This window comes from Cupriavidus necator (assembly GCF_013141915.1).
Lineage (GTDB): Bacteria > Pseudomonadota > Gammaproteobacteria > Burkholderiales > Burkholderiaceae > Cupriavidus > Cupriavidus necator_B.
The window spans coordinates 56,896-112,030 of the sequence record NZ_SROX01000012.1 but is presented as its reverse complement, the minus strand read 5'-3'; the positions used below and the strand labels follow the sequence as shown (position 1 = coordinate 112,030).

Annotated in this window: 55 protein-coding genes (2 of these 55 running past the window's edge); 29 read left to right on the top strand and 26 right to left on the bottom strand. The window is 65.3% G+C overall.

The window, feature by feature from the left end; genetic code table 11:
- On the bottom strand, window positions 1–262 hold the beginning of the coding sequence (locus E5S69_RS21155; protein ID WP_171516585.1) for a HAMP domain-containing histidine kinase. The gene continues 512 nt to the left of window position 1, outside the view; only the first 262 of its 774 coding nucleotides appear in the window; its start codon is at window positions 260–262; its stop codon lies off the left edge, out of view.
- Window positions 259–987: a response regulator transcription factor gene (locus E5S69_RS21150; protein WP_171516584.1), complete on the bottom strand. Its 729-nt coding sequence runs from the start codon at window positions 985–987 to the stop codon at window positions 259–261. The genes E5S69_RS21155 and E5S69_RS21150 overlap by 4 nt, the downstream gene beginning before the upstream one ends.
- A 224-nt stretch (window positions 988–1,211) precedes the next feature.
- Here E5S69_RS21150 and E5S69_RS21145 point away from each other — a divergent pair, with 224 nt between their 5' ends.
- Window positions 1,212–1,892 (top strand): winged helix-turn-helix domain-containing protein, encoded by a 681-nt coding sequence (locus E5S69_RS21145; protein WP_171516583.1) that lies wholly within the window; start codon window positions 1,212–1,214, stop codon window positions 1,890–1,892.
- Between the two features lie 8 nt (window positions 1,893–1,900).
- On the opposite strand, the gene E5S69_RS21140 is transcribed toward E5S69_RS21145, so the two are convergent.
- The 3 genes from E5S69_RS21140 to E5S69_RS21130 all read right to left on the bottom strand — a co-directional run bounded on the left by E5S69_RS21140 (window position 1,901) and on the right by E5S69_RS21130 (window position 4,257).
- Window positions 1,901–2,893: a Bug family tripartite tricarboxylate transporter substrate binding protein gene (locus tag E5S69_RS21140; RefSeq protein ID WP_171516582.1), complete on the bottom strand. Its 993-nt coding sequence runs from the start codon at window positions 2,891–2,893 to the stop codon at window positions 1,901–1,903.
- A gap of 99 nt (window positions 2,894–2,992) precedes the next feature.
- Window positions 2,993–3,259, bottom strand: coding sequence for a hypothetical protein (locus E5S69_RS21135; RefSeq protein ID WP_171516581.1), 267 nt, complete (start codon window positions 3,257–3,259; stop codon window positions 2,993–2,995).
- Between the two features lie 86 nt (window positions 3,260–3,345).
- Complete coding sequence (locus tag E5S69_RS21130) at window positions 3,346–4,257, bottom strand: EamA family transporter (protein ID WP_171516580.1); 912 nt, start codon at window positions 4,255–4,257, stop codon at window positions 3,346–3,348.
- Window positions 4,258–4,354: 97 nt separating this feature from the next.
- On the opposite strand from E5S69_RS21130, the gene E5S69_RS21125 reads away from it, so the two are divergent.
- Window positions 4,355–4,906, top strand: a complete 552-nt coding sequence (locus E5S69_RS21125; protein ID WP_171516579.1) for a MarR family winged helix-turn-helix transcriptional regulator — start codon at window positions 4,355–4,357, stop codon at window positions 4,904–4,906.
- 34 nt (window positions 4,907–4,940) lie between these two features.
- Here the strand turns inward: E5S69_RS21125 and E5S69_RS21120 are convergent, their stop codons facing one another.
- Window positions 4,941–6,191: an MFS transporter gene (locus E5S69_RS21120; RefSeq protein ID WP_171516578.1), complete on the bottom strand. Its 1,251-nt coding sequence runs from the start codon at window positions 6,189–6,191 to the stop codon at window positions 4,941–4,943.
- Window positions 6,192–6,318: 127 nt separating this feature from the next.
- Here E5S69_RS21120 and E5S69_RS21115 point away from each other — a divergent pair, with 127 nt between their 5' ends.
- Window positions 6,319–7,191, top strand: a complete 873-nt coding sequence (locus E5S69_RS21115) for an AraC family transcriptional regulator (RefSeq protein WP_171516577.1) — start codon at window positions 6,319–6,321, stop codon at window positions 7,189–7,191.
- 30 nt (window positions 7,192–7,221) lie between these two features.
- Here the strand turns inward: E5S69_RS21115 and E5S69_RS21110 are convergent, their stop codons facing one another.
- From E5S69_RS21110 to E5S69_RS21100, 3 genes are all read right to left on the bottom strand, one after another.
- Entirely contained in the window at window positions 7,222–8,463 is a 1,242-nt protein-coding gene (locus tag E5S69_RS21110; protein WP_171516576.1) for a M20 aminoacylase family protein, read from the bottom strand.
- 204 nt (window positions 8,464–8,667) lie between these two features.
- Window positions 8,668–9,516 (bottom strand): fumarylacetoacetate hydrolase family protein, encoded by an 849-nt coding sequence (locus E5S69_RS21105; protein ID WP_171516575.1) that lies wholly within the window; start codon window positions 9,514–9,516, stop codon window positions 8,668–8,670.
- A 32-nt stretch (window positions 9,517–9,548) separates the two neighbouring features.
- Complete coding sequence (locus E5S69_RS21100; protein WP_171516574.1) at window positions 9,549–10,268, bottom strand: FCD domain-containing protein; 720 nt, start codon at window positions 10,266–10,268, stop codon at window positions 9,549–9,551.
- 188 nt (window positions 10,269–10,456) lie between these two features.
- On the opposite strand from E5S69_RS21100, the gene E5S69_RS21095 reads away from it, so the two are divergent.
- The 3 genes from E5S69_RS21095 (at window position 10,457) to gstA (ending at window position 13,339) form a co-directional block, all read left to right on the top strand.
- A complete protein-coding gene (locus tag E5S69_RS21095; protein ID WP_171516573.1) occupies window positions 10,457–11,755 on the top strand; it encodes an MFS transporter in 1,299 nt (432 codons plus the stop codon).
- 91 nt (window positions 11,756–11,846) lie between these two features.
- A complete protein-coding gene (locus tag E5S69_RS21090) occupies window positions 11,847–12,575 on the top strand; it encodes a maleate cis-trans isomerase family protein (protein ID WP_171516572.1) in 729 nt (242 codons plus the stop codon).
- Between the two features lie 137 nt (window positions 12,576–12,712).
- The gene (gene gstA, locus E5S69_RS21085) at window positions 12,713–13,339 is read left to right on the top strand and encodes a glutathione transferase GstA (protein WP_171516571.1); all 627 of its coding nucleotides are present in this window, start codon (window positions 12,713–12,715) and stop codon (window positions 13,337–13,339) included.
- Window positions 13,340–13,364: 25 nt separating this feature from the next.
- On the opposite strand, the gene E5S69_RS21080 is transcribed toward gstA, so the two are convergent.
- The 7 genes from E5S69_RS21080 to E5S69_RS21050 form a co-directional block, all read right to left on the bottom strand.
- Window positions 13,365–13,994 (bottom strand): glutathione peroxidase, encoded by a 630-nt coding sequence (locus E5S69_RS21080; RefSeq protein WP_171516570.1) that lies wholly within the window; start codon window positions 13,992–13,994, stop codon window positions 13,365–13,367.
- A gap of 100 nt (window positions 13,995–14,094) precedes the next feature.
- Window positions 14,095–15,672, bottom strand: coding sequence for an MDR family MFS transporter (locus tag E5S69_RS21075; RefSeq protein ID WP_423766658.1), 1,578 nt, complete (start codon window positions 15,670–15,672; stop codon window positions 14,095–14,097).
- A 235-nt stretch (window positions 15,673–15,907) separates the two neighbouring features.
- Entirely contained in the window at window positions 15,908–16,348 is a 441-nt protein-coding gene (locus E5S69_RS21070) for a CBS domain-containing protein (RefSeq protein ID WP_116335791.1), read from the bottom strand.
- Window positions 16,349–16,505: 157 nt separating this feature from the next.
- Entirely contained in the window at window positions 16,506–17,915 is a 1,410-nt protein-coding gene (gene dbpA / locus E5S69_RS21065; RefSeq protein ID WP_171516569.1) for an ATP-dependent RNA helicase DbpA, read from the bottom strand.
- 22 nt (window positions 17,916–17,937) lie between these two features.
- Window positions 17,938–18,858: a DUF72 domain-containing protein gene (locus E5S69_RS21060; protein WP_171516568.1), complete on the bottom strand. Its 921-nt coding sequence runs from the start codon at window positions 18,856–18,858 to the stop codon at window positions 17,938–17,940.
- Window positions 18,859–19,000: 142 nt separating this feature from the next.
- Window positions 19,001–20,203 (bottom strand): DUF4382 domain-containing protein, encoded by a 1,203-nt coding sequence (locus E5S69_RS21055; protein WP_171516567.1) that lies wholly within the window; start codon window positions 20,201–20,203, stop codon window positions 19,001–19,003.
- 753 nt (window positions 20,204–20,956) lie between these two features.
- Entirely contained in the window at window positions 20,957–21,400 is a 444-nt protein-coding gene (locus E5S69_RS21050; RefSeq protein WP_171516566.1) for a MerR family transcriptional regulator, read from the bottom strand.
- Window positions 21,401–21,464: 64 nt separating this feature from the next.
- On the opposite strand from E5S69_RS21050, the gene E5S69_RS21045 reads away from it, so the two are divergent.
- Both E5S69_RS21045 and E5S69_RS21040 read left to right on the top strand, forming a co-directional pair.
- Window positions 21,465–22,361: a class I SAM-dependent methyltransferase gene (locus E5S69_RS21045; protein ID WP_171516565.1), complete on the top strand. Its 897-nt coding sequence runs from the start codon at window positions 21,465–21,467 to the stop codon at window positions 22,359–22,361.
- Window positions 22,351–22,872 (top strand): DUF2938 domain-containing protein, encoded by a 522-nt coding sequence (locus tag E5S69_RS21040; RefSeq protein ID WP_171516564.1) that lies wholly within the window; start codon window positions 22,351–22,353, stop codon window positions 22,870–22,872. The genes E5S69_RS21045 and E5S69_RS21040 overlap by 11 nt, the downstream gene beginning before the upstream one ends.
- 17 nt (window positions 22,873–22,889) lie before the next feature.
- Here E5S69_RS21040 and E5S69_RS21035 read toward each other — a convergent pair whose 3' ends face one another.
- A complete protein-coding gene (locus E5S69_RS21035; protein ID WP_171516563.1) occupies window positions 22,890–23,216 on the bottom strand; it encodes a nucleotide pyrophosphohydrolase in 327 nt (108 codons plus the stop codon).
- A gap of 141 nt (window positions 23,217–23,357) precedes the next feature.
- Here E5S69_RS21035 and E5S69_RS21030 point away from each other — a divergent pair, with 141 nt between their 5' ends.
- The 10 genes from E5S69_RS21030 (at window position 23,358) to E5S69_RS20985 (ending at window position 32,111) form a co-directional block, all read left to right on the top strand.
- Window positions 23,358–24,017 (top strand): methyltransferase family protein, encoded by a 660-nt coding sequence (locus E5S69_RS21030; RefSeq protein WP_171516562.1) that lies wholly within the window; start codon window positions 23,358–23,360, stop codon window positions 24,015–24,017.
- 133 nt (window positions 24,018–24,150) lie between these two features.
- Window positions 24,151–24,945 (top strand): IclR family transcriptional regulator, encoded by a 795-nt coding sequence (locus E5S69_RS21025; RefSeq protein WP_171516561.1) that lies wholly within the window; start codon window positions 24,151–24,153, stop codon window positions 24,943–24,945.
- Between the two features lie 79 nt (window positions 24,946–25,024).
- Complete coding sequence (locus E5S69_RS21020) at window positions 25,025–25,780, top strand: glutamine ABC transporter substrate-binding protein (protein WP_171516560.1); 756 nt, start codon at window positions 25,025–25,027, stop codon at window positions 25,778–25,780.
- Window positions 25,781–25,798: 18 nt separating this feature from the next.
- Window positions 25,799–26,467, top strand: coding sequence for an amino acid ABC transporter permease (locus E5S69_RS21015; RefSeq protein ID WP_171516559.1), 669 nt, complete (start codon window positions 25,799–25,801; stop codon window positions 26,465–26,467).
- Window positions 26,464–27,225, top strand: coding sequence for an amino acid ABC transporter ATP-binding protein (locus E5S69_RS21010; protein WP_171516558.1), 762 nt, complete (start codon window positions 26,464–26,466; stop codon window positions 27,223–27,225). Before E5S69_RS21015 ends, E5S69_RS21010 begins: the two co-directional genes overlap by 4 nt.
- Complete coding sequence (gene hutG / locus E5S69_RS21005) at window positions 27,222–28,172, top strand: formimidoylglutamase (protein ID WP_171516557.1); 951 nt, start codon at window positions 27,222–27,224, stop codon at window positions 28,170–28,172. The genes E5S69_RS21010 and hutG overlap by 4 nt, the downstream gene beginning before the upstream one ends.
- Window positions 28,173–28,353: 181 nt before the next feature.
- Window positions 28,354–29,748, top strand: coding sequence for a saccharopine dehydrogenase NADP-binding domain-containing protein (locus E5S69_RS21000; protein WP_171516556.1), 1,395 nt, complete (start codon window positions 28,354–28,356; stop codon window positions 29,746–29,748).
- Window positions 29,748–30,923 carry a glutathionylspermidine synthase family protein gene (locus E5S69_RS20995; RefSeq protein ID WP_171516555.1) on the top strand — a complete coding sequence of 392 codons (1,176 nt, stop codon included), beginning with the start codon at window positions 29,748–29,750 and terminating at the stop codon, window positions 30,921–30,923. The genes E5S69_RS21000 and E5S69_RS20995 overlap by 1 nt, the downstream gene beginning before the upstream one ends.
- Window positions 30,924–30,926: 3 nt before the next feature.
- Window positions 30,927–31,652 (top strand): hypothetical protein, encoded by a 726-nt coding sequence (locus E5S69_RS20990; protein ID WP_171516554.1) that lies wholly within the window; start codon window positions 30,927–30,929, stop codon window positions 31,650–31,652.
- 72 nt (window positions 31,653–31,724) lie between these two features.
- Window positions 31,725–32,111, top strand: a complete 387-nt coding sequence (locus E5S69_RS20985; protein WP_236901397.1) for a DUF350 domain-containing protein — start codon at window positions 31,725–31,727, stop codon at window positions 32,109–32,111.
- 65 nt (window positions 32,112–32,176) lie between these two features.
- Here the strand turns inward: E5S69_RS20985 and E5S69_RS32665 are convergent, their stop codons facing one another.
- A complete protein-coding gene (locus E5S69_RS32665; RefSeq protein ID WP_272871732.1) occupies window positions 32,177–32,308 on the bottom strand; it encodes a hypothetical protein in 132 nt (43 codons plus the stop codon).
- Between the two features lie 305 nt (window positions 32,309–32,613).
- Between E5S69_RS32665 and E5S69_RS20980 the strand changes: the two genes are divergently transcribed.
- Window positions 32,614–32,802 carry a hypothetical protein gene (locus E5S69_RS20980; protein WP_171516552.1) on the top strand — a complete coding sequence of 63 codons (189 nt, stop codon included), beginning with the start codon at window positions 32,614–32,616 and terminating at the stop codon, window positions 32,800–32,802.
- 383 nt (window positions 32,803–33,185) lie between these two features.
- Here the strand turns inward: E5S69_RS20980 and E5S69_RS20975 are convergent, their stop codons facing one another.
- Window positions 33,186–33,968 carry a GntR family transcriptional regulator gene (locus E5S69_RS20975; RefSeq protein ID WP_171516551.1) on the bottom strand — a complete coding sequence of 261 codons (783 nt, stop codon included), beginning with the start codon at window positions 33,966–33,968 and terminating at the stop codon, window positions 33,186–33,188.
- A 95-nt stretch (window positions 33,969–34,063) separates the two neighbouring features.
- Here E5S69_RS20975 and E5S69_RS20970 point away from each other — a divergent pair, with 95 nt between their 5' ends.
- The 4 genes from E5S69_RS20970 to E5S69_RS32440 all read left to right on the top strand — a co-directional run bounded on the left by E5S69_RS20970 (window position 34,064) and on the right by E5S69_RS32440 (window position 38,304).
- Window positions 34,064–34,846: an SDR family oxidoreductase gene (locus E5S69_RS20970; RefSeq protein WP_171516550.1), complete on the top strand. Its 783-nt coding sequence runs from the start codon at window positions 34,064–34,066 to the stop codon at window positions 34,844–34,846.
- A gap of 73 nt (window positions 34,847–34,919) precedes the next feature.
- Window positions 34,920–35,852: a 3-keto-5-aminohexanoate cleavage protein gene (locus E5S69_RS20965; protein ID WP_171516549.1), complete on the top strand. Its 933-nt coding sequence runs from the start codon at window positions 34,920–34,922 to the stop codon at window positions 35,850–35,852.
- A 124-nt stretch (window positions 35,853–35,976) separates the two neighbouring features.
- On the top strand, window positions 35,977–37,284 hold the full coding sequence (locus E5S69_RS20960) for an MFS transporter (protein ID WP_171516548.1): 1,308 nt from the start codon (window positions 35,977–35,979) through the stop codon (window positions 37,282–37,284).
- A 300-nt stretch (window positions 37,285–37,584) separates the two neighbouring features.
- Window positions 37,585–38,304 carry a hypothetical protein gene (locus tag E5S69_RS32440; RefSeq protein WP_236901405.1) on the top strand — a complete coding sequence of 240 codons (720 nt, stop codon included), beginning with the start codon at window positions 37,585–37,587 and terminating at the stop codon, window positions 38,302–38,304.
- A gap of 118 nt (window positions 38,305–38,422) precedes the next feature.
- On the opposite strand, the gene E5S69_RS20950 is transcribed toward E5S69_RS32440, so the two are convergent.
- The 3 genes from E5S69_RS20950 to E5S69_RS20940 are packed head-to-tail and all read right to left on the bottom strand — an operon-like array spanning window position 38,423 to window position 42,552.
- A complete protein-coding gene (locus E5S69_RS20950; protein WP_236901396.1) occupies window positions 38,423–39,346 on the bottom strand; it encodes a hypothetical protein in 924 nt (307 codons plus the stop codon).
- Complete coding sequence (locus E5S69_RS20945) at window positions 39,291–40,790, bottom strand: hypothetical protein (protein ID WP_171516547.1); 1,500 nt, start codon at window positions 40,788–40,790, stop codon at window positions 39,291–39,293. The genes E5S69_RS20950 and E5S69_RS20945 overlap by 56 nt, the downstream gene beginning before the upstream one ends.
- A gap of 25 nt (window positions 40,791–40,815) precedes the next feature.
- On the bottom strand, window positions 40,816–42,552 hold the full coding sequence (locus E5S69_RS20940; RefSeq protein ID WP_236901395.1) for an OmpA family protein: 1,737 nt from the start codon (window positions 42,550–42,552) through the stop codon (window positions 40,816–40,818).
- A 438-nt stretch (window positions 42,553–42,990) separates the two neighbouring features.
- On the opposite strand from E5S69_RS20940, the gene E5S69_RS20935 reads away from it, so the two are divergent.
- The 5 genes from E5S69_RS20935 to E5S69_RS20915 all read left to right on the top strand — a co-directional run bounded on the left by E5S69_RS20935 (window position 42,991) and on the right by E5S69_RS20915 (window position 49,114).
- Window positions 42,991–43,824 (top strand): YdcF family protein, encoded by an 834-nt coding sequence (locus E5S69_RS20935; RefSeq protein ID WP_171516545.1) that lies wholly within the window; start codon window positions 42,991–42,993, stop codon window positions 43,822–43,824.
- 137 nt (window positions 43,825–43,961) lie between these two features.
- Window positions 43,962–44,198: a type II toxin-antitoxin system Phd/YefM family antitoxin gene (locus tag E5S69_RS20930; protein ID WP_171516544.1), complete on the top strand. Its 237-nt coding sequence runs from the start codon at window positions 43,962–43,964 to the stop codon at window positions 44,196–44,198.
- On the top strand, window positions 44,198–44,575 hold the full coding sequence (locus E5S69_RS20925; RefSeq protein ID WP_171516543.1) for a type II toxin-antitoxin system VapC family toxin: 378 nt from the start codon (window positions 44,198–44,200) through the stop codon (window positions 44,573–44,575). The genes E5S69_RS20930 and E5S69_RS20925 overlap by 1 nt, the downstream gene beginning before the upstream one ends.
- Before the next feature lie 520 nt (window positions 44,576–45,095).
- On the top strand, window positions 45,096–47,738 hold the full coding sequence (locus E5S69_RS20920; RefSeq protein ID WP_171516542.1) for a bifunctional diguanylate cyclase/phosphodiesterase: 2,643 nt from the start codon (window positions 45,096–45,098) through the stop codon (window positions 47,736–47,738).
- A gap of 506 nt (window positions 47,739–48,244) precedes the next feature.
- Window positions 48,245–49,114 (top strand): DUF6216 family protein, encoded by an 870-nt coding sequence (locus E5S69_RS20915; protein WP_171516541.1) that lies wholly within the window; start codon window positions 48,245–48,247, stop codon window positions 49,112–49,114.
- Here the strand turns inward: E5S69_RS20915 and E5S69_RS20910 are convergent.
- Together E5S69_RS20910 and E5S69_RS20905 are read right to left on the bottom strand one after the other, a co-directional pair.
- A complete protein-coding gene (locus E5S69_RS20910; protein ID WP_171516540.1) occupies window positions 49,106–50,422 on the bottom strand; it encodes an McrC family protein in 1,317 nt (438 codons plus the stop codon). The genes E5S69_RS20915 and E5S69_RS20910 overlap by 9 nt on opposite strands.
- Entirely contained in the window at window positions 50,419–53,286 is a 2,868-nt protein-coding gene (locus E5S69_RS20905; RefSeq protein ID WP_171516539.1) for an AAA family ATPase, read from the bottom strand. The genes E5S69_RS20910 and E5S69_RS20905 overlap by 4 nt, the downstream gene beginning before the upstream one ends.
- Window positions 53,287–53,585: 299 nt before the next feature.
- On the opposite strand from E5S69_RS20905, the gene E5S69_RS32980 reads away from it, so the two are divergent.
- Entirely contained in the window at window positions 53,586–54,269 is a 684-nt protein-coding gene (locus E5S69_RS32980) for a PIN domain-containing protein (protein WP_171516538.1), read from the top strand.
- Here E5S69_RS32980 and E5S69_RS20895 read toward each other — a convergent pair.
- Both E5S69_RS20895 and E5S69_RS20890 read right to left on the bottom strand, forming a co-directional pair.
- Window positions 54,151–54,453: a DUF1484 family protein gene (locus tag E5S69_RS20895; RefSeq protein WP_171516661.1), complete on the bottom strand. Its 303-nt coding sequence runs from the start codon at window positions 54,451–54,453 to the stop codon at window positions 54,151–54,153. The genes E5S69_RS32980 and E5S69_RS20895 overlap by 119 nt on opposite strands.
- Before the next feature lie 266 nt (window positions 54,454–54,719).
- A protein-coding gene (locus E5S69_RS20890; RefSeq protein WP_171516537.1) for a LysR family transcriptional regulator crosses the window boundary here: on the bottom strand, window positions 54,720–55,135 show its final stretch. 484 nt of this gene lie beyond the right edge of the window; only the last 416 of its 900 coding nucleotides appear in the window; its start codon lies beyond the right edge, outside the window; the stop codon is at window positions 54,720–54,722.

The window sequence follows — 55,135 nt, the reverse complement described above, 5'->3', positions numbered from 1 at the left end:
GCAGCGCCGCATCGGCCTGCGACCGGGTCTGGCGCAGCGCCAGCCACGCCAGCAGCGAGGCGTTGGGTTCGCGCAAGTCGTGGCCAAGCACATGCAGCACCATGTCTTGCACGGCGGCCGGAGCGCGCACGTCGCCGCCGCTGCTGCTTGCCGGTGCCGGTGCCGGCATCGCTGCGGCGCCGCGCGAGCGTCGCGCCAGCCAGCAGCCGCCAAGGCACACTGCCGCGGCAAGCAGCGCATGGTGCAGCGGGCGCGCCGTCATGCCGCGGCCCGTTCGGCATGAGCCATGCGCTCCAGCCGGTAGCCATGCGTATAGACCGGGGTCAGCCGCATGCCGTGTCCGGCCTGCAAGCCGAGCTTGCTGCGCACGCGCGACACGTGGGTATCGATGGTGCGCGACATCGGCGAGATCTCGCGGCCCCAGACCGCGGCGGTGATGTGGTCGCGCGTGACGATGCGGCCTTCGTGGCGGAACAACAGCACTGCGAGGTCGAACTCCTTGGGCGTCAGGCCGATCGGCTCGCCGTTGCAGGTGACCTTGCGCAAGGCGCAGTCAAAGGCGTAATCGCCCAGCCGCAGCGGCGCGTGCGGCGACGCCTGCGCGGGATAGGCGCGCCGCAGCAGGCATTCGATGCGCGCGGCCAGTTCAGCCGGGCGGATCGGCTTGACCATGTAGTCGTCGGCGCCCGCGGCGAGCGCACTGACGATATCGTGCTCGGCATCGCGGCAGGTCAGGAACATGACCGGAATGCGCCGGTCCAGGTGGGTGCGCACCCAGGCCAGCACCTCGCGCCCGGACAGGTCCGGCATCTGCCAGTCCAGCAGCAGCAGGTCGAAGCCGGCGTCGCGCAGCGCCAGCAGCAGGCGCCGGCTTTCGCCGAAGCTGACGCATTCAAACCCCGCGCCGGCGACGACCTGGCGGATCAGCGCCGCGTCCGCGGGCGCGTCTTCAAGCGATGCAATGCGCGTTGCCGTTTTCTTTCCCATGTTGCCTCCGACGGAACCAGGTCATTAGCGGGACATTTGAACCGGTGTTGCGTGCCGCACGAATAGGAAAGGGCTCAATCTCGCCTTTCAACAATCTTTTACTTCTGGCCTCAGCGCGCCGCTCCTACCATGGGCTTCGCTGCGGGCCGAAGACGCCCGTGGTGACCAGGCTGTGTCCAATCCATCGGCGCATTGCGGTGCGCCCGCGCACAGGAGCCACGTCCGTGAAGATCGCCGCGCTGCAGGCGGACCCCACCCTCGCCGTCAGCATCGAACAGACCCTGCGCCTGAACGGCCACCAGTGCACGCGCTACCTCAGCGGGCGCAGCCTGATCGGCGCGCTGCGCGGCAGGTCATTCGACCTGCTGATGCTGGATTGCGATACGCCGGGCATCCCGGCACTCGAAGTGCTGGCATGGGTGCGCCGCACGCTGGGTCACGAGCTGCCGGTGATGCTGACTGGCAGTTCCAATGAAGAAGGCTTTGTCGCGGCCTGCCTGGCGCAGGGCGCGGACAGCTACGTGCCCAAGCCGCTGCGCACCGCGGAACTGGCCGCGCGCGTGCTGGCGCTGCTGCGCCGCGCGCGGCCGGCCAGCGCCGACTGCGACCTGGAACACGGTCCGTTCCGCTTTGCCACCGTCGAGCGGCAGGTGTGGGTGCAAGGCAAGCCGGTACTGCTGGCCCCCAAGGAATTCGACTTGGCGGTCCTGCTGTTCCGCAATCTGGGCTCGCTGGTGCTGCGCCAGACCATGGTCGACCAGGTCTGGCGCTATCACATGGACGCCGCTTCGCGCACGGTCGACAGCCACCTGTCGCGAGTGCGCACCAAGCTGGCGCTGTGGCCGCACAACGGCGTGCGGCTGTCGTCGGTCTATGGGCTGGGGAGCCGGCTCGATGCGGCCTAGCCCTTCAGTCAGTCAGCCTTGATCCCGGCTTCCCTGACGATGCGGGCGTTCTCCGCGGATTCTTCGCGGATGGCCTTGGCAAACTGCGCCGGGGTGCCGCCGGTCGGCACTTCGCCGCCCTTGAGCAGGCGCTCATGGACTTCCGGCTCCGCCAGCGCCTTGTTCAGTTCGGCGTTCAGGCGGTTGATGATGGCCGCGGGGGTCTTGCCCGGCGCGAAGATGCCGAAGGTAGAGGTCAGGTTGGCCTTGGGGTAGCCCAGCTCGGCCAGCGTCGGCACGGCGGGCAGGCTGTCCAGGCGCCTGGGAGCGCCCACCGCCAGCGCGCGCAGGCGGCCCGCCTGCATATGCTGCGTCAGCACCGGGCTGGCGTTGGTGCTCATCACCTCGAACTGGCCACCGAGCGCATCGTTCATCTGCTGGCCCGCGCCCTTGTACGGAATCAGCACGATGTCGGCCTTCGACTTCTGCTTGATCTGTTCCAGCACCACATGGCCAACGGTGCCCAGGCCCGAAGTGGCCCAGCGTACCGAGCCCGGCTTCGCGCCGGCCTGGCCGACCACGTCGGCAAAGCTCTTGCCGCTGAACGCGGTAGTCGCGACCACCAGCACCGGCGAATACATGACGCTCATCACCGGCGCGACATCCTTCTGCGGGTCGTAGTTGACGCGGCCGACATGCGGATTCAGCGTCAGCGGGCTGGTCGCGGCGAAGCCGAGCGTGTAGCCGTCCGGCGCCGCCTTGGCCACCGCATCGATGCCGATGCTGCCGCCGGCGCCGGCCTTGTTCTCGACCACCACCGACGTACCCATTTGCGCCGACAGGCGCTCGCCGAGCGCGCGCGCCACGGTATCGCTGATGCCGCCGGTGGGGTAGGCGACGATCAGGCGGATCGGGCGGCTGGGATAGGCGTCGGCTGCGACGGCAGCGGCGGGAGCAAGTGCGGCGGCACCGCTGAAGACGCACGCTGCGGCCAGCAGCGACGCGCGGAAGGGAAAGGCCATGATGGAGAAGCGGGAGAAATTCGACGAGAGCGGCCGCGTGGCGGCAACCGACACGCCTGGCGCGGAACAGCCGCTATCTTAGCCGATCGTACGCCGCGCTCAGCGCTCCAGCGGCCGTTCCGGCACCCACGAGACAAAGAGTTCATTGGCGCGGTCATAGAGGCGCCAGCCCGTGCCGCAGTCGCGGCAACAAAACGACAGCATGCTGTACGGCACCCCCGCGGCACTCTGGGTGACCACCGGCGCCGTACCGCGCAGTGCCAGGCAAGCCGGCGGCTCGCGCCGGCGCGGATCGTCGGCCAGCGCCAGGCAGCGCTCGCAGGGCGGCGTGGCGGGGGCGGCGGAAGGAGCGGGGGCGGATGGCATCGTCGGCGGGAACGGGCACGTCTGATTGGGTGCCCGCCATGATGCCGCAAATTTCCGCCCGGCAGCAGCACCCTTCGCGGATGACATCAGGCGGGCTGCGCGCGCGTCACCGCAGCCGGCGCGGCCGCGCGCTGGCCGAGCCACACGCTGCCCAGCACCAGCAGCGCGCCGGCCGCCTGGAGCGTCGTCAGTGCCTGTCCCAGCACCAGGAACCCAAGCACCGTGGCGCTGACCGGACTGAGCAAGCCCAGTGCCGCCACCGCCGCCGGCGGCATGCGCCCTACCCCGCGGAACCACAGCGCGTAGCTGAAGCCGGCGCCGGCAATGCTGAGCCACGCATAGCCGAGCCAATTGGCCAGCGTGAAATGTCCCGGCAACGGCTCCAGCACCAGCGCGAACGGCAGCAGGAACAGCCCGCCCGCGCACAATTGCCATGCCGTCAGCACCAGCGGCGAAACCGGCGGACGCCAGTGCCGCGTCAGCACCGTGCCCACCGCCATCGACACGGCCCCCGCGGCGGCGGCCGCCACGCCCACGGCATCCAGCCTGGCGGCCGGCCCGAGCACCAGCAGCGCCACGCCCAGCAGCCCGCCCGCGCCGGCCATCCAGGCGGCGGGGCGCGGACGTGCGCCCAGCCAGGCCCACGCCAGCACCACCACGATCAACGGCTGGATCGCGCCCACCGTAGCCGCCACGCCGCCCGGCAGCCGGTAGGCGGCGATGAACAGCATCGCCTGGAAGAAGCCGATATTGAGCACACCCAGCACTGCCGCGCGCCACCACCAGCTGCCTCGCGGCAATTGCCGGCCGAATGCCAGCAGCGCCAGCCCGGCCGGCAGCGCCCGGATCACGCCGGACAGCAGTGGCTGCCCGGGCGGCAGCCACTGGCTGGTGACCAGGTAAGTGCTGCCCCAGATAGCCGGGGCCAGGCCGGTGAGCACAATGTCGCGCAGGCTGGGAGCGGGCGCCGAAGGTTTCGAAATGCCATTCGCCTTCATGTCGATATTCTTGACGTCAAGATAAATCCACTTTACGGAGGGGATTGGTTGATGTCAAGATACTTCGATCCGCTTCCTCTTTGCCTGACCTGCCCCGATGACCGCTCGCCGAAAATCCGAAGACGCACCCGACCATGTCGACGGCATCCTCGCCCAATGGGCGCGTGAACGGCCAGACCTCGACGCCTCGCCGATGGGCATCCTCGGCAGGCTGGGCCGGCTCAACCGCCATACCGGCCGCGCCATCGAGGCCGCGCTCGGCGCAGCGGGGCTGCAGCCGTGGGAATTCGATGTGCTGGCCACGCTGCGGCGGGCCGGGCCGCCCTATGCGCTGTCGCCGGGTGCGCTGATCGGTTCGCTGATGATCACCTCGGGCACCATGACCAACCGGCTCGACCACCTGGAGCGGGCCGGGCTGGTGCGGCGCGAGCCCAATCCGGAGGACCGGCGCGGGCTGCTGGTGGCGCTGACCGACGCCGGCCGCGAGCGCGTCGACCACGCGGTGGAGCTGCACGTCGCCAACGAGCATCGCCTGCTGGACGGTTTGACCGCGACCGAGCGCGCGCAGCTGGCCGCGCTGCTGCGCCGCTGGCTGCGCATGTTCGAGCCGCCACCGGGCAGTGGCGGCGACGGCAAGCCGGGCGCCTGAGCGCCGCGCATGCCGGATGCGCTTCAGGGGCGCTTCAGGCGCGCGGCGAAGCCTCGCGCAGATCCGGCAGGAACACCGTCAGCAAGCCCAGCAGCGGCAGGTAGGCGCAGTACTCGTAGACCGCGCGGATACCGTGGGTATCGGCCATGCCGCCCAGCACCGCGGCGCCGATGCCGCCCATGCCGAAGGCAAAGCCGAAGAACAGGCCCGCCACCATGCCGACCTTGCCGGGAATCAGCTCCTGCGCGAACACCAGGATCGCCGAGAACGCCGAGGCCAGGATAAAGCCGATGATGAAGGTCAGCACCGTGGTCCAGAACAGGTCCACGTGCGGCAGCAGCAGCGTGAACGGCGCCACCCCCAGGATCGAGGCCCAGATCACGCGCTTGCGGCCGATGCGGTCGCCGATCGGGCCGCCAAGGATGGTGCCGGCGGCGACCGCGAACAGGAACAGGAACAGGTGCAGCTGCGCATCCTGGCGCGCCAGCGCGAAGCGCTCTATCAGGTAGAAGGTGTAGTACGAGGTCAGGCTGGCCATGTAGAAGTACTTGGAAAACACCAGCACCATCAGCACCACCATGGCCCGCACCACCACGCGAGTGGCCACCGGACTGGCCGTGTCGGCCGCGGCCTTGCGCTTGCGCGCGCCCTGCGCCAGCTGGCGCGCGTACCAGCCGCCGATGCGCCACAGCACCACGATGCCCACCAGCGCCGCCAGTGAGAACCACGCCAGGCTGGCCTGCTGGTGCACGATCAGCGCGGCCAGCAGCGGGCCCATGGCGCTGCCGCCGTTGCCGCCCACCTGGAAGATCGACTGCGCCAGCCCGTGCTGGCCGCCCGACGCCATGCGCGCCACGCGCGAAGACTCCGGGTGGAAGATCGACGAACCGGTGCCGACCAGTGCAGCAGCCACCAGCAACACCCCATACGTGGGCGCCACCGACAGCAGCAGCAGGCCGGCCAGCGTAAACGCCATCGCCACCGCCAGCGAATGCGGCTTCGGATGCTTGTCGGTGTACAGGCCCACCACCGGCTGCAGCAGCGACGCGGTGACCTGGTAGGTCATGGTCAGCAGGCCGATCTGGGTGAAGCTCAGGTTGAAGCCGCCCTTCAGCATCGGATAGATCGCCAGGATCAGCGACTGGATCATGTCGTTGAGGAAATGGGCGAAGCTGATGGCCGACAGCACGCGGAAACCGGTGCGTCCGGCGTGCGGGGATGGCGATGACGGCGACGGGGTCGCGGGGGCTGCGCCAGCCGGCGCGGCGTCGATGGTTGTGCTCATTGGCGGCTCTCGACAAACGGAAAGCGGCCAGCGGGGGCGCCGGCCGGGAAAGGACTGAGCACCGATGCTAGCTGGCGTGCCCACGCCTGTCCTGCGAGAATAGGTCCGCAATCTTGGAGAAAAGGACATGGCGCGCGCCCCCCGCCCTCTTCCTGCCGCGGCGCCCGCCGGACGCCGGTCCCGGCAGCCGCTGCCCGAGCCCACGCCCGAGACGCTGGCGCTGGGCGATACCTACGCCGATCCGCCACCCTATTTCCGCTTCGACCGCAGTCCGCTGCCGGTCACCGCGATGGCGGCCGACTACCTGCCCGGCCACGTGACCCAGCCGCACCAGCATCCGCACGCGCAACTGATCCACGCCGTGCATGGCGTGATGGTGGTGGCCACCGCCGACGGCCAGTGGATCGTGCCGCCCACGCGCGGCATGTGGATGCCGGGCGGCACCACGCACTGGATCCGCATGGTCGGCCGGGTGCAGATGCGCACCGCCTATATCCGCCCCGATGCCGCGCCCGACCTGCCGCAGCGCTGCACCGTGCTGGGCATCTCGCCGCTGCTGCGCGAGCTGATCCTGGCCGCGGTCGAAATCCCGTTGCCGTACGCGGCTGGCACGCGCGATGCGCGGCTGATGCGGCTGCTGCTCGATGAAGTGATGCTGGTGCCGTCGCTGCCGCTGCACCTGCCGCGCCCGGCCGATGCCAGCCTGCGGCAGATCTGCGACGCCATTGCCGGCGCGCCCGATACCGCGCTGACACTGGCGGACTGGGGCGCGCGGCTGGGGCTGGATCCCAAGACCATCCAGCGCCGCTTCGCGCGCGAGACCGGCATGACCTTCGGCCAGTGGCGCCAGCAGGCACGCCTGCTGGCCGCGCTGGAAAAGCTGGCCGCCGGCAGCAAGGTGGTGGATGTGGCGCTGGACCTGGGCTATGACAGCCCGAGCGCGTTCGCCACCATGTTCCGGCGGCAGTTCGGCGTGCCGCCGAGCGCGTTCTTCCGCTAGGGCGCCGCGGGCAGGAGGCCGGACCCGTGCTCAGTTGCCCAGGTAGCGCTCCACCAGCCGCGTCCAGTAGGCCGCGCCGACGGTCAGGTTGTCGTCGTTGAAGTCATAGCCGGCGTTGTGCAGCAGCGGCTGGTTGGCGCCGTTGCCCAGCCGCACGAAGCAGCCGGGGCGCTGCTGCAGGAAGTAGGCAAAGTCCTCGCTGCCGGCGATGCGGGCCGCCTGGTCCACCACCCTGGCACCGCCGACCAGTTCCTCCGCCACCTGGCGCGCGAACTCGGTCTCGCGCTCGCTGTTGACCAGCACCGGGTAGCCGCGCACGTAGTCGATTTCGGCCACCGCGCCGTAGCCTTGCGCGTGCGCCGTGGCGAGCTGGCGGATACGGTGCTCGAGCGCCGTGCGCACCTCGGGGCTGAACGAGCGCACGCTGATTTCCATGCGCGCGTGGTCGGGAATCACGTTGGGGGCGTGGCCGGCATGCAGCGTGCCGATCGTCACCACCGCGGTTTCATTGGGATCGACATAGCGCGACACCACGGATTGCAGCGCCATCACCAGGCTGCCCGCCACCAGGATCGGGTCGACCGACTGGTGCGGGCGCGCGGCGTGGCCGCCCTTGCCGCGGATGGTGATGGTGACGGTGTCGCACGCCGCCATGAACGGGCCCGAGCGAAACAGGAAAGTGCCCTGCTCCACGCCCGGATGGTTGTGCAGCCCGAAGATGGCATCGCACGGAAAGCGCTCGAACAGGCCATCGGCCAGCATGCGCTCGGCGCCGCCGCCGGCGCCGATTTCCTCGGCCGGCTGGAAGATCAGGTGCACGGTGCCGTTGAAATTGCGCGTGCGCGCCAGCTGCCTGGCCGCGCCCAGCAGGATCGCGGTGTGACCGTCGTGGCCGCACGCATGCATGCGGCCCGCATTGACGCTGGCGTACGGCAGCGCGGTGCGCTCGTGAATCGGCAAGGCATCCATGTCGGCGCGGATGCCGACGCTATGCCCGCCCTCGCCGCTGCGCAAGGTGCCCACCACCCCGGTCCCGCCCACGCCGCGCGTGACCGCGTAGCCCCAGCCTTCCAGCAGGGTGGCGACCAGGCCCGCGGTACGGACCTCGTCGAAGGCGAGTTCGGGATGCTGGTGGATATTGCGCCGGATGGCTTCGAGTTCGACGCGGCTGTCCAGGGTATCGGCCAGCGCGCAGTAGCGGTGCTTCAGCGACGCGGGGGACTGGAGGGTGGTGCCGAGGTAAGACTCGATTTCGGGGGCGTGCTCGGACATGATGTTTTGCTCTCTGGCGAAACCTGTATAACCAGTATTTCACGCAGAAAACCCGAGCGAAACGCCAGGCCGGCGATTTCCTGTAAAACCATGTAATCGGGCCGCATTAGGCGCCAGAACTGTTGCCCTAATCGTACGCTTTGTGTGGAAACACAACGCTTTGTATGAAAGCGTATCGATGGGGAACCCTTCCGGCGACCGCTGTCAGCGCTCGCCGTACGCCACCACCCGCTGCGTCTGCTCGCCCAACCCCTCCACGCCCAGGCGCATGGTGTCGCCGGCCTTCAGGTAACGCGGCGGCTTGCAGCCCATGCCGACACCGGGCGGGGTGCCGGTTGCGATCAGGTCGCCTGGCAGCAGCGTCATGAAGCGGCTGACATAGCTGACCAGCGTCGCCACGTCGAACACCATGGTGGCGGTGGTGCCCTGCTGCACGCGCTCGCCATTGACCTCCAGCCATAGCCCCAGCGCCTGCGGATCCGGCACTTCGTCGCGCGTCACCAGCCACGGGCCCGCCGGGCAGAAGGTATCGCAGCCCTTGCCCTTGTCCCAGGTGCCGCCGCGCTCGATCTGGAACTCGCGCTCCGAGACGTCGTTGACCACGCAGTAGCCGGCCACGTGCTCCAGCGCCTGCTCGCGCGAAACATTGCGCGCGGCGGTGCCGATGACCACGCCCAGCTCCACTTCCCAGTCGGTCTTGTTCGAGCCGAATGGCAGCATCACCGCATCGTTGGGGCCATTGAGCGAGCTGTTGGCCTTGAGAAACACAATCGGCTCGGCCGGCAGCGGCATGCCGGCCTCGGCGGCGTGGTCGGCATAGTTCAGGCCGATCGCGACGATCTTGCCGAGTCCGGTCCAGGGCACGCCAAAACGCGCGCCTTCGATGACAGGCAGGGTCTGGGGATCCACCTGTGCAAGCGCGTCCAACGCCGCTGGCGCCAGCTGCGTCGCATCGACATCGTAGATCACGCCAGACAGGTCGCGCACGCGGCCTGCCGCATCGATCATGGCGGGGCGCTCGGCGCCCGGGTGGCCTACTCGAACCAGTTTCATCGTCGTCGTGGTGTAGTGGATGTTTAAGGGGTTCAGGCGGATTGCTTGAGCGCGCCATTGCGCCCATGGCCTTCCGCCAGCGTTTGCGCCACCACGGTCAGCACTTCCCGGGCGGTGTTCTCGGAGTGGCTGCGCAGCACCTGGGCCAAACGCGGCCGGCCGGGTTCGCGCAGCGCGGCCATGATGGCCTCGTGTTCCTCATGCGACTCCTGCCAGCGCAGGGTATCGGCGTTGGCGGCGCCGCGCGCGCGGTGCACCTTGCTCATCAGCGTGGCGTAGATGCTGGCCAGCACCGGGTTGGCGGCGCCGTCGATGATGAGCTGGTGGATTTCCTGGTTGATGCGGAAATAGTCGGTGCGCCGCCCGGCGGCGTGGGCGTCGATCATGGCCTGGTGGCGGCGCTCGAGCTTGGCCATGGCCGCCGCGCCCAGCCGCTGCGCCGCCAGTTCGCCCGCCAGCACCTCCAGGCCGTGCAGGGTCTCGAAGGTGGCGCGAAGTTCTTCCAGGTCCAGCGGCGCCACCCGGTAGCCGATGTACTGCCGGTGCAGGACCAGCCCCTCGGACACCAGCACCTTCAGCGCCTCACGCAGCGGCGTCTTGGAGACATCGAAGGTCTCGCAGAAGGCCCGTTCATCGATGCGCGCGCCGGGCGGCAATTCGCCCTCTTCGATCATGGTGCGCAACCGCGCGGCGATTTCGGCCGACATGCCAAGCGTGCGCAGGCGCGCGGAAGGGGAAAGCGTTTGTGTCACAGACGTCACCAAAATGGGGAAATGCACCACAGCAAGGCTACCACACCCCGAAATTGTGCATCCGCAACATCGTAAAATCAATGACTTACACGCGTTGTAATTACAGATTACGTATCCTATACTCCGGCCTGTTGCGCGACAACCATTAGAACTGCCTCAACCAAAGGACGAAACAGGAGACGAACGTCATGCAGACGACAACGCGGGCAACAGTGGTCACCGAGGCCAGGACCTCGGTGCGCTGGAAGATTTTTTTGATGATGCTGTTTCTCATCGCGATCAATTACATCGATCGCGCCTCGCTGTCGGTGGCGATGCCGCTGATCGCCAAGGAGTTCGACCTCAGTCCCACCATGCAGGGCCTGATCCTCAGCTCCTTCTTCTGGACCTACGCGCTGATGCAGGTACCGGGCGGCATGCTGGCCGACAAGTACAAGCCGCGCATCGTGATTGCGTGCGCCACCGTGTTCTGGGGCATTGCCCAAGCCGTGGCGGCATTCACCACCAACGCGACAGCACTGCTGCTCACGCGGCTGGGCCTGGGCGCGGCGGAGGCGCCGATCTACCCGGCCGGCGGCAAGCTCAATGCGATCTGGATGACGCAGAACGAGCGCGGCCGCGGCGCCACCCTGCTGGACGGCGGCGCGCCGCTGGGCGCGGCACTGGGCGCGATCATCATCACGTGGCTGATCGCCTCGCTGGGCTCATGGCGCCTGGCCTTTATCGTCGCCGGCGTCGGCACGGTGCTGGCCGGCGCGCTGGCCTGGTACTACGTGCGCAACTCCCCGCGCGAGCACCGCGGCGTCAATGAACTGGAAGCACGCTACATCGAGGAAGCGCTGGCCAATGAACACCGTGCCGAGCCGGCCAACCTGTCAGGCCGCGCGCTCGACTTCTTCAAGTACCGCTCGGTGTGGTGCATGGCGATCGGCTGGATGTGCTTTAACACCGTGTTCTACGGCCTGCTGACCTGGATGCCCAACTACCTGAACAAGGTGCACGGCTTCGACATCAAGCAGATGGGCGGCGCCAGCTTCATCATCTTCTTCAGCGGCTTCGTCGGCGAACTGATCGGCGGCTGGATCGCCGACAAATGGAAGGAAGCCGGCGGCCGGCCCAATGTGGTGATGCGCACGCTGTTCGGCATCGCCGCGGTAGTGGCCACGGCATCGATCTTCTCGGTGGCCTATGTCACCGACCCGGTGGTGGTGGTCGTGCTGCTGTCGTCCACGCTGTTCTTCCTGCGCTGGTGTGGCCTGTTCTGGTGCGTGCCGTCGATGCTGGGCACGCGCAACAAGGTCGGCTTCCTGGGCGGCGTGATGAACCTCGGCGGCAATATCGGCGGCATCTCGGTGCCGATCATCGTCGGCATGATCGTGCAGTTCACCGGCTCGTACTTCCTCGCGCTGATGTTCTTCGCCGCGGCCGGCGTGGGCCTGCTGCTGGCTTCCACCGCGATCGACTACGAGACTAAGATTCCGGTCTGAAGATCCGTCGGATCACCGAGTTCCGCAAAGAAACCCGCGTAAGGCGCCGGCAACGTCCCGGCGCGCGCACTTACTCCTGAGACAAAAGCAAATGACCAAGCAAATCCGACTCGGCATGCTGACGCCGTCTTCCAACACCGCGCTCGAACCGATTACCAGCGCGATGGTCGCCGGCCTGCCCCATGTCAGCGCGCATTTCTCGCGCTTCACCGTGACCGAGATCTCGCTGCGCGACCAGGCGCTGGGCCAGTTCAACCTGGACAAGATCCTGGCCGCCGCCAGCCTGCTGGCCGACGCGCGCGTCGATGTCATCGCCTGGAACGGCACCTCTTCCGGGTGGCTGGGCTTCGACAAGGATGAAGCGCTGTGCAAGCAGATCACTGAAGCCACCGGCATCCCGGCCACCACCTCGGTGCTGGCGCTCAACGAGATCCTGGAAAAGACCGGCGCGCGCAACTTCGGCCTGGCCACGCCGTACCTGGACGACGTACAGCAACGCATCATCGCCAACTACGAGCGCAGCGGCTTCCACTGCGTCGCCGAGAGCCACCTCGACCTGCACGTCAACTACAGCTTTGCCGAGGTCGAGGAAGACACCATCCGCGACATGGTGCGCGGACTGGCGCAGCACCAGCCGCAGGCCATCACCACGTTCTGCACCAACCTGCGCGCGGCACACCTGGCCGAAGAACTGGAGGCTGAAACCGGCATCCCGCTGTACGACACCATCTCCACCGTGGTATGGAAGTCGCTGCGCCTGTGCGGCGTGGACACGCGCGAACTGCGCGGCTGGGGCCGCCTGTTCCGCGAAGTCGAGTAAGCCGGCGTCAGAAGTCCTGTGCAGATCTGCAATGCGCGTCCGCAAGGACGCGCATTGCTGCACAAGAGCCGCGATCCTAGACTGCCTGCACGGCCGCCACATGGGCGTGGCGGCCTGGCAACCACTACAGGATCGCGATGAAGCTCTACTACACTCCCGGCGTCTGCTCGATGGCCGTCCATATCGCGCTGCGCGAAGCCCGCCTGCCGGTCACGCTGGCCAGGGTCGACCTGCACCACCACAAGCTCGCCGTGCCGGAAAACGGCACCGACGACTACTACACCATCAACCCGCGCGGCTACGTGCCGCTGCTGCAGCTGGACGACGGTTCCCGCCATACCGAAGTGGCGTCGCTGCTGCAATACATCGCCGACCTGGTCCCCGAACGCGCGTTGCTGCCCGCTACCGGCACCCGCGAGCGCCTGGAAGCCACCGGCTGGATCACGCTGGTGTCGACGGAATTGCACAAGGTCTTCAGCCCCTGGCTGTGGCACAAGGAAACCGCGCAAAGCACGCAGGACGAATGCAAGGCCAAGCTGCACCGCCGCTTTGCCGAACTGGACCAGCACCTGCAAACCCGCCAGTTCCTGACCGGCGACGCCTTCACGGTGGCCGACGCGTACTGCTTCACCATCGTCGGCTGGGCCCGCATCCTGAAGCTGCCGCTCAACGACTACCCGGCGCTGCAGCAATACCTGTCGCGCGTTGCCGCGCGGCCCGCGGTGCAGGAAGCGATGCGGGCGGAAGGACTGGTGCGCGACTGAGCCCGGCCGCGCGACAAAGCGCTGCTCAGCGTGGCGCGCCGAGCAGCGCTTCGATCTTGGCCACCAGCGCCTTGTCGTCCGGTGCGGTGCGGCTGCCGTAGCTGGCGACCACCTTGCCGTCGCGACCGATCAGGTACTTGTAGAAATTCCATTTCGGCGCGGTGCCGGTCTGCCTGGCCAGCAGCGCGTACATCGGGTTGGCCTCGCTGCCGCGCACGTGCGACTTGCCGAGCATCGGGAACTTGACGCCGTAGGTGTTGTAGCAAAAGTCCGCGATCTCTTTCTGCGAGCCCGGCTCCTGCGAGAAGTCATTGGACGGGAAGCCCAGCACCACCAGCCCGCGCGCGCCGTACCTGGCGTACAGCGCCTCGAGTCCTTCGTATTGCGGCGTGAAGCCGCAATAGCTGGCGGTATTGACCACCAGCACCACCTTGCCCGCGTACTGGCACAAGTTCTGTGGCGCATCGTCCTGCAGGCGCGGGAAGGTGAAGTTGAGCGAGGCCGGGCAGGCGCCAGCGGCGCCAGGGAGGGCAGGGACGGCAGGCGGGTCGGCGGCACGCAGCGGTGCCGGCAACAGGCTTGCGCTCGCCGCCGCCAACATGACGGCGGCGGACAGGAAAACGGACTGGCGGGAAGGCAGGGGGCGAGGGCGCATGGCGACGGGGCTCCGGTGGTCGGCTCGCGGTATCGGGTACGCGTAGTTTACGCCGATGGCGGCCTGCCGGATGCGACGCGTGTTCCGTCCGCTCAGTCCCTCAGTCCATTGCCAGCGTGGCGGCGTGCTCGGTGACGCTGCTGCGCAGCTCCACGTCCGGCATGCGGCGCACGATCAGCAGCGCCAGCACTGCCGCTGCGGCACCCACCGCAAAGATCAGGTGAAAGCCGGATTCGACGCCCCCGGCCAGCACCGCGCGCACCGATGGCGACAGCTGCGCGAAGGCCTCGCTGCCATGGCGCAGCGCGCCCAGGTCCAGCGCTTGCGTGATTCCCGAGGCCGCCAGCGCATGGCGGAATTCCAGCGTCAGCAGCGTGCCGGCCAGGGCGCCGCCCAGCGCGCTGCCGAGCGAGCGCAGCACCAGCAGCGCGCCGGTGCCGGCGCCGGTATCGCGGCGCTCCAGCGTGTTCTGCACGCTCATGAGCGTCGACACCATGGTGATGCCCAGGCCCACGCCGGCCAGCGTCATCGCCCCCAGCACCACCGCCAGCGGCACGCCGGGGGTCACCAGCGCCAGCACGGTAAGCCCCAGCGCGCCGGCGATATAGCCCGCGGTCAGGATGCCCCGCATGCGGCCCACGCGCGGCGCCAGCCACGCCACGATGAAATTGCCCGCCACCGTTGCCAGCAGGAACGGCATCACCAGCAGGCCGGAGGTCGACGCATCGGCGCCGCGCACCAGCTGGAAGTGCAGGGGCAGGGCGAAGATGCACAGGAAGATGTCGAGCGCGGCCAGCGCCGACGCGGCCACCCCGAGCACATAGGCACGGTTGGCGAACAGGCGCGGCGGCAGCATCGGGTCCGCCGCGCGGCGTTCCTGCCAGGCCAGCAGCAGCACGGCGGCGACCGCGGCCAGCAGCAGGGCGGCCAGTTCCGGCGAGAGCCAGTCGTAGACGTCGCCGCCCCAGCTCATCGCCAGCAGGAAGGCGACGATGGCTACCGCCAGCAGCAGCGCGCCCAGCCAGTCGACTCGCGCACGCCCGCCGCGCGCGGGCAGCATGGCCAGCCCGCGGTAGCACATGAACATGGCCAGCAGGCCCAGCGGCACATTGACCCAGAACAGCCAGCGCCACGACATGTGGTCGGAGACCCAGCCGCCCACCAGCGGTCCGGCGATCGACGCCACCGCCCACACGGTGGCCAGGTAGCCCTGGTAACGCCCGCGCTGGCGCGGCGCCACCACGTCGGCGATAGCGGCCTGCGCCAGCGACATCAGCCCGCCGCCGCCCACGCCCTGCAAGGCGCGAAACAGAATCAGCTGTCCCAGCGTCTGCGCCAGCGCGCACGCAACGGAGGCGCCGATAAACAGCGTGATCGCCACCATCAGCAGGCGCCGCCGCCCGAAGCTGTCTGAAAGCTTGCCGTACAGCGGCGTGGTCACCGTCGACACGATCAGGTAGGCCGTGACGATCCAGGACAGGTGGCCGAAGCCGTTCAGGTCATTGGCGATCGCCGGCACCGCGGGGATCACCACGGTCTGGTCGAGCGCGGCCAGCAGGATGCACAGCACGATGCCGCCGATCACGCGCATCACCGCGCGGTGATCGTGGACGGGCAGGGCGGTGGTGTTGCCGGGGGTTGGCGAAACAGGCGATGCGGCGGAAGCGGGCGAAGACATGGGCAAGCACAAAGCCGCAGCAATGTGCGGCGAAAGCAACGTCGAATGCGGGGAATCTCGGCCGGGAACCGCGCGAGGGGGGCGTGATGCCGGGGCGGTCGGCCTAATTCAGCGAACGCATAATTATATGCGGCCAGCGCATATCGTGCTTGCGGCGGGATCTGGCCGGTTGGACACGGGCCCCCGCGGCAGCCGCTGCCTTCGCCATCAGGGCCGGGCAGCGACCCATGAAACGCTAATGTCCGCCGCCGGTGATGTAATGCTCCAGCTGCTCGATGATGAACTGCTGTTCGGAAATGATGTCCTTGACCAGGTCGCCGATCGACAGCATGCCGATCAGTTCGTCACCCTGCATCACCGGCAGGTGGCGCAGCCGGTGCCGGGTCATCAGCGCCATGCATTCGTCAGTGGTCTGGTTGGCGCTGACGTAGATGACGGCGTTGGTCATGATGTCGCGCACCAGCGTCTCGCGCGAGGTGCGCTGCATCAGGATCACCTTGCGCGCGTAGTCGCGCTCGCTGAGGATGCCCTTGATTTCGCCATGCTCGATCACCAGCAGCGCACCGATACCTTTCTCGGCCATCAGCTGCAGCGCGGCGTAAACGGTCGCCGTGGGGGGAATACTGTAGATGGCCTGACTCGGCTTGGACTCCAGAACCTGGCGTGCGGTTTTCATCACCAACTCCTCTTCCGTCTAGAAACATGCGGCTGGCGCTACCTGGCTTGTTGCCAATGGAACCAGAGTAGCAAAGGAATGCGCCGGCTTACAGGGTGACTTACGCTAATCTTTGTAAGCAAGGTGTGTGGCGCACCCATTACTGGCGGTTGGCGACTTACTCCGCCAGCAGCCGCACTTTCACCTTCTTGCCCTTGACCTTGCCGGCATTGAGCCGCTTCACCGCCTCGCGCGCGATGCTGCGTTCCACGGCGATATAGGTCGACATGTCCAACACGTTGATCTTGCCGATCTGCTCCTTGGCAAAGCCGGCCTCGCCGGTCAGCGCGCCGAGGATGTCGCCGGGGCGAATCTTCTCCTTGCGGCCGCCCAGCATCTGCAGCGTCACCATCGGCGGCAGCAGGCGGTCCGTGCTGGCCGGCGTCAACTCCGCCAGCGGATGCCATTCGAACTCGCCGCCGTGGTGCTGCTCCAGGTTGCCCACGCGTCCCATCTCGTCCATGCTGACCAGGCTGAAGGCCCAGCCCTCCTGGTCGGCGCGCCCGGTGCGGCCAATACGGTGCACATGGACTTCCGGGTCGGGGGTGATCTCGACATTGATCACCGCCTCCAGCTGGGCGATATCGAGCCCGCGCGCGGCCACGTCGGTGGCTACCAGCACCGAGCAGCTGCGGTTGGCAAACTGAACCAGCACCTGGTCGCGCTCGCGCTGCTCCAGTTCGCCGTGCAGCGCCAGCGCCTGGTAGCCCTGCGCGCGCAGCAGTTCCACCAGGTCGCGGCAGCGCGCCTTGGTATTGCAGAAGGCCAGCGTGCTGGCCGGCCGGAAGTGGTCCAGCAGCCGCCCCACCGCATTCAGGCGCTCGCCTTCCTCCACTTCATAGAAGCGCTGGCGGATGGTGCTGTTGTCGTGCGTGGCCTCCAGCTTCAGCGACTTTGGCTGGCGCAGGAAGCGGTGGCTGAGCTTGTCGATGCCGGGCGGGTAGGTCGCGGAAAACAGCAGGGTCTGGCGCTCCTTGGGGCAACGGCTGGCCACATAGGCGATATCGTCGAAGAAACCCATGTCAAGCATGCGGTCGGCCTCGTCCAGCACCAGCGTGCTGATGCCGGACAGGTCCAGGCTGCCGCGATCGATGTGGTCCAGGATGCGGCCCGGCGTGCCGACCACGATATGCGCGCCGTGGATCAGGCTGTCGACCTGCGGGCGCATCGGCGCGCCGCCGCATAGCGTCAGCACCTTGATGTTCTCTTCGGCACGCGCCAGGCGGCGGATTTCCTGCGTAACCTGGTCGGCCAGCTCGCGCGTGGGGCACAGCACCATGGCCTGCACGTCGAAGCGGCGCGGATCGAGCCGGTGCAGCAGCGCCAGCCCGAACGCCGCGGTCTTGCCACTGCCGGTCTTGGCCTGCGCCACCAGGTCCTGGCCCGCCAGTGTGATCGGCAGGCTGGCCGCCTGGATCGGCGTCATTTCGTCATAGCCGAGCTGCGCCAGCGTGGCGAGCATGGCGGGCGACAACGGCAGGGCGGAGAAAGCGGTGCCGGCTTGCGGCTGGGCGGGGGTCGAGTTCATGCGCGATTATAGCGATCCGGCGTCAGGCATCCGCATCGGCGGGCGGCGTCCAGCCCAGCCGCTCCAGCAACGCCTGCGCGGCGGCCGGGGCGCGTTCCTTGGCACCGTTGATGAAGAAGATAAAGACCTCGCGCTTGCGTGCAGCGGGCTTGCGGTCTTCGAGCATCGGCAAGTCGTCCGGCTGCGCGCCTCGCGCCCACGACTGCGCGCGTTCGGCCCATTGGTCGAGCGCCTTCGGACCATAGCCGGTCTTCAGCTTCTCGCTGCTTTCCATCAGTCGGGCGTAGACGAAATCGGCGGTCAGGTCCGGCATCGACGGGAATTTATGCGAATCCGTAAAGACCGTGGCGGCCTTGTACTTGCGGGCGAGCTTCAGGTAATCCGGCGAACGGAAGCTGGGGTGGCGCACCTCCAGCACATGGCGCAGCCTTACGCCTTCCACCGAATCCGGCAGCAATTGCAGGAAGGCCTCGAAGTCTTCCGCATCGAACTGCTTGGTCGGGGCGAACTGCCACACCACCGGCCCCAGCTTGCGGCCCAGTTCGGCAATGCCGCTGTCGACAAAGCGCGCGATCGAGTCGCCTGACTCCGCCAGCACGCGGCGGTTGGTGGCAAAGCGCGAGGCCTTTACCGCAAAGACAAAGTCATCGGGGGTTTCGTCGCGCCACTTGGCGAATGAGGTGCGCTTCTGCGTGCCGTGATAGGTGCTGTTGATTTCGATCGCGCTGAGGTGGCGGCTGGCGTAGGCCAGCTCGCGCGATTGCGGCAATTTCGCGGGATAGAAATTGTCGCGCCACGGCGCGTAATTCCAGCCGCCGATGCCCACGCGCACCAGCCCGGCCGGCGTGGCGGCCTTGCGCGATGGCGCGGTCGATGCTTTGGACGCGGGCCCTGCGGGTACTGCAGGCATGGATGCGGCCTTCGCCGCGGGGCGTGCTGGCATGGCGCGGTCTCCCGAATCGCGAGACTGGCAGTCTAGCGGGAATCCGAGCCAGGCGGGTGACGGCGCGCCTAAACCGATCGCCCATGAAAAAACCGGAAGAGGGCAAACGCCCCCTTCCGGCCCGCTCCCCGATCCCCCGGGTTCAGAACGAGAAATTGAGCAGCGCGTCCGCGATGTTGACGTCCGCGGGCTGCGTCTGCGCGGCACCGGTGATGCTGGTGGCCTGGATGCTGTACTTGCCGGCCGCGGCGCCGTCCGGCGACAGCGGGATCGGCAGCGCGGCCTGATAGGTGCCGATTACCGGCGCGGCCACCGGCAGCGCGGGTTCGGCCGCAAACAGGCTGTAGGCGCCGGTATCGCTGGCCGCCGCGGTCGCGGCGATTTCAAAGGTACCGCCGCTGACCAGTTGCAGCGCGCGCAGCGTGGCCTCGGCCGAAGCCGGCGCCACCACGCCCGAGACGCGGCGATAGGTCGATGCCGGCAGCGTCATCGGCGCCGCGGCGGTCGAGATCGCCGTAGGCGTGCCCACCACCACCGGCACGCCGCGCACGATGCCCGCCGCCTTGGCGTTGGCCGCACCCGGCACCACCACCACGTCGACCGGCCCGGCCGTGCTGCTTTGCTCGATCGGCGACAGCCGGAAGCTGCCGTTGGCATCCGCCACGGTCGACTTCACCACCACGCCATTGCGCTCGGCATAGACGCGCGCCCCCGGCGCCGCGGCCACCACGCCGTTCACTTCGCCGCTGACGGTCGTCGGGATTGCGGTCACTACCGGCTTCAGGCCATAGGTGCCATTGCCACGCGTCACCACCGACTTGCATGCGTCGAAGTCCAGCACCAGGTCGGTCAGCGTGTCGCGCGCCACGGTGAACGGACGGTTGATCTTGATGCCGGACTGCACCGCGCTCGGCGTATCGAGCGCCTGCTCGGCGCCGCCGACCGGCACCACGGAATTCGCCAGCGCCGACGCGCCGCTGCCGCGGTTGGCATCCAGCACCAGGCGTACCTGCTGGTAGTTGCCAGCCGGCAGCGCGGTCTGGCCCAGCACCGTCATCACGCCGTTGGTCAGCGACAGCAGGTCGATCTTGCGTGCGGGCACGACGTCGATATCGACCCAGCCCGCGGCCGTCGTATCAGCGCTGGCGCTGCTGTGCACGCGCACCTTGTTGACGGTGACGAAGACATTGTTGAAACCGCAGGCCGGCGCATCGGTCATCGAGACCTGAAGCGTGCCCCGTCCGGCGTCATCATCGCCACCACCGCCGCCGCAGGCAGCCAGCGCAAGCACTCCACTGAGGGCCAGCAGACGCAACGGCGCAGAAGTATTAGAAAGGACTGACACGGTAGTTTCTCCGCATTGTTGTTTGTGGGGTGATCGGAGCATATGTTGCGGTTCGCATAATCGTTGTAAATCTTTGTAATACGTTGTGAAAAAGTCCCCGCATTGTCTGCATGTCCGGTCATGCTTGTGCCGTAACCAGCAACAGGCATGCCGCCGGGGTTTCCACGCAACGCCGCACGACTTCTGCTGCGTTCGCCCCCTTGCGCCGCCGCCGGCCATTCGGGGCTGCCGTTGCGCCGCAGCGCGCGGCTTATTGCGCTGCATTGGCGTGCTGCGGCAAACCGCACCAGCCCGCGCCCCATTTGCCAGACGTGCGGGTCCGCAATGCCTGCGCGCCGCCAGCAAAGCGCCGGCTTACTCACGATTTCCCCGATTGTTTTGTCAAAGCCTTCGTATCGCGCGCGATATCGATCACATCGCCCAAAACGGCTGACCGCGCTACCGTAGACATTGGGGTGGAAATGCCACGCTGCAGACCGCTGCAAACGCCCAAACGATTCCTTACGAAGGATTCCCGTTGATGTTCCCTACCATCCGCGCGCGGCCTTACGTCGACGCGGTCGCGACGCCATGGATGCGGTCGGCTCCGGCGACGGCGACCCGACCGAGCGCCGCCGCCACCGGCAACGACGACGTGGCGCAGAGCGCGGCGCTGGTGGAGCAGTCAACCACGGCGGCAGCGACACTGCAGGCGCAGGCCGGCAGCCTTGCGGGGGCGGTCGGGAGTTCAGGCTGGACTGATATCCCGAGCCGTCATCGCGATCTGGACGGAGGCGCGGCTGTGCGTTCGCGCCGGCCGCCAATCGCCCCGGTCGCCGCCGCCTGCACGATACGCCGGAAGGTCGGGCATTCCATATGGCTGGGCGCCGGGCAAGCCGCCGCGTGCCGCAGCCCATCCCGCATCGCCGTGAGCTTGCGGATGGTCCGGTCCAGCTCGTCCGCCCTGGCGGCCAGCCTCTGCCGGTCGATGCGCGGGCGGCCCTGCGGCGAGAACATCTGCGCAATGTCGTCAAGCGAGAAGCCGGCGGCCCGCCCCAGCGCGATCAGCGCCAGCCGCTCCAGCACGCCCGCGTCGAACACGCGCCGCATCCCGCGCCGGCCGATCGACGCGATCAGCCCCTTTTCCTCGTAGTAGCGCAGCGTCGAGGCCGGCACGCCGGCCTGCCGGGCCACTTCCGCAATATCCAGGCTTTGCACCGCTTGACCTCAAGTCGACTTGAACTGGCACAGTGTAGCTTCCAACCAGCAAGGGGATACGACCATGGGCGAACAACGGCAAACCAGCGGCAATGGCGGCGAACAGGCCGCACTGTGGAACGGCGCATCCGGGCATGCGTGGGTCGAGCACCAGGGACTGCTGGACGACATGCTGCGGCCCTTGGAGGCACTGCTGGTCGAAGCCGTGGCCCGGAACCGGCCGCAGCGCATCCTCGATGTCGGCTGCGGCACGGGCAGCACCACGCTGGCGCTGGCACGGCGAGTGGGTGCGCAGGGCCGCTGCACCGGCATCGACATTTCCGCGCCGATGCTCGCCGCCGCACGCGCACGCGCGCAGCGCGAGGGCGCCAACGCAACCTTTGTCCATGCCGATGCGCAGGAGCACGCCTTCGCCGCGGCAAGCTTCGACATGATCGTGTCGCGCCTGGGCGTGATGTTCTTCAACGACCCGGTGCGCGCCTTCGCCAACCTGCGCCGGGCTGCGACGTCCGACGCCACGCTGCACTGCATCGCCTGGCGCAGTGCCGCCGACAACCCCTTCATGACCACCGCCGAGCGGGCCGCCGCACCGCTGCTGCCAAAACTGCCGGCGCGGCAGCCAGGTGCGCCGGGACAATTCGCCTTTGGCGACCGCGAGCGCGTGCTGTCGATCCTGCAGGCGAGCGGCTGGAGCGATATCGACATCCGCCCGACCGACGTGACCTGCACGCTGCCGGAGCCCGCCCTGGGCGGCTACCTGTCCCGCCTCGGTCCCGTGGGGCTGGCGCTGCAAGGCGCCGACGCCCCCACGCGCGATCGGGTTATCGACACCGTGCGCGCCGCATTCGCGCCCTACGTGCATGGCGACACCGTGCGCTACACCGCCGCATGCTGGACCATCACGGCCCGCGCGACCGCGGCCACTTCGCCCGATGGCCACAACGCAAACCATGCCGGATAGCACCACCGCAATGCTGCTCCATGCCACCGTGGTCGGCACCGGCGCCACGCTGGTCATGGATGGCTGGGCCATCCTGCGCAAACGGCTGCTCGGCGTGCCCGCCTTGAACTATGGCCTGGTCGGCCGCTGGCTCGCCTGGCTGCCGCGCGGACGTTTCCGCCATCACCCCATCGCCGCCACGCCAGCGGTGCGCGGCGAGCAGGCCATCGGCTGGGTCGCCCATTACCTGACGGGCATCGCGTTCGCGGGAATATTGCTGGCGTTATGGGGCCTGGACTGGGCACGCCATCCGACGCTGGCACCGGCCCTGATGGTCGGCATCGGCAGCGTCACCGCGCCATTCCTGGTGATGCAGCCGGCGATGGGTGCCGGTATCGCGGCCAGTCGCACGCCACGGCCCTTGGTGGCGCGGATGCATAGTCTGGTGACGCATGCGGTGTTCGGGGTGGGGTTGTATGGGGCGGGTTGGGTGCTGCGGCTGGTGACCGAACAAGGCTGGCCATTGGCGTGAGCACATCCCCTAAACGCTCATTCCGGCACCGGATACTTCCTCGCATTCATCTCCATCTTCGCCCGCACCGCCGCGTCCAGGTCTACGCCGAGCGCCGTGGCCAGTTGCGCAAGATAGATCGTGATATCCGCCAGCTCCTGCTCCACATGCTCGCGCTTGGACGTGGACATGATGGCGCGCGATTCGTCCTCGGTCTGCCACTGGAAGATTTCGACCAGTTCGGACACCTCCACGCTCAGTGCCATCGCAAGGTTCTTGGGGCTGTGGTACTTGCCCCAGTGGCGGGCTTCGCCAAACGCATGGGCGGCTTGCTGCAAGTTCTTGATATCGATCAGGGATGTCATGGTATGGCGATAGTGTCTTGCCGCGCGCGGGATCCAACGGACGCGAAACGCAGATTTAAGCATGACCTGCCCGCCCTCGACATCCTGGCTGCCCCAGGCTTACCCTTCGCTTGTGCATCCACCGTCGCAACGGAGGTTTTCATGCGCCCGAATCCTGGCATGGCGCTCGCCACGCTGGCCGGCACGATCGCCTACCTGGCCATCGCCATCGCCGGCTGGGGCGGCATCGCGCCCTTCTTCGCGCACCCGGCGCGCGTGGCGCTGTCGCTGGTCCTGTTTGCCCTGGCCGGCGCCGCCCTCTTTTCCGGCGGCAACGTCAGCAGCGGCATGCGCGAGGACCGCGGCAACCGCTGGGTGCTGGCCGTGTTCGGCGTGCTGGGTCTGCTGGCAGCGTACCTGCCCGCCGTTACCGACCGCCTCGACGTATGGACCATCGACGGCGACCCCATGCGCTGGATCGGCGTCGCGCTGTTCGCCGGCGGCGGCGTGCTGCGGCTGTGGCCGGTGTTTGTGCTGGGGCGGCGCTTCAGCGGCCTGGTGGCGATCCAGCCCGGCCACACGCTGGTCACCACGGGCATTTACGGCGTCATCCGGCACCCCAGCTACCTCGGCTTCCTGATCAGTTCGCTGGGATGGGTACTGGCCTTTCGCTCCGGCATGGGCGTGGCGCTGACGCTGCTGATGGTGCCGCCACTGCTGGCGCGCATCCGGGCCGAAGAGGCGCTGCTGCGCGACCAGTTTGGCGACGCGTACGCGTCGTACTGCGACAGGACGTGGCGGATGCTGCCGGGTATCTATTGACGCGACGAAGCGGCGCGCCGTCCACCTGCACGATAAATCTGCCGATCACCAAGGGTTATCCCTAGGCATGCATTCCCATTTTCCGGGACTGGCAGTTTTGATTTCCGGGAATCCGGTCCTATTCTTGGGCCCCATGTTGAATGCTGTCGACCCCACCATCGTCCCCGCGACTGCCGCTCCCATGGCTCCCGAATCTGCCCAGCCCGCCGGCGGGGCTGATCGCGTGCTGTTCGTGCTGGCCGCGCTGGCACAGCACGGCGCGCCGATCACGGTGCGCGAACTGGTGGCCAGGACCGGCCTGCCCAAAAGCACGCTCTATCGGCAGCTGATGCTGCTCAAGCGCTGGGGCTTCGTGCTCGAGTCCGACGGCGAATACGCGCCGGGCCCGATCAGCCTGCAGCTGGCGCTGGGCTTCGACATGGCCTCGCACCTCGCCCGCGAAGCCTTGCCCGATATGCGCCTGCTGGCGCAGCAGTCCGATGAAAGCGTCGGCCTGGTGGTCGCGGTCAAGGACCACGCGGTGTGCCTGGAGATGGTGGAGAGCCGCCAGTCGCTGCGCTGCTCGTTCGAGAAAGGGCGCGGCGTGCCGCTGCGCGCGGGCGCGTCGGCCAAGTCGCTGCTGGCCTTCATGCGCGACGACGCGCGCGAACGCGTGGTCCGCGCGCAGTGCGAGCCGGCCGAAGCTGAACGACTGCTGGCGGAACTCGCTGCGATTCGCGACACCGGCTATGCCATCAGCGAAGGCGAAGTGGATCCCGGCGTGTGGGGCGTCAGCGCCCCGCTGTTCTCGCGGCGTGCCAAGGCCGAAGCGCTGGGCGCCATCACGCTGATGGTGCCGGCCTCGCGCCGGCAAGGGCGCGAAAGCGCGCTCATCGACATGACCGTGGCCGCAGCCATGCGGATTTCCGCGCGGCTGCAGTCTTACTGAAACCCGAGCCATCGTTACCGCCGCCGTCCGCAGCCCGCGCGACGGCAGATATCCCGTTCCCGGAAAAAAGGAGACCTCCATGAACCTTCGTCGCAAATGCCTGATCGCCGGCCTCTCGGCCGTGGCCGCACTGACCTTCGGCGCCGCCGCGCACGCGCAGGACAGCAATGTGCTGCGCGTGGCCACGGACGCCACTTTCCCGCCGATGGAATTCATCGAGAACGGCAAGCGCACCGGCTTTGACGTGGAGCTGGTCGAGGCCATGGCCAAGACCATGGGCAAGCAGGTGGAATGGACCGACATCGACTTCAAGGGCCTGATCCCGGGCCTGGTGTCGCGCCGCTTCGACATGGCGGTGTCCGGCATCTACATCACCCCGGAGCGCCGCAAGGTGGTGGACTTTACCGAGCCGTACTACACCGGCGGCCTGGTGGCGCTGGTCAAGAGCGGCAACACCGCCATCAACAAGCCGGAAGACCTGAACGGCAAGAAGGTCAGCGTGCAGGTGGGAACCAAGTCGGTCAGCTTCCTGCGCGACACCTATCCGCAAGTGCAGCGCGTGGAAGTGGAGAAGAACCAGGAAATGTTCAACCTGGTCGAGATCGGCCGTGCCGACGCCGCCGTAACCGGCAAGCCGGCGGCGATGCAGTACGTCAAGACCCGCGGCGGCCTGCGCATGGTGGCGCAGCCCCTGACCACCGAGGAATACGGCATGGCCGTGCGCAAGGACACGCCCGAGCTGACCCGCGCGCTGAACGCCGCGCTGGCCAAGGTCAAGGCCGATGGCACGTACGCCAAGCTGACCCAGAAGTGGTTCGGCAGCGCCGCCAAGTAAGCCACGCGGACCGACATCATGGAACTGGATTTTTCTCCCGTCTTTGCCGGGTGGCCTGACATCCTGCACGGCGCCGTCATCACCGTGGAGGTGACGGCGTGCGCGCTGGTGCTGGGCTGCGTGATGGGGCTGCTGGTCGGCATCGGCCGGCTGGACCCCAAGCGCCGCGTGATCTACAGCCTCTGCACCGCCTATGTGACCTTCATCCGCGGCACGCCGCTGCTGGTGCAGCTGTTCCTGCTGTTCTTCGGGCTGCCGCAGTTCAACATCCTGCTGCCGGCGTTCGTGTGCGGCGTGATCGGGCTGGGCATCTATTCCGGCGCCTATGTCTCGGAAATCGTGCGCGGCGCGATCCAGTCGGTCGACAAGGGCCAGCTGGAAGCCGCGCGCTCGATTGGCATGTCGTCCGGCCAGGCCATGCGCGCGATCATCCTGCCACAGGCGATCGTGCGCATGATTCCGCCGCTGGGCAACGAGTTCATCGCGCTGATCAAGAACTCGGCGCTGGTGTCGCTGCTGACCATTGCCGACCTGATGCACGAGGGCCAGAAGATCATCAGCGTGTCGTACCGCTCGCTGGAGGTCTACCTGGCGATCGCGCTGGTTTACCTGATCCTGACAAGCGCGGCCGGGCTGATCCTGCGCCGCGCCGAACAACGGCTGCGCATGGGAGGCATGGTGCAATGAGCGATTCCGCAATCATCCGGATCCGCAACCTGGGCAAATCGTTCGGCAGCCACACGGTGCTGCGGGGCATCGATTTCGATGTGCAGCCGTCGCAGGTGGTCGTGGTGATCGGCCCCAGCGGCTCGGGCAAGAGCACCTTCCTGCGCTGCTGCAACGGCCTGGAACAGCCCGAAGCCGGCACCATCGACATCGTTGGCAAGCGCCTGGTGACCGACGGCCAGCTGATCGGGGAGCATGAGCTGAACCAGCTGCGCACCGAAGTGGGCATGGTGTTCCAGTCGTTCAACCTGTTCCCGCACCTGTCGGTGCTGCACAACGTCACGGTCGGGCCGCGTATGCTGCGCGGCGTGTCTCGCGATGACGCCGAGCGCAAGGCGATGGGCCTGCTCGAGAAAGTCGGCCTGGCGCACAAGGCGCATGCCATGCCGGCGAGCCTGTCCGGCGGCCAGAAGCAGCGCGTGGCGATTGCCCGCGCGCTGGCCATGGAACCGCGCGTGATGCTGTTCGACGAGCCCACCTCCGCACTGGACCCGGAGCTGGTGGGCGAAGTGCTGCAGGTGATGAAGGTGCTGGCGGCCGAAGGCATGACCATGGTCGTGGTCACCCATGAAATGGGCTTTGCCCGCGAGGTGGCCGATGTGGTGGTGGTCATGGATGGCGGCGGCATCATCGAAGCGGGGCCGCCATCGGTCATCTTCTCCGCGCCGACGCAGGAACGCACGCGCGGCTTCCTGCAGGCGGTACTGACGCGGGCATGAGGATGGCAGTGACACAGAACCCGTGGCGAGGCCGTGTCGACCACGGCGAGCAAGGCGACACCACGCGGCTGTTCCGCATCGTGCAGGCGCTGGACACCTCGGAGGCCACGCCGCTGGGCAACGCGCCCGTATTGCTCGGCTTCCGCTGCGATGCCGGTGTGCTGCGCAACCAGGGCCGCCCCGGCGCCGCCCAGGGCCCCGACGCCATCCGCCAGGCGCTGGCCAACGTGCCGGCGCACGGCCTGCCGGTGCTGCACGACGCCGGCAATGTCGACTGCGACGCCGGCGACCTCGAATCGGCGCAGCAGGCGCTGGCGGACACCGTGCGCGCGGTACTGGCCCGCGGCGGCGTTCCGCTGGTGCTCGGCGGCGGCCATGAAGTGGCGTGGGGCACGTGGCAGGGCCTGCGCGCGCACCTGGATGCGCAGGATGATGGCGGGCGCGTGCTGATCATCAATATCGACGCCCACTTCGACCTGCGCACCAGCCGGCCGGCCAGCTCCGGCACGCCCTTCGACCAGATCGCCAACGCCTGCGCCGAGCGCGGCCAGCCGTTCGACTATGTCTGCCTGGGGGTCAGCCGCCTCAGCAATACGCCGGCGCTGTTCAGCCGCGCCGAGGCGCTGGGTGTCTGCTACGTCGAAGACGTCGACATGCAGGAACGCGACCTCGCCGCGCGGCTGGCGGAGCTGTCAGCCCGCATCGATGCCGCCGACCATGTGTACCTGACCATCGACCTGGACGCGCTGCCCGGCGCCGTGATGCCGGGCGTGTCGGCGCCCGCCGCCTACGGCGTGCCGTTGCCCGTGGTGGAAGAAGTCGCCCGGCTGGTCCGCCGCAGCGGCAAGCTGCGCGTCGCCGACCTCGCGGAGTACAACCCGCAGTACGACCGCGACCACCAGGGCGCGCGCGTGGCGGCCCGGCTGGCCTGGCGCCTGTTGCGCTGACCGCCAGGCCGCATACCCTTCCGGCAGTTGGCAGCCGCCGCGCGCGGCGATAGTATTGCCCTTCGCTATATTTGGCGATTCTGATCAGAATTGATAAAGCCAGGCGAGGGCAGTCCTGCGCCGGCGCGGCCGTTGCCGCGCCCGCGGACCACCTTGCCGTATTACGGGCGGAAGGGTCTGCGTGATCGAACACATCGTTATCGTCGGTTTTGGCTGCATCGGCCAGGCCGTGCTGCCGCTGCTGGAGCGAGCCTGGCCGCGGGCCGCGATCACCGTGGTCGACCGCGTGCTGGACAACGCTCGCCAGGCGCTTGTCACCCGGCACGGGCTGCACGCCATCCGGGCCACCGTCACGGCAGCCAATTTCAGAACCACGCTGGACCCGCTGCTGCGGCCCGGCGCCTTCCTGCTGAACCTCGCCCCGTCCGTCTGCAGCCGCGACCTGATCGCGCTGGCGCAGGCGCGTGGCGCCTTCTATGTCGACGCCGGCATCGAACCCTGGGACTATGAAGCCGATGCGCAGGCCTCGCACCTGAGCAATTACGCGCTGCGCCACGAGATGCTGGCCTTCGCCCGCGGCCGTGAGACCCTGCCGACCGCGCTGGTGGCGCATGGCGCCAATCCCGGACTGGTTTCGGTGCTGGTCAAGGCCGCGCTGATGGCCCTGGCCGGCAAGGCGGGGATGCATCGGCCGGAGCCCCGCGATCGCACCGGGTGGGCCGCGCTGGCCCGCATGCTGGACGTACGCGTCGTACAGGTGGCCGAGTACGACAGCCAGCAAGCCCCCGGCTACCCCCGCGACGGCGAGTTCGCCAACACCTGGTCCGCCGAAGGCTTTATCACCGAATGCCTGCAGGATGCCGAACTCGGCTGGGGCAGCCATGAGCCGCAGTTGCCGCCCGATGGCTACCGCCACGACTACGGCAGCGGCGCGGCCATCGCGCTGGACCGGCCAGGTCACCGCACACGCGTGCGGTCGTGGTCGCCGGTGCATGGCCCCTTCGACGCCTACCTGATCACGCACAACGAATCGATCTCGATCGCCGAGTACCTGACCGACACCAGCGCCGGCGAGCCGCCGTATCGCCCCACCGTCTACTACGCCTACCGCCCCACCGCCGCCACGCAAGCGTCGATGCAATGGCTGGACGACCGCGCCGCCCCGCGCGTGCGCGGCGAACGCATCCTGCGCGACGAGATCCAGTGCGGCGAAGACGAGCTTGGCGTGCTGCTGATGAGCGGCCGGCACGGCGCGGTCTGGCATGGCTCGCGCCTGTCGGTGCAGCGCGCACGCTCGCTGGCGCCCTACAACACCGCCACCAGCCTGCAGGTGGCATCGAGCCTGGTCGCCGGCATGCAATGGATGCTGGCCAACCCGACGCGCGGCGTGGTGGAATCCGATGCGCTCGATTTCCGCCCCGTGCTGGCCGATGCCGCGCACTGGTGGGCGCCGCTGAGCGTGCAGTTCACCGACTGGCTGCCGCGGCCCGGCGCCGCGTCGCTCGCCTTCATCGACTTCCTGCTGGACGACCCCAAGGTCCGGCCCGATCCCGCTCTCCTGACCCTTGCCTGCTGATGCAACGCATCCCGCAAACCCCGCGCCGCAACTGGCCGCGCGAACTCGAGAAGGTGGGCTTCCACTTCCATTCGCTGGACGAGTTCAACGTCCCGCGCGGAGTCGACGACAACACCTTTTTCTATTGGCGCGAAGACGCCGCCTATGCCTTCTCCAAGCACGAGGTGGAAACACTCTATGCCGCCGCGTATGACCTGAACCAGCGCTCCCTGGAAGCCGTGCAGCACGTCATCGACCACGACCTGTTCGCGCGCCTGGCCATCGACGAGGATTTCGCGCAACTTATCCGCACCTCGTGGGACCGCGACGAGCCCACGCTGTTCGGCCGCTTCGACATGACGCTGGACGCGCACGGCGTGCCGAAGCTATACGAGTTCAACGCCGACACCCCCACCTCGCTGATCGAATCCGCCGTCGCCCAGTGGTACTGGAAAGACGCCGTGCAACCGCAGGCCGACCAGTTCAACAGCCTGCACGACGCACTGGTCGCGCGCTGGCAATGGCTGCGCGACCACTACCGCAACGCCAGCCTGCTGCACCTGGCGTGCATGTTCGACAGCCAGGAAGACATCTGCAACACCGAGTACCTGATGGACACCGCGCTGCAGGCCGGCTGGTCGGTCAAGCTGGTCGACCTGCAAGACATCGGCACCGACGGCCGCGGCAACTTCTACGACGCCGACAACGTGCCGATGGAAGTCGTGTTCAAGCTCTACCCGTGGGAATGGATGGCCAGCTCCGACTACCGCGACCAGCTCGCGCACAGCCCCGTGCGCTGGGTCGAGCCGCCGTGGAAGGCGGTGCTGTCCAACAAGGCCATCCTGCCGATCCTGTGGGAACTGTTCCCGGGACACCCCAACCTGATCGAAGCCAGCTTCGACCCGGGCCAGTTCGCCGGCCGGCCGCACGCGAAGAAGCCCTTCCTGTCGCGCGAAGGCGAAAGCGTGACGCTGATCACGCCCGAAGGCGACCAGGTCCACAACCCCGGCGAGTATGGCGAGGAAGGCTTCATCTACCAGGCCTACGAACCGGCGCGGCGCTTTGACGGCCGCTACACCACGCTCGGCGTCTGGATCGTCGACGACGTGCCCAGCGGCCTGTGCGTACGCGAAGAATCCGGACCCATCGCCAAGAACACCAGCTTCTTCGTCCCCCACTATTTCACCCACGCGTAAGCCATGGCCAACAAGAAGAAGGGCACCAAACGCTCCAGGTACGGCAGCCCGTACCTGCCCGGCAGTGGCGGCTCCGGCGGCGCGTCGCCGCGCATCGCCGCTTACCAGGCCGAGCAGAAGAAGCAGGGCGGCTCGCCCGCGCTGTGGATCGTCGGCGCGTGCGCCGTGGTCGCCGGCGTCGCCGTCCTCGGCTCCTGCAGCGACGACGCCGACGACGATCCCGGCGTGACCGTGCGCCGCGCCAGCTACGCCACGCTGCAAGACTGCGAGGCCGACTGGAACACGCCCAACGACTGCGAGAGTGTCCCGCTCGACGACCCCAGCACCATCTATAGCTTCAGCCTCAACGCCCCCGCCAGTGAAGCCGTCGGCGGCTCCGGCACCACGCACAGCAGCAGCGCGTACTACGCGCGCTGGTACGGCCCGTACTACACCGCCAGCGGCACCGTCTACCACCCCAACGGCACCCAGACCCAGCGCGATCTGTCATCCGGCCCGCTGCGCCCGATGCACGCCTACGACCGCAACGGCACGCCTACGCAGTCATTCACCAACGCCACCCCACGCGCCGCGATGGTGGAAGAAGCCACCGTGCGCCGCAGCTCGCTCAGCGGCGGGCGCTCCATGGGCCTGACGATGCGCTCGGCGGCCGTGTCGCGCGCACCGGTGGTGTCGCGCGGCGGCTTCACCAGCCGCTTCGGCGGCTCCGGTCGCTCCGGCGGCGGCTGAATGCTGCGTGCTGACCGCCTTGTCGTCCCACCTACCTGAACCCTGACAATAGTCCATCCAATGGTCAACACCATGCACCCGGCGCTTGCCTACCTGATCTATATCGTCACCAGCTTCGGCATGCTGGGGTTGTTCCTGCTGGTCTATACGCGGGTCACGCCGCATCGGGAATTCACGCTGATCCGCGAGGGCAACGTCGCGGCGGCGTTGTCGCTGGGCGGGGCGGTGCTCGGGTTCTCGCTGACGCTGTCGTCGAGCATCCAGCACAACGCTACGTTTGCGATGTTCTTGCTGTGGGCGTTCGGGGCGTTTGCGGTGCAGGTGGTGGCTTACCTGGTGGCCGCGCGGGCGCTGGGCGGTGTCAGCGAGGCGATTTCCAGCGATAACCGCGGGATGGGGGCGGTGATGGGGGTGATTTCGCTGGCGGTGGGGGTTGTGAATGCGGCTTGTTTGACGTGAGGCAGTAGGCGCGATTCCGGCATCCCGGAGCCGCTGCTGCGGCATGAACAAGCAAGCGCTGGAAGTTACTGACGACGGGACGCTGCAACCCACTGGGTGTCCTTGCCAGGACGCCAGTGGGCGCCGCTTACTTCGCCCGGCGCCTTGGCCACGTCGCCGGTGTAGCTCAGTTCGATTTCTCCCAAGTCCAAAGACATAGCGCATGCCGAGCCGGGATTTCACGATCTCATTAGGCATTTTCCGCAGAAGAATCGGATAGCGCCCATCCCTGCACTAGCGCAGATTCAATAGGCTCAGTCTGTCATTCCGAATCAGCGGAATGATGGAAATCAAAAACACACTTGAGCCAATTGCAATGGATCCATGCATAACGCCATCCCTGCGCCGTGCCGTGCCCGGCGCATGCCTCAGTCGGGGGCTGATGAAGCCCACCAACTTCCCTACGCGCTCGCCGGCAGGCGGTTTCTCCGTGTCCTACCAGGACTAAGAAAGGGGAGCGGATATGCAGACGCAGCGAAATGCCACGCTGGTTGCGATGGGCCTGACCAGCTTGCTGTTGGCAGCCTGCGGGGGCGCTTCAGAGCATCCGGACGAAGGCAGTGGCGGCGGACCGCCGGCTGCTAACAACCCGCTCAATGCCGGATGCGCGGCCGCGCCCGCGGTCGGCCAGCAGGTCAACGCGACGTCCTAAGACCATCGAAAAAAGTGAAAGAGCTTTCATTACCAGCCCACCTGATCGATAGAACGTCGTATTCGAAATTTGGCATGGAGACAGGCAAGTCGCGGAGGTCTCCAAGAAGTCAGGGAAAGATCAGCCGCCCACGGCTTGGCTGCGTATCAGGCAGCCAGGCCGTGCAGCGGATCACATCATCGCCTTAGTGGTCATACTCCACGCTGGTGGTGAAGTTCAGGTCCAACGGATCTGTCCAGCTCAGGTTACGCGGACGCAGACCGAGGCTGTCGGCGCCATGCTTTGGGTGTTGTCGCAGAATCGTCCTGAGCGATAGCGATAGCCGGAACCAGACGCGATCGGGTGCTGGCGTGCCTTGAACCGCTTCACGGCCACCGCGCTGATCAGCGCTTCACCGCCGCACGCCCTGCCTTCGCAGCCCGCTTCACGGGCACCAGCGTGGCTGCCGCATCCTCGGTCCTGTCCGTATTGACCAGCACCCCCGCCGAAACAATATAAGCCGCCGCGCTCTCGATATCCCCGCGCAGCGCCGCACATGCCGCCGCGCTGTCGTGCTTGCGCAGCGCTGCGACCAGGTTGTCGTGATGCCTGACCGCGACGCGCTCTTCCACGCGGCGCGACCCGGAGCGCAGGTCGTGGTTAAGAATCGGGCCGATGCGCAGCCACGTTGACTCGATCATCTGCAACAGGATCGGCATGCGCGCCGCCGCGTAGACGGCAAAGTGGAGGGCCTGGTTCGCGGCGATGACATCGGCGCCGTCCGGATTGCGCTTGGCCATCTCGTCGGCAAAGCGGCGGTGCAGCGCCTGTACCTGCTTCAGTTCCTCATCGGTGATGCGCTCGGCCGCGGTCGCGGTGGCGAGCCCCTCGAGCTCGATCCGGATCTTCGTGATTTCCTCGAACTGGCTGACGCTCATGCGCGGCACGCGCAGCGCGCGGTTGGGCGTGAGTTCGAGGGCCTGCTCGGCCACCAGCCGATGCACCGCTTCGCGTACCGGCATGACGCTGACGCCCAGTGCGGCGGCGATGTTGCGCAGGGAAATCTGCTCGCCCGGCATCATCTGGCCGCTGACCAGCAGGTCGCGCAGCTGTGTGTAGACGTCTCGGCTGAGCGTCTGGCGGACAAGGGGCGTCACAAGGTCATTCAGGGGCATGCCGCCAAGCATAGCACATAGGGTTATTCTCTATATTTGATCTGTGATCACAGTTTTAATCTTCGTCCGGAAGGCAGGCATTGGCCTGTTCCCAGGAGATTGGAATCATGTGGAAGGATGAATCGCTCGCCGGCAAGCGCGTACTGGTGACCGCCGGCGCGGACGGGATTGGCCTGGAGATTACGCGCGCCCTGGTGGAGGCGGGCGCCCGCGTTGCGGTGTGCGACGTGGCCGGCGACAGCCTCGAACGCGTCGTGGCCCAGCTGCCCGGCGTGGTGGCAATCAGGGCCGATGTGTCCAAGGAAAACGACGTCGAGGCGCTGTTCCAGGCGGTGGATGGCGCCTTTGGCGGGCTCGACGTGCTGGTCAACAATGCCGGGGTTGCCGGCCCCACCGGTGGTATCGAAACCCTGTCGCTGACCGACTGGGAGCGCACGCTTGCCGTCAACATCACCGGCCAGTTCCTGTGCGCCCGCGCCGCGGTGCCGCGCCTGCGGCAGGGGCGCTCGCCGTCGATCGTCAACCTGTCTTCCGCGGCCGGGCATCTCGGCATGCCGGGCCGTTCCGCCTACTCCGCGTCGAAATGGGCCGTGGTGGGCTTTACCAAATCGCTGGCGCTGGAACTGGGCGCGGATGGCATCCGCGTGAACACGGTGCTGCCCGGCGCGGTCGACGGCCCGCGTATCCGCGCCGTCATTGCCGCGAAGGCGGAGTCCCTCGGCAAGCCGCTTGAGGAAGTGACGCGCAACTACACGTCGCAGGCGGCATTGCAGCGCATGGTGACGATGCGCGACATCGCCAACATGGTGCGCTTCCTCTGCAGCGACCAGGCCGCCAATGTGCACGGCCAGGAAATGGTCGTCGACGGCCTGACCCAGGCGCTCAGCTAGCGCGCCCGGCGCATCGCGGGGCCGCCGGATATCCGCGGCCCGCCCTCCGACCCAACCCCATCAAGGAATCACCATGGCCAAGCGAGCCAAAGCCATCATCACCTGCGCCCCGACCGGCGCCATCCACACGCCGAGCATGTCGCCCCACCTGCCGGTGACCGCCGACGAGATCGCACAAGCCGCCATCGACGCGGCACGCGCAGGCGCCGCCATCCTGCACCTGCACGCCCGCGACCCGAAGGACGGGCGCCCGTCGCAGGACCCCGAGCTGTTCCGGCCGTTCCTTTCCAGGATCAGCGCCGAGACCAATGCCGTGATCAATATCACCACCGGTGGCAGCCCGCACATGACGGTGGAAGAGCGCATGCTGCCGGCCACTACCTTCAAGCCCGAGCTGGCCTCGCTGAACATGGGCTCGATGAACTTCGGGCTGTTCCCGATGCTCGACCGCTTCAAGCAATTCCAGCATGACTGGGAGCGCGAACACCTGGAGAACAGCCGCAACCTGATCTTCAAGAACACCTACCAGGACATCGAGAACATCCTGCGCATCGGCAATGCCAACGGCACGCGCTTCGAATTCGAGTGTTATGACATCAGCCATCTGTACAACTTGCGGCACTTCCTTGACCGTGGCCTGGTCAGCGGTCCGGTGTTCATCCAGTCCGTATTCGGCATCCTGGGCGGCATCGGCCCCGATCCGGAAGACCTGATGCACATGCACCGCACCGCCCGGCGCCTGTTCGGCGACCAGTTCCGCTGGTCGATCCTGGGCGCAGGCCGCGGCCAGCTTCCGCTCGCCACCATCGGCGCGGCCATGGGCGCCAACGTGCGCGTGGGCCTGGAGGACTCGCTCTGGATCGGTCCGGGCCAGCTGGCGGCATCGAGCGCCGAGCAGGTCACGCGCATCCGGACCGTGCTGGAAGCGCTGAACATTGACGTGGCAACGCCGGACGAAGCCCGCGACATCCTCGCCCTGAAGGGCGCGGCAGGCACCGCGTTCTGAACCAGCGGGGCCGCCATGGCGCGGCCCCAACCCATCCCGCCAACACTGAAGACACCAACCAGGCAGAACGGCTAATGCGCGGCCTCAGGGCATAGCACCGTATCCGCCGATGGAGACTACGCTCATGCAAACCGTACCCGCCTCAGGCGCGCCGCCGCTGGCCGCGCCGACCGATCGCCCGCTGACCGCACTGCTGTTCCGCAAGCTCATGCCCTTGCTAGTGTTGTCCTATGTGATCAGCTTTCTCGACCGCACCAACATTGCCCTCGCCAAGACCCACATCGCGGTCGACCTGAACATCTCCGCCGCGGCTTACGGCCTGGGCGCGGGCCTGTTCTTCCTCAGCTATGCCCTGCTGGAGATCCCGAGCAACCTGATCATGCATCGGGTCGGCGCGCGCTTCTGGATCACGCGCATCATGGTGACGTGGGGCCTGCTGTCCGCGGCGATGGCTTTCGTCCAGGGCGAGACCTCCTTCTACATCATGCGCGTGCTGCTGGGCGCGGCCGAGGCGGGGCTGTTTCCCGGCGTGATGCTCTATCTCACGTACTGGTTCGGCCGCGAGGATCGCGCGCGGGCGGTGGGCTATTTCCTGCTCGGCGTCTGTATCGCCAACATCGTCAGCGGCCCGCTCGGCGGCGCCTTGCTGGGCATGGATGGGATCTGGGGCTTCAAAGGCTGGCAATGGATGTTCGTGCTCGAAGGCCTGCCCGCGGTGTTCCTGGCCGCGGTAGTCTGGAAGAAGCTGCCCGACGGCCCGGACAGCGCGCCATGGCTGACGCCCGCCCAGGCACAGGCCGTCCGCAGCCGGCTGGCCGCGGAAGCCGCCGATGCCAGCACCGGCAAAGGCGGTCACTCATTCCTGGGCGCCATGCGTGACCCGCAGGTCTGGCTGGCGATCTTCATCTACTTCTGCCACCAGATCTCGATCTACACGGTGATCTTCTTCCTGCCGGGCATCATCGGCACTTACGGCAAGCTCACGCCCGTGGAGATCGGGATGCTCAATTCGCTGCCCTGGATCGCCGCCGCCATCGGCGCCGCATGGCTGCCCCGACATGCCAATACCCCACGGCGCGGCCGTCGCCTGCTCTGCCTGGGCCTGGTGGTGATGGCCGGCGGCCTGCTGATTGCCGCCTTCGCCGGGCCGGTGATGGCGCTGGTGGGATTTTCGCTGACCGCGCTGATGTTCTTCGTGGTGCAGGCGATCGTGTTCCTGTTTCCTTCGTCCCGGCTCAAAGGTGTGGCACTGGCGGGCGGGCTGGCGCTGATCAATACCTGCGGGCTGGTGGGTGGGTTCATCGGGCCGTCGGTGATGGGTCTGATCGAACAGGCGACCGGGAGCACGCGCAATGGATTGATCATCATGGCGGCAATGCTGCTGGTGGCCTGCGCGGTGGCACCGTTTCTGAGGCAGGGGCAGGAGCGCTGACGGTGGTAAGGCGACGGTTCCTCTATGGGAGAAGGGGGACTGGCCAAGCGCAAATCTAGGACTATTCGGAGACTTTAATCCCGTGCCGTGGTGATGATCGGCTACTGCCGGCCCAACCCATCGTTCGCTTTGCGGCATGAATAGTCCCGATTCGGCCGCCTTGACATCACGCGGCACAGGAACCAGGCGGTAGCCGATCAAGAAAAATACCAAATCTGATCATAATTTCTCTGATTGCGTTCCGTATCGTTTTGTGGAACTAATGGCGATCTTGCCGCCACTAGTTTTCATCGAACGGCTATGGATGCCGCCGCGCTGTTCCGAAACCTGTTTTCTCCTCTTCACCGCCTCTATGCGCTGGATGGCGCTGATCCGCTTGGCGAGCTGGCCATCGAAGCCTGGATTGGCCGCGAAGCCATCTCCGAACTCTTTGAATGGCGCATCGTCGCCGTCAGGACAGACTCGATGCGGTCGCCGCAAAAAAAACCCGCTGCCCGCAAGGAACCTGCGCCCGCGATGATCGGCCCGATGACGGCCAAGGTCGGCATACCGCCGCCACTGCCATTGAGCGCCGACGAACAGGCGCTGCTGCAGACACACGATCGCCTCAGGCGGCAACGCGAAGCCAGGGGCCAGTCCGTCGACGCCGCGCTGAAGGATCCGGCCTACACCGACCAGCTGCCACAACAGCCCAGTGGCCGGGAGTTATGGCAGATGTGGGGCTACCTGCGGTGGCGGACCGTTTATGACGACAGGTACATGGACTACCGCGGCAACTTCCCGCAGCTCGCTGGATTGGACGCCGCAGCACTGAAAAGCCGGATGAAGCAGCTGGAACCGCAGCTCAAGCTGGCACGCTCCCGATCCGAAGCGCTTAACCGGACGCTGAGCAGCTCGGCTCGTTACGGGTCGGTATCGCAGGACCTCTATAACGACTTGGCAGGACAGTTTCGCCTGGCGCAGGCAATAGAGGAAGAAATGGCTGCGATTACGGCGTTCATGGAGGAGCGGGCTGACTAGGTGCCGCGTTGGTTTGGCAACGCTTCATTCCTGCCCCGCTTGCCACGCCGACCAACCTGGAGCCCCCGCGGTGTAATCTTCGCTGGAGTCGGCGCGAACCCCCAGCGCCGCGTTGTCGCTATCGAATCGGCGTCAGCAACGCCGGAGCACCGAATCCGTCAAGCCGGGCATTGCTTCTTACAAAAAAGCTCTCCCAGAACACCCTCAACGCCTCAATACTTTGCGGCGAACGATAGGAGGCCGCTGCGTTTCGCGCGCCCTTTGGCTCTGGAACAATTCCAGCGCCCATCACATAAACGGACGCCCCGCCAAAGTCCGCCCGCACGTTCGCCTTCTCGACCTTGCGCAACTCCTGCGCAGGATCGATCTGCCGCATGCGTTCCTGGCTGTAGAAGCTCGAGATCGACGAGTTCTCCAGCATGTCTGACACGATCAGCACTGTCTTCTGCTGCGCCGCTCCCTCTCGTACTGCCTGCGATACCGCGGCAATGCTGGCAAGCACGTCAGAGCGGGCCAGCGCTTCGCTGCTTCCGTGCAGGGCTTCCCTAACCGAGTCTGCCACCAGCCGGGTTCCGTAAGCGTATTGCGACTTCAGGCAGGCATCCAAGCTCTTCAACGTCCTGACCGCCGTGGCATCCCGCACTGACCGGTCAAGCAGCGGTGCCTCCAACGTTCCGGCCGCCAACTGCTGCAGGGAGCGGCCTTGTGCATAGGCTGAGAAGCTGTAAACCCGGAATGTCGTGCCCGGCTTCAGCAGGCTCTGCAGATGCCGACCCAGGTCCGCAACTAGCTTGTCGTCCAACACCGTAGTCTGGTCGATCATCAGGAACAGCGCGCGCTGCGCCGATGCCGGCACGCCGAGCTGGTTGGCGGCATAGCAACTAGGCATGTCGGGCGCGGCCAGAGCGGGTCCACACAGCAATGTGGTAGCCACTGCAAGCCATGCCACCCCCTGCCGTATGCCTGCGGCGGCCACGTTCGCCATGTCAGAGAAGGGCTTCCAGGCGTGCACGTTCGGCCTCCTTGTTGCGTTCTTCTTCATCCTTGCGGGCTTGCTCCTCGGCAAGTCGGGCGGCCTCCTGTGCCGCCTTGCGCTCAGCAAGGCTCGCAGTGACGTCGTTGCGCACAGGGTCCGGCAGGCTCTGGAGCAACGCCACTGCATCCGCCTTGCGGCCGGCAGCCGTCATGGCGTCGATGCGCGCAAGCACGCTTGCAGTGTCGGTGAGGTTTTCAGCGGCCGAGGGAATGCTGGCCTGCGGCGCACCGCCGGCAGCGGTGACGCGCGAGCGCGACACGCGCGCATCCATCAGGTAGTCGTCAAAGGTATGTTCGAGCCGCAGACCATCGTTGGCGCGCCGTTCGCTCATCTTCTGCTGCAAGGTCTGCAGCTTCGACTGAGCGATCTGCATCAGCGGCGTGAAGAATGCCAGGTAGTCATCATAGGTTGAGAACCCGCGCGTGCCGCGGTAGGCCGCCTTGCTTTCCTTACCGGCGAAGCCCCATTTGTAGCCGCCCGCAATGCCAACCAACTGCGTGATGGCAAAGATGAATGCAAGCATCAGGAAGGCAGCGAGACCTTCGTCGGCATAAGCGGCATGGCCGTCGGCCATGGCCTTGTCGTCGGCCTTCTGCTGTGCCTGGCGCAGTTCGTCAGGCAGCGACTGGCCGAGCTTGTCGAACGGATTGCCCGCGGCGGGCGCTTCGGAGACGAGCGCGGTTTGCGCGGTACGCTCGGCTTCCAGGTGTTTGACACGCATTACGGTAGAAACGACCGAGACAAAGACGATGATGACCGCCGCCACGCCCACCATGAAATAGCTACGAGTGGTGCCCACACGGTTCACGCATTGCTTGTACTCGGGCTCAGCGTCGTCTTTCTCTTGCGGGTCGTTCAGCTTGATATTGTGGCTGGCAAACTTGCCTGGCTGGCCTTCGCCGCGCCACTCCGAGTCGGCCTTGGCGATCAGGTTGCTGCGATAGAGCTGGTGGCCGGCGCTGTGCATCACGAACACAAAGATCACGCACAGCACGAACACGATTGCCCACATCAGCAACTGGCGCGCGTTTTCGCTGCCGCCTTCACCGGCCATCCACGTGCCCAGCATGTACGAGAAACCCAGGCCTTCCGCCAGCACCAGCACGCACAATAGCCCCATCATCCATCCCGGCGTCGGCGAGCGCCCCAGGTCATGTGCCTTGGAAAGATAGGTCAGCCGCTTGTTGAACTCTTCCTCCGTGGTGAAATGGATGAACTGCTTGTAGGCATCGCACAGCGTGCGTTCCGACAACGTCCAGGACTTGTCCTTGGCGAAGCGCGTCGTATCGCGGGACAGCCGCGCGATCTTGCCGATTAGCGGCAGGCTGTACCAGAGGTTCATCAATGCAAAGTCGATCCGAAACTTGTTGCCCAGGTACACCACCAGCAACGCCGCGAGCGCGAGCGCCGAGTTCAGCGCCGCAAGGTTGTCATTGATCCATTGACTCATTGTCTTGATCTTTATCGTTCGTTAATCAGATCTTGCCGCCCGCCGCCATGCGCGGATTGAATGCGGCGGAGTAGCTATTGCCGTCTTTGTCGTAGCGCAGCCACGAGCCGCGCGCCTGGTCAGGCGAGGCGTGCGGAATCACGATGTCCAGGCATTGCAGCGGTGCCTTGTTGACGAACACGCGATAGAGCAGGCCCTTGTCGCCACGATACGTATTCACCTGTGCCTCGGTGCGCAGATCCGGGTTCTGCTTTGCTTCGTGGTAGTCCCGATAGACCAGCACTTCAGGGCGGCGCGCCGGCGCGCCCCCGTCGCGCAACACCGCCACGCCTTTCAGCGCTACCAGATGGCCATTGACCGTATCGGTCCAGATGGTGTTGTACAGACCGGGCATGTAATCAGCAGTGCGATAGGCCTTGTCGTCGCTGAGCGATTTCACCGCGCGTGCCTCGCGTGGCCGGTCCTGGTCGCAGCGAGCCAGCGGCGTGTCGGCTACCGCAGAGGAGATCAGCGCGAAGCCGCCAGGCCGATCGAGCTTGCCGAGATCTGGCGCCATCATGCTGCGGCCCGAAGGCGTGCCACCGAAATCAATCGACGGAGTGCTTGCCGTACGCGCCTGCGGCGCGGAATCCTTCTTCTGCGCTGGGGTCGGCGCGGCTGGGGGGGCCTTGGAGGCCATCGCTGGCCGTTCATCGGCTCGCGCCTTTCCAGCATCGCTACGCGGCTCGCCTTGGTGCGGCGGCCGGTTCGAAGCGTTGCGCGCGGAGGGTTGTGATTTCGCCTGGTCACTGTGGCGAGTCATCTCTGCCGCTTTCGCCTGGGTGGCGCCGCTCGATTCACCACCTTCCTTGCCGGACTGCACTCGCTCCGCGGCAGACTGGCGATAGAACGCCACGTTCGGCCGGCGCGCGTCGAGGTACTTGGCAAAGGCCGCTTCGTCTGTCACATCGACGATTTCAACGCGGCGATTCTTTGCCCGCCCCGCTTCGTCGCGATTGTCCGCCAGCGGCATCGTTTCCCCAGCGCCCTGGTAATAAAGCTGCGCCTCCGCCACGCCCGCATCGCGGAACACCGCGGCAACAACGCGCGCGCGCTGCTCCGACAGCTCTGCGTTCAGCCTGGAACTGCCCGTATCGTCCGTATGCCCGATCAGCAGGATGCGCCGCGACTTCAGCGCCTCAACCGCCTGCCGCTCCTGCGCCGTGGATCTGGGGCTGAGTTGCGTGGCGCGCACCGCATAGGCGTACTGCTGGGCGATCTCCGCGAAGGCAACCCGGGCCTCCGGCGCAAGCGCGCTGGATCCGGAGGCAAACTGGGCGTTGCCGCCGGTACCGGTGTCGCGCACCGACACGGACATGCCCATGCCACCTTGTTCACGCTCCCGCGATGCCGGCGCCATCGCACTGCCGTCGGCCGCGATGTCTGTCATCGTGACATCCAGACCGTGCTTCTTTGCAATGCGCGACACCTCACAACGGCGGCGATCCATGTCCGCCCCGATCAGCCCGCCCAGCGCCGCGCCAACCCCAGCGCCGACCAGCGTGCCGGCCTTCTTGTTGCCCGCCACGACATTGCCAAGCACTGCCCCGGCGATAACGCCCGCCGCGATGCCGATATTGCGGGCGTTATTGGAGCAGGGATCATCGCTGGCGAAGGTTTCCTTCAGATAGATTCCCGGCGCGGTTGCGCATCCAGTAACCATCGAACAGGCAACCGCCAGACTGGTCCACCGCCACACCGTGCGTGTGGCGGACCTTGCCATCGTTCGTGTCGCGCGGCGTGGGCCGCCAACCGTCTTCCTCTTGTTGTGCATCGACCTCTGTTCCCTGGAGCGCCTTGCCCGATCCAATGACAGGCACAATGGGGCGCCACGTGAATATCGGCAGACGTTTGGGAAACTTGAGGGGGTCCGCCCGCGGGTGCGGCGGACGGGGATTGGAGAGAGGGCGAGGCATCGGCCCGGGGGTCGATGTTAGTGGCCGGTAGTGTTCGTGCCAACCCTCCAGACGCCATGCTTCAGAGGGGTAGGAACCGAACAGCCGGGCACAGCGTTGCGACTATGGCGGTGCGAGCCAACGGTGGAACGCCTGTGCGCGAACCACAAGCGGACAGGTATTATCGTGTCCGCATTTGCAGCCCCCGCCAATATCCTTGTGAAGTCGGCTGGTCCTGGTTACCGCCTCGTCCCATCTGGCGATGGATGCTGATGGCTAATCTATCAATCAACCATCTGGAGAACCCTGCAGTGAAACGAAGCGCGCGCTGGATCCGCCTAGCCCTGGCCCTGGTTGGCGCCATCCTGCTTGGCGACGCTGTCGCACTGATGGGAATGGGGCTATTCAACTTCGGCATTGTGTTGCCAGGATCTATTGGGATCGCCTTCCTGTTGCTAGCCCTGTGCTGGGACGGCGTGGCCCGGTGGCGGAAGGCGGATCGGCGGCGGCAGTTGCTTTGGCGCGCGGGATGGATAGCCTTTGGCGCGTGGCTGGTCACCGTTGCGATGTTCTTTTATGGCATCCGCGGCGGCATGGGCGTCGCGGTGCCGGCGGTGATACCGGTTAGGGGGATCGTCATCCTTGGGTCAGGCACGCCCAACTGCAAGGCGTCGCCAACGTTGATTGCGCGGCTGGATCAGGGGTTGGTACAGGCGCAGCGATGGCCGGAGGCCAAGGTGGTTGTGAGTGGCGGACAGGACTTCGGCCTGCGGTGTACGGAGGCGGACATCATGGCTGACTACCTGGTAGCGCGTGGGGTAGCAGCGGACAGGGTGATTCGCGAGGGGCGGAGTACGAGTACCGAGGAGAACCTGTTATTCAGCCGCCGGTTGCTGGAGGAACAGGGCGTTGATCCGGGGAAGGCGACTGTGGTGGTGACCAGCGATTTCCACGTGCGGCGGGCGGTCGGCATTGCGCGCAAGGCGGGGTTCAGCGAAGCATTCGGCGTGGGCGCCGAAACGCCCTTGTACCTTCGCTTCAATGCCTGGTTGCGCGAGTACTTTGCGGCGATCAGCAGTTGGATCCTGAGGGAGTATTGAGGCACCGACTTGACCAGTCCGATGGCAACCGGCGGGCATGTCGAAGTGTCAATCAGCCGCCTATCGTTCCGTTGCCAAGTGTCTTGACCCACCCCTGGAAATCGGACTAAGATGGACTAAGTCCATGAGGAGCGAGCATGCATACTGTCAATATCCATGACGCCAAGACGAACTTTTCCCGTCTGGTTGACGCCGCGTCAGCGGGCGAGGAAATCATCATCGCGAAGGCCGGTAAGCCGGCCGCCCGGCTGGTGCCAATGGAATCAGACAAGGTCGCCCGCCGGTTCGGTGTCTTGAAAGGCAAGATCCGCGTTGCAGATGATTTCGACGCCCCCCTGCCGGATGACGTGATGGCTGAGTTTGAAGGTCGTTGATGCGCCTGCTCCTGGATACGCATATCTACCTGTGGGCCGTCGCCGACGATCGTAAGTTGTCAAAAGCCGCGCGCAAGATGATTTCCGAGGCCGAGAAGGTCTTTGTCAGCAGCGCAAGCATCTGGGAAGCTTCGATCAAGGCAGGACTGGGTAAGCTGGATGCCGATGTGAATGAGCTTGTTTCGGCGATCGACACCAGTGGATTCACAGAACTCCCGGTCCGCGCGGCACATGCAGCCCTGGTCCGAAACCTGCCGGATATTCATCGGGACCCGTTTGATCGCTTGCTGATCGCTCAGGCCATGTATGAGCCGCTTCGACTGCTTACCGCGGATGGCCATCTGGCGGCTTATACCGATCTCGTTGAAACGGTGTAGGGGTACGTAATTGACGGATGCCGTGCTTGCGGAGCTGGATGCGATTGGCGGAGCAATGCGCGGGCATGCGGTTGCGTGAGGACATCTCAGCGACAGCGGCTCGGTCTTGAGGGGGCACCGAAGCATCAACCTGCAGCACTACTTGGTGCTTGAAGAGCAGGGCGTCGTCGCCACCGCCCCCATTGTGGTGATGACCAGCGACTCCATGTACGGCAGGCGGTGCAGATTGCCGGAAAGGCAGGCTTCAGCAAAGTCGCCGGGGTCGGGGCTGGAACGCCGATCTACCTCCGATATAACGCCTGGCTACGCGAGTACTTCGCTCCGATCAGCGAATAGGTGTTGACGGAGTATTGAGCCTTCCGCGTCCGAGCTGGTCATGATCACGACGTGACGCTTTCGGCGCACGCCGCCTCGGCTTAACGCGGTGAGCACGGGACTAAAGTGCGTGCTGCTTGTCGGGTCCCCTGACCTCGGCTAGCCTGCTATCGATGTCGACTCTTCGCTGCGCTGCGATCCCCTGATGCCAGAACGCTCGACCACCCGATATGGCAAGGCGCTGCAGCGCCTGCGCCAGGTCTTTTCCCCATTGAACCTGGGAGCGGCGGCGTGGCTGATTGCAACATGGGCGTTCGTGGCGTTTCAACTCGTGAGCGAGCGGGACCGCTTGCTGCATGTCGCCGCGGAGCGTACCCAGGCGGAGGCCCGGGCGTTCGGCGCGTACTCGAAATCCAGCATCCTGCGGCTGTCCGAGTTCCTCCTCGACCTGCGGGCCAGTTGGCTGGCCAGCCAGCCGGGGTTCATCGACATGGTGCGTGAGCGGGAGAACCTGGTGGTGGACCTGTCGTTCCAGGTGTCGGTGATCGACAAGCATGGCCTGCTCATCTACTCGTCCATCGCCCCGCCCGTGCCCGGCGAGAAGGTCGACCTGAGCGGGCGCGAGCATTTCCGGGTCCATCAGAACGCGAACGGGCGCGACATGCTGTTCATCAGCGATCCGGTGAAGGGCAAGGTCTCGCGCAAATGGTCGATCCAGTTCACGCGCCCCATCCTGCGCGCAGGCAGCTTCGACGGGGTCATCGTGGTTTCGGTCAGTCCGGAGCAGTTCGCCAGCTTTGCGCAGTCGTTCACCAACCGCGATGGCGAAGTGGCGTCGGTCATCAAGACTTCCGGCCAGGTCATCGCGCGCGTGCCGGCCATGGAGGGCACCTTGGGCAGGGCGGTCAGCAACAGGCCATACCTCGCCAGCGGGTCGTCCCAGTCTGGTAGTTATCGGGCGGTGTCGGGCTCCGAAGGCGTGGAGCGGGTCTTCGGCTATTACCGTTTGCCGGAGTTCGGGCTCAATTTCGTGGTGGGCGAGTCGGTCGAGCTGGTGCTGGCACCCTACGAGGTTTATCGCCGCGTTGCCCTGGCCGGTGCGATGGCTTCCACGCTGCTGCTTGGCCTGTTGTACTACAGCCTGCGCCGCTCCATAGCGGAGCGACGGCGCCATATGGAGGAGATGCGGCTGGCTTCGCTGGTCTATTCGTCCAGCAGCGAGGCCATGATGGTGACGTCGCTCGATGGCACCATCATCAACGTGAATCCGGCCTTTGCCGCCGCCACCGGCTATACCCTCGAGGAGATCAAGGGCCGCTCGGGCTATAGCGTCAGCGGGGCAGGCAATGCGGCAGGGATGGTCGAACGCCTGCAGGCCACCGTGGCCGCCAAGGGCAGATGGAGCGGCGAATTCTCGATCCGCCGCAAGGACGGCAGCGAGTTTCCCGCCTACCTGACCGTGGATACCTACGTGGCTCACGCGTATGGCGAGCGCCGCCGCGTTGCGCTGATCCATGACATGACCGAGAAGCGCCAGGCAGAGGAAGTCATCCGGCACCAGGCGTATTTCGATGCGCTCACGGATCTGCCCAACCGCCGCCTGTTCTTCGACCGGCTGGAGCAGGAGATTGGGCGTTCGCGCGGCACGCAGGATGTGCTGGCGCTGCTGTTCATCGACCTGGATCGCTTCAAGGAGGTGAACGATACCCTCGGCCACGACCAGGGCGACCTGTTGCTGCTGGAGGCGGCGCGGCGCATTTCGGCATCGGTGCGCGCGTCGGATACCGTGGCGCGGCTGGCCGGCGACGAGTTCACCGTGATCCTGCCCGCGGTGGGCGATGTCGGCGTTGCCGAGGGCATTGCCCAGGCGATCCTGCAGCAGATTGCCGCGCCTTACCGCCTGGCCGGCGAGCTGGTGGTGGTGTCGGCCAGCATCGGCGTGGCCACCTGGCCCAGGGACGCCGACAACGCCGAGGCCCTGCTGGTGTGCGCCGACCAGGCGATGTTTGCCGCCAAGGCTGAGGGCCGCAATCGCTGGAAGGTCTTCACCCAGGCGCTGCTGCAGGTGGAGCGAGAGCGCCTGCGCATCACGCAGGACCTGCGCACGGCGCTGGCGTCCGGGCAGTTCGCGCTGCACTACCAGCCCATTGTCGATCTGCGCACGGGCAAGGTCTGCAAGGCCGAGGCCCTGATCCGCTGGAACCATCCGGTGCGCGGGCCGATCCACCCGGCCGATTTCATTGCCGTTGCGGAGGAATCCGGCCTCATCATCGACATCGGCCGCTGGGTGCTGACCGAAGCGCTGGACCAGCTTGCGCGCTGGCAGGTGGTGCTGGGCCAGGACTTCCAGATCTCGGTCAACAAATCACCCGTGGAGTTCAGCGCGCCGGCGAGCGGGCCCGAGTCCTGGTCCAGCATGATCGAGAGTAGGAACGTGCCGGTGGGCAGCCTCGTCATCGAGATCACCGAAGGCTCGCTGATGGAGCAGAACGCCGATGTCATGGACCAGCTCTCGCGCTTCCAGGCGTCCGGCATCGAGATCGCGCTCGACGACTTCGGCACCGGCTACTCGTCCTTGTCGTACCTGCGGCGCCTGGACATCGACTACATCAAGATCGACCAGTCCTTCATCCGCTCGCTGACGCGGGGGCCGGATGACGTGGCTTTGTGCCGTGCCATTATCGGCATGGCGCATGCGCTGCGCATTCGGGTGATTGCGGAGGGTGTGGAGACGGAGTCGCAGCGGGACATACTGGTGGCTGCTGGGTGCGATTACGGGCAAGGGCACTTCTTTTGTCCGCCGGTGGAGGCCAGTGCGTTCGAGGCGTTTGTGAGCGCCGTGACTTGAGGCGAGCGGCGTCCTTCGGTGCCTTGGTCGGGGGCTCGTCTGGGGCACGACAATGAAATATTTTGGCGCGTCGTTGACTGGGGCTCTCTATAACGGCCCGATTCGCTACGTCTCAATCCTGCAAAGGTGGGGCAGCGCACTGAATAGGGATTCTTGGCGGACACGCCCCTATAATTCACCCTCGACATGACCCGCGTCCGACCCGTTCCGACAGGTATCATCATGCCGATCTGCCGTCCGTTGTGGCATGTCTTCGATGCGACGCCAACATCCATGTCCGCACCCGCACAGCTCGCTGAAATCCACACACTCGCCGAAATTCAGGCGCACACGGACACCGGGACGTTCGAGCGCGGAATGGCCTATTTCCATGTCGGTGCCCCGATAGCGCAACTTCATCAAGAGCGGCGGTCAAGACTTTGGCCTGTTTGTTTGTATTTACGATATAACGCCTGGCTCCGAGAGTACTTCGTCGGTATAAGTGGCTGGATCTTGGGGGAATATTGATGGAATCACTGTCCACCGTTGTTCAGAGTCCGTTTCTTGCTGCGATAGCCAGCCCGATAGTCGTCATGGCTCTGGCCGCATTCTTTTGGTGGCGTGCGGGTTCCATCCATAGCATGCTGGAGCGACTCTGGCGGCTCGTGGCCGGAAAGGCGGAGGTTGAAGATCCCGCCCTTAAGAAATTGATGCAAGAGACGCGTGATCTTGAAAGGTTCAGGTTCGTTTACGGACTTAGAATCGAGTCAATGTCTGACCTTCAGTGCCTGATGTCCTGGATGAAGCGCCATGACATAAGCATTGTCAAACTGCAAAAGGCGAAGCCGTGGATCGACATTGCGTCAGCAGAGCTAGTCAGGAAGCCAACCAGCCGCTATGTGATTGGTTGTTTTGCATCCATCGTCATTTGTTGCGTGCTTATCACTGTGGCGCTTCACCTCTTCACAGCAACCGACGTGCTGCTGAAAATGCGTGAGTCCGAAGTTTGGTTTCGGACGGATGGATATTCAGTTAGGACGATCTGGGGCACTCGTCTTGCCACCTTGAATTCATGCACGGAGAACATTGAGGCCTTGGCAAAGAGCACCGGCTTTTCCTCTGACGAAGCCAGCGTGCTCTGCACAAGCTTTGGAGAGAAGTCGCTACACAAGCTGGTCCAACAGGAAGTCCGCAATCAGCAATGGCTGTTCGGCGGCTTGGCCACTCTGTTCTTTGTCTTGCTAGGACTTCGCTTCCTAAAGCTACGGGCAGCAGCAGAGGCCGTGGAGATACGGAAGAAGATGGACAAGAAGTTAGAGATCCGGCAGTCCCGTGATAAGGGCATAGTTGGAGCTGCGGCCAACTTGACAGCTGACGCCCCGGCAAAATTATCCTGAAGCAAACACCGGCTGCCGCGATGAGTGGCCAATAGCCTGCTTCAGCGGGAGGCCGGTACATTGACCATCGATTAGCCGTGTCGACTCAAGGTCGAAAGGCAGAACCCAAAGACTTAGCGCCTCGCTAAACCGGAAGACTGGAAGTGGCCGCTGAAAGGCTTGGCGACGAGGGTAGATGAGCGCCATCTCCCCTTTCCCTGCCAGATACTTTTGGCCGTAAGCGTATAGCTGATAGAAATCCGCTTGGCTCAGCCCGTAGGCGCTGCCTTTATTCCCCGCATCCAGCAGCTTCCACTTTGTATCCAGGACCCAACGTATGCCCTCGTGCTCTATCAGCAAGTCCGGGCGCAACTGAAACATCGTCGCGCCATCATGCTCGCATAACGATTGACGAGAGGCCTGGGTGGTGAGTCGCGCCCCCGCCACCAATTCCAATCGGAGTCGCTCAGCGACATAGCGCTCGAAGAGCTTTTCCATCGGGAACAGCAAGCTGATGCCGTGCCATTTTCCGACTACGGAAAGCGGCATCTGGCGCGATAGCACCAACTCGCACCATGGCCTAACCGACTGATAGTGCGCCATCAGACGGTCCGTGCGCCAACGCGTGAAATCTTCTCCAGCGTTCGCGCTTTTAGGAACGTCCTGAAAGAGTGCTCGCAGCTCCTGCGCGAGCCGCCAACTGGCAGACGATTGCGTTTGCTGACAGATGCGTTCTACGGCAAGCTTCAGCAGGCGGTTCTCTGCGCGATCTGGCGAGAATACGTCGTGACGAATCTGGACGAGATGCTGGCGCCCCAATGGTTGACGCATCTGACGAACAGCATCCAACTGGCCGCGTAGATGGCGCTCCTCCGCCTCAATACGCAAATAGTCTGACCGCACACCGCGTTTTACCAAATGGTCCAGCGCGGCTAAGAACTGCGCGATCACCCATTCCGTCAATGGGGCATCGAACCGTTGAAGTGAAGTCTCACCTACCTCGCGAACGGGAAGATCCATCGCGGCCGCAATCATTCGACGCAACAACTCCCGGCTTTTACCTAAGCCAGAAGCTCCGTCGTCATGCTTGGGAAGGATCTCTACTCGGGTGCCACATGGTGTTTCGATGACGCCGACATAATTGTCGAGCCTTAGCCAACGACGATCTTCGACCTGCAGCAACGCCGTGCCCGATGGACTAAGTTCTGCATTCAGGCGGCACAACCACTCAAAGGCCGTTACCGACACTTGAGCGCGATCCAACGAGTTCGCCGCAAGCGGCGCCGTCGTTAATCTGGCGTACTCTCGCACGGTGACAGATGTAGTCACTCAGCCTTGACTCCCGAATGCTCAATGATTCCCGCATACGCTTCAGCTAGCGAAAACGCAGCATCATTGATGGACCAGCGTTGATTTTGGTCCGTGACGGTTACGCCCTCACCGAAGAGTTGCGCTACGTTACTTGTCGGCTTCTGAATGAACCGGTGCGCAGCCGCCTTGCGATGATCGTTGAGCACCCATTGGATACGCTGCCAATCCTCGAAGAAGTATTCCTGAAGCAACGGGATAAGCTTTGACCGGAACACTTCTCCGAGTGCGTCTACCGTCGGCGTGTCAGTCAGAGACATAAAGTATGCGTGGCCGATGCAATGGTCTCGGTCAAGCAACAGCTCGATCCGTTCGTTCATGACGCGCAGCAGGGCACCCACGTTGACACCAGAGATCTCTACGGCATCCAGCAGGTCCGGTCGTGGCGGCATCTCGCGAAAGCTGAAGCGCCGCCGCAGCGCGAGATCAAGTCCTGCCAGAGACCGATCTGCCGTGTTCATCGTGCCGATCAAGTACAGGTTCGCCGGGACGCTGAAGCGTTCCTTCGAGTAAGGCAGAGTTACCTCCAGGGCTTCCGCATTGCCTGCACGCTTCGACGGCTCGATCAGTGTGATGAGCTCACCAAGAACACGCGACACGTTACCGCGGTTGATCTCATCGATGATCAGTACTTTTGCATCGGGCAGGGACGAGCGTGCTTTGTCTGCGGTGGGAGCCGGCCGGCCTCCGATTAGGCGCTCGACGAGCGCGGGGAGTATGTTGTTATAGCCGTTGACTAGGTAAGGCTCCAGGGACGACTCGGACACCTTATCGAATACCCGCTTTTCCTTGATGTCATCTATGGTTAGCTCGCCGCGGCGCACGTAGTCCGCAAGTGCTTTGAGCATCCGCATGCTGAATGCCAACTCGTTCCCGTTTGGCTTCTTCAACTCCAGGACATCTGCCGACGCCTTCGTGACGCTGTAGGCTCGGCCAAACACCTCACCCACTTGGTATGGCGCACCACTCGGTGCAAGTGCGCCACCAGCCGGCTTCGTCTGGAGCAGCGCGGCCAGCTTCTCCATATCTATTGCGCCTGGCCGAAGTTCATACAGTGTCATCTGGCTGAACTGATTCGCCATCAATTGATCCAGCGGCAACGAAGGCTTATATACGCGCAGCCACCGAACCGCACGGCTCTGTCCGTAGTGGTCACCCTGCTCATCGCGCCTCAGGCTTCGGTAGTCCCCGGTAATTTCGCCAATCGCCCGGAACTTCATATTGCCGTCCGTTACCACGATTAGGTCTCCGACCTTCATCTTAAGGACGAACGTGGAAACGGCGGTGACCTCATAGGCATCCTCAGCGACAGGGGTACCCGCGTCCTGGAAGCGCCTGATGATGTCGTCTCGCGTCTTGCTGCCGCCGAAATCGACCAGTCTGCCATAGCCAAGTAGGGCGTAGCCTTTGTCAATGCACTCGTCGAAGATGTAAGCGTCGCTTCCCTGCGTGTTGCCCAAGGACATCTTCCATATCCTTCGGCCCTTAAGATCAAGAGGCGCGTCGGCTTGCTTCGTCACCTTCGCGGCGGCCGCCTCACAAAGACTTTTGAAGACGCCATCTACGACCGAGTAGGTCAGTTGCCCATCCTCAGTACTCTCCGCGCGTATCCCCTCGACAAAGTCTTCGTAACTAAAGCTCTGATGAAACGTGACGAAGCGCACATGCCCAGCGACTACCAGGGAATCAAAATGTCCCTTGATGGCGGCGCGATCATCGCGATTTGCGGCGAGGAATTCTGGAGCGAGAATCTGCAACGCCGCATTGATCGTTTCGTACGTCTTTCCTGTGCCTGGAGGGCCGAAAAGAATCTGGTTGAGCGGGGGCGATGGATTCATATTTTGTGTTGTATCTGCTGAGCGATCGATGGCGTCTGTTTCGTCTGCACTGTCGTACGCATCGCACAGAGACAATAGGGCCTCCATGTTCGGCACGACGACCTTCACCATGGCGTTCCCAATCGCAAGCGCCGGAGCATTGGCCGCTATATTGCTGTTCCGCGCTCTTGTTTCCGAATATGACTCGACCTCTTGCAACCGGGACCGGATCGGGCCAAGCCATGACCCAGCTTCAAGATAGATCGTAGCCTTCTTGTTCTCTAGCAGGAGTGCGAGTTGCCGTCCTCGTGATGTTGAATATCCAGCCATTTTCTGTGTTGCCGCCTTGATTGGCGTAAAACGGTCTGACTGTTCCAGGAATCCTCTCGCCTCCTCAGCGGTGAGCTCGGTGCCAATTTTTCCTTGGACTTCCGCCCACACTGCATCGCCATACTCGAACAGGCCCCGACCGTCTTTATGTTCCATTAGCTCGCGTTGGAGCGTGGAGACCTTCTTCTGATTGCTTCCTACCGCGACCTGCAGATACTCTAGCTTTAGCACCGGCAAAATGGCCGGATGCCCCCGGTCTTGATAGAGGAAGGCGAGCTTCCACTTAACGACCTGCCCAAGGTCTACCTCATCGATTTCATCAAGGTCCCCTGACCTCGCCGCATTTGCGACCTGAACTACCTTGTTGATCACCTGCGCGAACGCTGCCTCCGGCGTGTCGCCGTACTTGGCATACCAAGCGTAGTTTTCCCCGTAGTATCGGTCGACGTCTCGCTTCGCCTCCCCGGCCTTCTTTCGCGAGTAGATCCCGAACTTGAAGGCGGAGCCTCCCCACACCGAGCCCAGCGCTTCCGTCTTCGCCTCTAGCCAATAGACAAAGCAGTCCTGGTTCCCCGCTTCGCTGTACTCCCGCAAGCTCATGCTGGCGAGTTCGTCCAGGGGCCACCGTTGAAGAAATGCGTCCCATTGCGCATTGCGGAATGCTGTTGGCTCGTTCATTTGGGGGCACAGGATTATTGTTGGTGAACTGCCGACAGTCCGAGATCATTTACGCGATCAGCGCTGGAAGCCTTGATCGTTCGACATCGGCGGCAGCTTTTACGGAAGTATACTGGGCCATATGCATCCTGAGTTACGGACCCGGCTTTCTGCCGCGATACTCACCGCCAGAATCTGTGAGGAAAATGAAGCGCTGCTTGTTTGCAATCCAACTGGAGTGGGGGGTGATGATCCGCGGGCGGTTCGTCGTACACTTCCTCAGTACGACACCCTTAACTCATTGATTTTTGGCGGAGGCCATGGCAAAACACCTGCTCCTCGTCGATTTCGAAAATGTATCGAAGCTGGACCTATCAGCACTCAACGATAGCTACGAGACCTTGATATTCGTGGGGAGCAAGCAGCAGCCACCAAAGCGGCTCACGAAGCAGAGCGGGAAATTCTGCAGGATCGACTTCCAGAAGATTGAAGGGAGCGGCCGCAACGCCCTGGACTTCCACATCGCGTTTCATTTGGGCAGGACTTTTGAGACCGCACGTGACAGGGTGTGCATCGTGCTCTCAAAGGACAAGGGCTATGACCCCCTGCTGAGCTACCTTAACCAGAATGGCCTCACTTGCCGGCGCATCAGCAGCCTTGATGAGCTTGCGATACCTGCAAGCGAAGACTCATCGCCATTCCCAGCGGACCCTGAACGAACCGTTTGCCCTAAGTGCAATCGCGCAAGCACGATCGAACATCACGGTGGCAGATGGTGTACGTACTGCGGACGCTTTGCCTCACCGCCCGATCAGCAACAGTTGCCGTCAAGAACATTACCCAATAGCAGCGCACGAGCCAAGGCAGGGTTCAGGTTCCGGCCTGTCACCATAAGACCAAGATCGGGTCTGCGATGTACGTGCTGCAGCCAGGCAATGGCGCCTGGCGACGGGATATACGACGATGGCGAATGGACCTGCTGGGGTTGCGTTCGCCACAGGTAGCGCCGCGATGGCCGGGCCGCTTGCAATTCAGCATCCAAGGCAGGGCGGATTGAAGGCCGGCGCTGAGGCGCAGGATGTCGTCAGTGACCTCGAGGATGTGTTCCTCCAGGGTGACGGCCTTGCTGCGTGGGGATGGGGTGGTTTTGGCGAGGCGGCGGGCCAGGGCGCGGTCGGCTTTTGCCAGTTACAGCATCGCTGCTCGTCCGGTGTACGTGGGTCAGGCCGTCAAACCTGGTCGCCCAATGCTATGGTGACACTGTCAGTTTCCAAGGGCTCCCCGTACGGAACAATGCAGCAACTCTCAAAGCATCATTCCGGCGCTCGTAGGCAAAGCCCAAGTATTGGCCCTCAGATGCTTGCCAGGGCGTCTTGAACGGCCAACTTCCTGACGTGGAAGATGGGAGAGCCGTTGGCGGCCTTGCAAAGGAATGAGGAAAGCCTTTGGACGTGCTATGCCTCTCCGCTCGCCTTTAAGAAATCCACAAACGCCCGCAACGGCGCCGGCAAGTGCCTTCGTCCCGGATAGTAAAGAAACGGCCCTGAGAACTTCTGCCACCAAGGCTCAAGAATCGGCTCCAGCGCCCCGCTTTCGAGATACGGCCGCAGCTTGCCCTCGAAGATGTGGATTACCCCAACGCCAGCCAGCGCCGTACTGATCGCCAGGTCGATAGAAGCAGCCGGCCGGATCAGCAACCGGTGCGGAGGATCCAACCGCAACTCTTCCCCATCCCGCTCGAACACCCACGGTGGCGTGGCGCCGCTGGCGAACTGCCCGCGCAGGCAGACGTGCGAGAGCAAATCGCGTGGATGCTCCGGCCTGCCGTGCCGGTCGAGATAGCCAGGCGTTGCCGCCGTCGCGAAGCATT

What these genes read in the sequence shown, in the direction of transcription:
- E5S69_RS21150 (WP_171516584.1), bottom strand. Translation starts at nt 987, where the DNA reads ATGGGAAAGAAAACGGCAACGCGCATTGCATCGCTTGAAGACGCGCCC.
- E5S69_RS21140 (WP_171516582.1), bottom strand. Translation starts at nt 2,893, where the DNA reads ATGGCCTTTCCCTTCCGCGCGTCGCTGCTGGCCGCAGCGTGCGTCTTC.
- E5S69_RS21135 (WP_171516581.1), bottom strand. Translation starts at nt 3,259, where the DNA reads ATGCCATCCGCCCCCGCTCCTTCCGCCGCCCCCGCCACGCCGCCCTGC.
- E5S69_RS21130 (WP_171516580.1), bottom strand. Translation starts at nt 4,257, where the DNA reads ATGAAGGCGAATGGCATTTCGAAACCTTCGGCGCCCGCTCCCAGCCTG.
- E5S69_RS21125 (WP_171516579.1), top strand. Translation starts at nt 4,355, where the DNA reads ATGACCGCTCGCCGAAAATCCGAAGACGCACCCGACCATGTCGACGGC.
- E5S69_RS21120 (WP_171516578.1), bottom strand. Translation starts at nt 6,191, where the DNA reads ATGAGCACAACCATCGACGCCGCGCCGGCTGGCGCAGCCCCCGCGACC.
- E5S69_RS21115 (WP_171516577.1), top strand. Translation starts at nt 6,319, where the DNA reads ATGGCGCGCGCCCCCCGCCCTCTTCCTGCCGCGGCGCCCGCCGGACGC.
- E5S69_RS21110 (WP_171516576.1), bottom strand. Translation starts at nt 8,463, where the DNA reads ATGTCCGAGCACGCCCCCGAAATCGAGTCTTACCTCGGCACCACCCTC.
- E5S69_RS21105 (WP_171516575.1), bottom strand. Translation starts at nt 9,516, where the DNA reads ATGAAACTGGTTCGAGTAGGCCACCCGGGCGCCGAGCGCCCCGCCATG.
- E5S69_RS21095 (WP_171516573.1), top strand. Translation starts at nt 10,457, where the DNA reads ATGCAGACGACAACGCGGGCAACAGTGGTCACCGAGGCCAGGACCTCG.
- E5S69_RS21090 (WP_171516572.1), top strand. Translation starts at nt 11,847, where the DNA reads ATGACCAAGCAAATCCGACTCGGCATGCTGACGCCGTCTTCCAACACC.
- gstA (WP_171516571.1), top strand. Translation starts at nt 12,713, where the DNA reads ATGAAGCTCTACTACACTCCCGGCGTCTGCTCGATGGCCGTCCATATC.
- E5S69_RS21080 (WP_171516570.1), bottom strand. Translation starts at nt 13,994, where the DNA reads ATGCGCCCTCGCCCCCTGCCTTCCCGCCAGTCCGTTTTCCTGTCCGCC.
- E5S69_RS21075 (WP_423766658.1), bottom strand. Translation starts at nt 15,672, where the DNA reads ATGTCTTCGCCCGCTTCCGCCGCATCGCCTGTTTCGCCAACCCCCGGC.
- E5S69_RS21070 (WP_116335791.1), bottom strand. Translation starts at nt 16,348, where the DNA reads ATGAAAACCGCACGCCAGGTTCTGGAGTCCAAGCCGAGTCAGGCCATC.
- dbpA (WP_171516569.1), bottom strand. Translation starts at nt 17,915, where the DNA reads ATGAACTCGACCCCCGCCCAGCCGCAAGCCGGCACCGCTTTCTCCGCC.
- E5S69_RS21060 (WP_171516568.1), bottom strand. Translation starts at nt 18,858, where the DNA reads ATGCCAGCACGCCCCGCGGCGAAGGCCGCATCCATGCCTGCAGTACCC.
- E5S69_RS21045 (WP_171516565.1), top strand. Translation starts at nt 21,465, where the DNA reads ATGGGCGAACAACGGCAAACCAGCGGCAATGGCGGCGAACAGGCCGCA.
- E5S69_RS21040 (WP_171516564.1), top strand. Translation starts at nt 22,351, where the DNA reads ATGCCGGATAGCACCACCGCAATGCTGCTCCATGCCACCGTGGTCGGC.
- E5S69_RS21035 (WP_171516563.1), bottom strand. Translation starts at nt 23,216, where the DNA reads ATGACATCCCTGATCGATATCAAGAACTTGCAGCAAGCCGCCCATGCG.
- E5S69_RS21030 (WP_171516562.1), top strand. Translation starts at nt 23,358, where the DNA reads ATGCGCCCGAATCCTGGCATGGCGCTCGCCACGCTGGCCGGCACGATC.
- E5S69_RS21025 (WP_171516561.1), top strand. Translation starts at nt 24,151, where the DNA reads ATGTTGAATGCTGTCGACCCCACCATCGTCCCCGCGACTGCCGCTCCC.
- E5S69_RS21020 (WP_171516560.1), top strand. Translation starts at nt 25,025, where the DNA reads ATGAACCTTCGTCGCAAATGCCTGATCGCCGGCCTCTCGGCCGTGGCC.
- E5S69_RS21015 (WP_171516559.1), top strand. Translation starts at nt 25,799, where the DNA reads ATGGAACTGGATTTTTCTCCCGTCTTTGCCGGGTGGCCTGACATCCTG.
- E5S69_RS21010 (WP_171516558.1), top strand. Translation starts at nt 26,464, where the DNA reads ATGAGCGATTCCGCAATCATCCGGATCCGCAACCTGGGCAAATCGTTC.
- hutG (WP_171516557.1), top strand. Translation starts at nt 27,222, where the DNA reads ATGAGGATGGCAGTGACACAGAACCCGTGGCGAGGCCGTGTCGACCAC.
- E5S69_RS20995 (WP_171516555.1), top strand. Translation starts at nt 29,748, where the DNA reads ATGCAACGCATCCCGCAAACCCCGCGCCGCAACTGGCCGCGCGAACTC.
- E5S69_RS20990 (WP_171516554.1), top strand. Translation starts at nt 30,927, where the DNA reads ATGGCCAACAAGAAGAAGGGCACCAAACGCTCCAGGTACGGCAGCCCG.
- E5S69_RS20985 (WP_236901397.1), top strand. Translation starts at nt 31,725, where the DNA reads ATGCACCCGGCGCTTGCCTACCTGATCTATATCGTCACCAGCTTCGGC.
- E5S69_RS32665 (WP_272871732.1), bottom strand. Translation starts at nt 32,308, where the DNA reads ATGTCTTTGGACTTGGGAGAAATCGAACTGAGCTACACCGGCGACGTG.
- E5S69_RS20980 (WP_171516552.1), top strand. Translation starts at nt 32,614, where the DNA reads ATGCAGACGCAGCGAAATGCCACGCTGGTTGCGATGGGCCTGACCAGC.
- E5S69_RS20975 (WP_171516551.1), bottom strand. Translation starts at nt 33,968, where the DNA reads ATGCTTGGCGGCATGCCCCTGAATGACCTTGTGACGCCCCTTGTCCGC.
- E5S69_RS20970 (WP_171516550.1), top strand. Translation starts at nt 34,064, where the DNA reads ATGTGGAAGGATGAATCGCTCGCCGGCAAGCGCGTACTGGTGACCGCC.
- E5S69_RS20965 (WP_171516549.1), top strand. Translation starts at nt 34,920, where the DNA reads ATGGCCAAGCGAGCCAAAGCCATCATCACCTGCGCCCCGACCGGCGCC.
- E5S69_RS20960 (WP_171516548.1), top strand. Translation starts at nt 35,977, where the DNA reads ATGCAAACCGTACCCGCCTCAGGCGCGCCGCCGCTGGCCGCGCCGACC.
- E5S69_RS32440 (WP_236901405.1), top strand. Translation starts at nt 37,585, where the DNA reads ATGGATGCCGCCGCGCTGTTCCGAAACCTGTTTTCTCCTCTTCACCGC.
- E5S69_RS20950 (WP_236901396.1), bottom strand. Translation starts at nt 39,346, where the DNA reads ATGAAGAAGAACGCAACAAGGAGGCCGAACGTGCACGCCTGGAAGCCC.
- E5S69_RS20945 (WP_171516547.1), bottom strand. Translation starts at nt 40,790, where the DNA reads ATGAGTCAATGGATCAATGACAACCTTGCGGCGCTGAACTCGGCGCTC.
- E5S69_RS20940 (WP_236901395.1), bottom strand. Translation starts at nt 42,552, where the DNA reads ATGGCAAGGTCCGCCACACGCACGGTGTGGCGGTGGACCAGTCTGGCG.
- E5S69_RS20935 (WP_171516545.1), top strand. Translation starts at nt 42,991, where the DNA reads ATGCTGATGGCTAATCTATCAATCAACCATCTGGAGAACCCTGCAGTG.
- E5S69_RS20930 (WP_171516544.1), top strand. Translation starts at nt 43,962, where the DNA reads ATGCATACTGTCAATATCCATGACGCCAAGACGAACTTTTCCCGTCTG.
- E5S69_RS20925 (WP_171516543.1), top strand. Translation starts at nt 44,198, where the DNA reads ATGCGCCTGCTCCTGGATACGCATATCTACCTGTGGGCCGTCGCCGAC.
- E5S69_RS20920 (WP_171516542.1), top strand. Translation starts at nt 45,096, where the DNA reads ATGCCAGAACGCTCGACCACCCGATATGGCAAGGCGCTGCAGCGCCTG.
- E5S69_RS20915 (WP_171516541.1), top strand. Translation starts at nt 48,245, where the DNA reads ATGGAATCACTGTCCACCGTTGTTCAGAGTCCGTTTCTTGCTGCGATA.
- E5S69_RS20905 (WP_171516539.1), bottom strand. Translation starts at nt 53,286, where the DNA reads ATGAACGAGCCAACAGCATTCCGCAATGCGCAATGGGACGCATTTCTT.
- E5S69_RS32980 (WP_171516538.1), top strand. Translation starts at nt 53,586, where the DNA reads ATGGCAAAACACCTGCTCCTCGTCGATTTCGAAAATGTATCGAAGCTG.